Below are 55987 nucleotides of genomic sequence, written 5' to 3' on the forward strand. Positions count from 1 at the left end.
GGAAGGACTTGACGTCTTCCAGCGCCTGCAGGCCGGCCGCGGGGAAGGCTTCATCGGGCAATTGCTCAATAGGTGTGGACTCCTTGACCGCGTGCAGGGGGAAGCCCGACACGCCGGCGTGGAAGGCGTAGTACTTCTCCGGGTCCTTGCGGATGTCCTTGAGTGCGGCCTGGCGCGCGCGCAGCCAGGCGGCGCCCAGGTCGGGATTGCGCTGCAGGGCCTTGGCACCGGCCACGATGACGGAGGTGCCGCGCAGCGTGGGGTGGCGGCTGGCCTCGTCGATGACGGGGAAGCCCTTGGCCGCCAGCAGCGGGCCGCTGTTGATGGGCGCTGCAAAGGCAGCGATGGAGCCTTTCTCCAGCGCGGGCTCGCCATCACGCGGCAGCATGTAGACCACACGCACGCTTTTTTGCAGCCCGTTCTCCTTGAGCAGGCCGATGACATACCGGTGCATATAGGAACCCAGCGCCACCGCCACGGTCTTGCCTTCCAGCTCCTTCACGGTGCGCACGCCCCCGCGCGGTGTCAGCAGCCAGACATTCATGCCCACGTTGTCGAAGCCGATGAGGCGGCCGTCCAGCCCGCTGGCGCGCGCCACCAGGGCAGGCGTGTCGCCATAGATGCCCACGTCCAGCGCGCCGGCCAAAAAGGCTTCGTTCAGGTCGGGCCCGTTGGGGAACACATGGGTACTGACATCTGTGTAACCCAGCGGTGCCAGTTCTTTCTGCAGATATCCCTGGGCCAGCGCCCAGCCGGTGGCAGCGGCCGGCGCCTTGCCCGGGCCGATAAAGCCCAGGCGCAAGACCTTGCCGGCCTGGGCTCGGGCCGTGAGGGGCAGGGTGGCTGTGGCTGCCAGCGTGGCGAGCAGTGTGCGGCGTGAAATGGAAGTGGTGTCGTGCATGGCTTAGTGGGCTCTCATCAAAAGTTCAAAACTGCTGTCCAGTCGGGCAGTGGGCTTGCGGCCCTTGCCCCAACCGATGGCATCGCGGTAGCTGCCCATCAGGGCCTGTATGGCTACGTCCTGCTCGGCTACGGGCAGCGCCTGATCGGCGACTGGGGCCACGTAAAGGGCGTCTTCGGGGCAATACAGCTCGCACATGAAGCAGGTCTGGCAGTCGTCCTGCCGGGCGATGCGCGGGGGCTGCTTGGGGGCGAGGTCAAACACATTGGTGGGGCACACGTGCACGCAGATATTGCAGGCAGTGCAGCGCTCGGCGCTGACGATTTCGATCATGTGGAGACTCCGGCGGATTCAGGGGTGGGGCTGGCATCGGACAGCCGGTGGTCACGGACCCAGACTTCGTCCAGCCCGCCGCTCACCAGGCGCCGGCGTTGCAGCGGGTCCAGCGCGGTGTATTCGGCACGCCGGGCCATACCGCGGGTTTCGGTGCGGCCCAAGGCGCTGTGGTACATCCAGCGCGAGGTGGCCAGCATGGCCGCGGCCTCCCGCGTGCGCACCAGGGTCTGCGCGTCTGCCGGGCGCGCTGCGGTCCGCAGTGACTGCCAAAGACCGTCCAGCGTGCCCAGCGATTGGGTAAGCACCTCGGCGCGGCGCGTCCAGTTCTTCTGCGTGGGGAAGACCTCGGCCTGCACCGCGCGTATGAGCTGTTCAGGGTCCAGCGCCTGGCCGCGGCCCGAGAGGCCGGCCTGCCCGGCGCGCAGGATGGCGTGTTGGCTGGCGCTGCGGGCCCGCTTGCCAAAGTCTGCCGCCCCCGCGCCGGCCCAGAATCCGGAGGACAGGGCCCAGGCCGCGTTGTGACTGCCACCGCCGGTGAAGCCACCACAGATGAGTTCGCGTGTGGCCGTATCGCCCGCTGCATACAGGCCGGGCACGGTGGTGGCGCAGCTGCTGTCGACCAGGTGCAGGCCGCCGGTGCCGCGCACCGTGCCTTCCAGGCGCAGCGTGACCGGGAAATGCTGGGTGAAGGGGTTGATGCCGCTGCGGTCAAACGAGACAAAGAAGTTGGGCTGGGCCGTGCGCATCCAGGCCTGGATTTGCGCGTCGGCCTTGTTGAGGCTGGCGAAGACGGGTTGTGTCTCCAGCGTCTTGGCGATGATGCTGCGCCCGCGCGCAGAACCCGCGCCCTCGATCTCGCTGCCATCGGCGTAATAGAAGGTGGCCCAGTTGTAGAACAAAGACTTGGTCACGGAGGAGAACGCCGGGCCCAGGCCGTAGGCATTGGAAAACTCCATGCCCGAGAGCTCGGCCCCCGCCTCGGCCGCCATCAGCAGGCCGTCGCCGGTGAGCACATTGCAGCCCAGCGCCCGGCTCAGGAAAGCGCAGCCTCCGCTGGCAATGACCACCGCGCCTGCGCGCGCCACCCACATGTCCTCGTTCTGCCGGTTCACGCCGCTGGCGCCGACCACATGGCCTTCCTCGTTGACCAGCAGCTCCAGCGCAGGGCTGTGGTCCAGAATCTGCGCGCCCGATTCCTTGACGCGCTTGCGCATCAGGCGCATGTACTCCGGCCCCTGCAGCGAGGTGCGGCGTTGCTCGCCGGTCTCGTCCACGGGGAAGGGGTAGCCCCACTCGGCGAGCTGCTGCACATTGACCCAGGTCTGCTCCAGCACCCGGTCCATCCAGTCCTGCTCGGCGAGCTGACCCCCTATGGTGTAGCGGCTGGCCTTGGCGTGTTCGCGTGCCTCGGTGTCGGGTGGCACATACCAGACACCGGTGCCCGAGGGCGCGGTGGCGCCTGAGGTGCCGCAGTAGCCCTTGTCCACCAGCAGCACGCTGGCGCCCTGGGCGCGTGCGCTGATGGCCGCCCAGGCCCCGGCGGGCCCGCCGCCTATGACCAGCACATCGACCGTGTATTCGCGCGATGCATCCGCACCGCTGAGGCGCTCCAAGCTGAAATCCCGTGTGCCCATGGCATGTCCCGTCTGTTGCAGAGAGACTGGATGCTAGGGAGGCAGCTTGCGTCGCAGAAGGAAGGATTTCAGATATGCAAGGCGATCAAAGTTTTGCGTGCGCGCAGGACGCACCTACATGCGCAACGCGCATATGGGGCGTGCGCAGTGCCGCCTCAGGCCATCGCTTCGGTGGCCAGACCCGCCGCCTGCCAAGCCGCGATGCCACCTTCCAGGTAGCGCGCGTCCAGGCCCATGACGCGCAGCACCGTGGTCAGGCCCTGGCCGATCTCGTGGCCGTGGGCGCAGTACAGCACCACGGGCTTGTCTGTGGGGACCGTGTCTTTCCACTCCAGCCACAAAGCCGGGTTGCACCATTGCGCGTGTGCGATCTGGGTGCCGTCGCGCTGACGCGCGATGTCGCGCCGCACATCGAGCAAGGTGAAGGCCTGCCCCTGGGTTTGCAACTGGGCCAGTTCGGTGGGGGTGATGGCATCCATGGGGTTGACTCCTTAGTGGAACAGCGAAACCAGCCAGCCCGCCAACGCGCAGGCCGCAATCACGTGGATCACATTGCGCTTGTAGCGGAACAGGGCGATGGCCGCGGCGATGGCAATGAGGGCGGCGACCGCATCGAATGCGCCCGCGAAACCTTGCGGCCACAGCACGTGGTAGCCAAAGAACAGGGCCAGATTGAGGATCACCCCGACCACAGCGGCGGTGATGGCGGTGAGTGGCGCGGTGAACTTGAGGTCGTTGTGTGTAGTCTCCACCAGTGGCCCGCCGGCCAGGATGAAGAGGAAAGAGGGCAGGAAGGTGAACCAGGTCACCAGCGCGGCCGCCAGTGCACCCGCCAGAAACAGCGCATCCGGCCCCAGCAAGGCCTTGGCATAGCCGCCCACAAAGGCGACAAAGGCCACCACCATGATCAGCGGTCCGGGCGTGGTCTCGCCCAGGGCCAGGCCATCCACCATCTGCGTGGGCGTGAGCCAGCCGTAGTGGCCCACGGCGCCCTGGTAGACATAGGGCAGCACCGCATAGGCCCCGCCAAAGGTGAGCAGCGCGGCCTTGGTGAAGAACCAGCCCATTTGCGTGTAGTGGTGCTCCCAGCCCCAAGTCAGTGTGAGCGCGCCCATGGGCAGGGCCCACAGCATCAGGCCCGCGCCGCACACCAGCGCCAGCCGCGACCAGGCAAAGCGCGCGTGCGCCGGCGTGGGCGTGTCGTCATCAATCAGTGCAGGGCCGAAGGATGTTTTGCCCGCACCGTGTCCGCCACCGCCCTGGAACCACTGTGGCGCATGGCGCCCGCCCAGCCAGCCCAGCAGGGCCGCGCCCAGCACGATGAGGGGGAAGGGCACATTGAACGCGAAGATGGCGACGAAGGAGGCCGCCGCCACGGCCCACAGCGCGCGGTTCTTCAGCGCGCGCCCGCCAATGCGGTGTGCAGCCTGCAGCACGATGGCCGTCACCGCCGGTTTGATGCCATAGAAGATGCCGGCGATCCAGGGCACATCGCCCCAGGCGATATAGACCCAGGACAGGCCAATGAGCAAAAATAGCGAGGGCAGCACGAACAGCGCGCCCGCCACCACGCCACCCCAGGTGCGGTGCATGAGCCAGCCGATATAGGTGGCGAGCTGCTGCGCTTCGGGGCCGGGCAGCACCATGCAGTAGTTGAGCGCGTGCAGAAAGCGTTTCTCCGAGATCCAGCGGCGCCGCTCCACCAGCTCGGTGTGCATGATGGCAATCTGCCCGGCCGGGCCGCCAAAGCTGATGAAGCCCAGCTTGAGCCAGAAGGTGAAGGCCTGCCAGAACGACACGGGTGCGGGTGGGGTGGAAGTCTCAGGCATGGGGGGCAGTGCTTTCAAAGTGGCGCAGCAGCCCGTCCAGCACGGTACAGGCGGCTTGCAGCAGGGTGTCGTCGTCGCTCAGGCTGTCGCGCAGGCCGGCCAGTACGCTCTCCACGCCCAGGGCCTCGGGAGGCTGCACGCCGCCCACGTCCAGAAAGTGCACCAGGGCGCCCAGGCGCTCCAGGGCCGGGGTCTGCAGGCCGAAGCTGGCCAGCAGCACCTCGAAGCTAACGCGCCCCTCGGTGTGGCTGAAGGTGGCGCCGTCAAAGTCAAAGCCCAGCGCGTCGACCGGGCAGTCTTGCGGGTGGGCCAGCCACAGGATGCGGGCCTGCGGGTCGATGTGGCGGCGGATCAGCCAGGCGCAGGCCAGCCGGTCCACCCAGGGGCGTGCCCGCGTGGCCCAGGTACGGCTCTGGTACTGGGCGGGGTCGCGCAGGGTGATGGCGCTGGTGCCGGCGTGCGGCTCGTCGGGTGCGCTGGCGCGGGCGATGGCGGCTTCCAGGTCACCGAGCGCGCGTTCCACCTGGCGCTGGGCCTCGCCGGGAAAGTAGTCGGTCTGCGCCAGCTGCGCCTGCGCCTTGCGCAGTTTGCGGCACTGCCGCGTGGCCTGGGCCACATCGCCCTCAGCCAGCAGGGCTTGTACAGGGGCCAGTTCGGCCAGCAGGGCGGCATGGTCGGCGCTGCGGTCAAACAGGGGCACAAAGTCGGTATCGGCCGGCGCCTGCACCTGCAGCACATAAGCGCTGCCCCCGGCTTCCAGCACCTCATGCGCGGCCTGCTCCAGCACCAGCCGGCAGTCGGGCCGCTCGGGCAGCAGGTAGACGCCGTCCTTGAGCACGGCCACGCCGCTGGCCTTGAGGCTGCGCCACACGCGCATGCGCACGGTGGCGGTATCGGTCGGCAGGCTGGTGATGAGGTTGAGCCAAAGCATTTGTAGAATTTATAACAAATAAGTAGAAATATCTACATATTTGTAGTTTCTTCTACCTAAAAGATGCGCGGAGGCCTAATTCCCGGCGGCCAGCAAGGGCGTAGCACCCGCGCTACCATGAAGACTGAAAAAAGCCCCTGACCCCCGTGTCCAGTGCGCGAGCAGCTATCAAAACCAGAGCAAAAAGGAAGTGCAATGACCGATCTGTCGACGTTCCCCATCACCGCCAAGTGGCCCGCCCAGCACCCTGAGCGCCTGCAGCTCTACTCCTTGCCCACGCCCAACGGCGTCAAGGTCAGCATTGCGCTGGAAGAGCTGGGCCTTCCATACGAGCCGCATCTGGTGAGCTTCCAGACCAATGACCAGCTCACGCCCGCGTTCCTCTCGCTCAACCCCAACAACAAGATCCCCGCCATCATCGACCCCAATGGCCCCGGCGGCCAGCCGCTGCCGTTGTTTGAGTCCGGCGCCATCCTGATTTACCTGGCCGAGAAGACCGGCCAGTTGATCCCGCAGGACGCGGCAGGCCGTTACGAGACCATCCAGTGGCTGATGTTCCAGATGGGCGGCATCGGCCCCATGTTTGGCCAGGTCGGTTTCTTCCACAAATTTGCCGGCAAGGACTTTGAAGACAAGCGCCCGCGCGACCGCTACATCGACGAAAGCAAGCGCCTGCTGGGCGTTCTGGAGCAGCGCCTGACCGGGCGCGACTGGATCATGGGTGAGACCTACACGATTGCCGACATCGCCATCTTCCCTTGGGTGCGCAACCTGGTGGGCTTCTACGGCGCGGGCGATCTGGTGGGTTTTGCCAACTTCCCCAACGTGGCACGCGTGCTGGCCGCCTTCCTGGCGCGCCCGGCCGTGGCCAAGGGCCTGACGATTCCCGCTGCTGCCTGAAATAGCGACAGAAACTGGCATACAGCTTGCCGGCCTGGTGGTGAATGCCACCCTGCTGCGCCGACGCTGAGGCATCATTGAGGGGCAGGGAGGCGGTGGCAGAGTCCACCGGACTGCGGAAAGGTTGCCGTGAATCCAGACGACGCAGAGAGCGCAGACGTATCCAGTTTCTCCATCGCACGCCAGCACATCGTGGACGCGGACAAGTCCATCGTGGGCTACGAGCTGTTCAACCGCAGCCAGGGCGCGCAGGACCACACGCTGGCCAGCGATGTGTCGCTGGTGCTCAACGTGGTGGCGCAGAGCGGCAGCAAGCTGGTGACGGGGCAGGCCGACCTCTTCCTCAACGCCACGCACGAGAGTCTGACCGGTGCGCACTGGGACTTTCTGATACCCCAGCGCACCATCATCGAGGTGCCGCACTTTCCCGGTCATGACCCGGCGGGCATCGAAGAGTCGCGCCTCAAGCTGGTGGCGCTGCGCAAGCGCGGTTTCCGCCTCGCTTTCAATCACACGGTGGTGTCACCCATCTACAAATCCTGGCAGGGCATTGCCGATTTTGTGAAGGTGGACGTGCGCGCCATCGATCCCGCCAAGCTCAAGCCCCTGTTGGACGCCATCCACACCCGCACCAGCGCCATTGCCGTGGCCGAGAAGGTGGAGAGTGCGGCGCAGTTCGAGGTGTTCAAGGGCGTGGGCTTCCACTTCTTCCAGGGGTTCTGGTTCTCGCGCCCCGAGGTGCTCAAGACCCAGGTGGTCAGCCCCAGCCAGGCCAGTGCGGCCAGCCTATTTGCCAAGCTGCGCAGCGAGGCCGATGTGGACGCGATCGAGCTGGTGATCAAGCACGACGCGGCACTGAGTTACAACCTGCTGCGCCTCATCAACTCCGCCGGCCTGGGCCTGCGCACCAAGATCACGTCCATCCGCCAGGCAGTCATGCTGCTGGGCAACGAGCGCCTGCAGCGCTGGGCCGCCATGCTGATGACGGCGGGCGTGGACGGCAAGCCCACGCTGGCCGGCAATATGGCCGTGGTGCGCGCCAAGATGATGGAGCTGCTGAGCGTGGACCGGCTGGCGCCGGAGGAGCAGGAAGAGGCCTTCCTCATTGGTCTCTTTTCGTTGCTGGACCGCATGCTTGGCTGCTCACTGGCGGATGCGCTGTCCATGCTGGGGCTGGACGGCGCCATCAACGAAGCCCTGCTGAAGGGCACCGGCAAGTACATGGACCTGCTGGCCATGGCGATTGCCTGCGAGATGGAAGATGCCGAGGTCTTCGCCCAGGCCGCCCAGCGCCTGGACCTGTCCTACCGCCAGATCAACGTGGCCCACATGGAAGCCATCGTCTGGGCGGACGCCGTTTACCAGTGACAGGCGCTCAGGGCGTGGGAATCAGCGTGGTGGGCGCGGCCTGGTCCTGCAGCGTGGGGTAGTCGCGGCTGTAGTGCAGGCCACGACTTTCGCGGCGGGCCTGGGCGCTCTTCACGATGAGGTCGGCCACTTGCACCAGGTTGCGCAGCTCCAGCAGGTCGCGCGTGACGTGGAAGTGGGCGTAGAACTCCTGGATTTCGTCCTGCAGCAGCGCAATGCGGTGGGCGGCGCGCTCCAGGCGCTTGTTGGTCCGCACAATGCCCACGTAGTCCCACATGAAGCGGCGCAGCTCGTCCCAGTTGTGGGAGATGACCACGGATTCGTCGGAGTCGGTCACGCGGCTGTCGTCCCACACGGGCAGTTGCAGCGGGGCTCCAGCGGCTTGTCCGGTCAGTTGCTCTGCTATCAAAGTGGTAGCTGCTCGCGCAAATACCATGCATTCCACCAGCGAATTCGATGCCAAACGGTTGGCGCCGTGCAGGCCGGTGCACGCGGTTTCTCCCACGGCGTAGAGGCCGGCTACATCGGTACGGGCGGACAGGTCGGTCACCACGCCGCCGCAGGTGTAATGCGCAGCGGGCACCACCGGGATAGGCTGCTTGGACATGTCGATGCCCAGCTCCAGGCAACGCGCGTAGATGTTGGGGAAGTGCTCCTGGATGAAGCTCAGCGGCTGGTGCGAGATGTCGAGATAGACGCAATCAAAGCCGCCTTTCTTCATCTCGAAGTCGATGGCGCGGGCCACTACGTCGCGTGGCGCCAGTTCGGCGCGTTTGTCGTGGGCGGGCATGAAGCGCGTGCCGTCGGGCAGCAGCAGGCGCCCGCCTTCGCCACGCACGGCTTCGCTGATCAAAAAGCTCTTGGCGTGCGGGTGGTAGAGGCAGGTGGGGTGGAACTGGATGAACTCCATGTTCTGCACGCTGCAGCCCGCGCGCCAGGCCGCGGCAATACCGTCACCCGTGGCTGTGTCGGGGTTGGTGGTGTAGAGGTAGACCTTGCCTGCGCCGCCTGTGGCCAGGATGGTGTGGGGCGCCTGGAAGGTGAGCACCTGGTCGGTCTCGTCGTCCAGCGCGTAGAGGCCCACACAGCGGTTTTCGCCCGGCTGGCTCAGTTTGGCGGTGGTAATCAGGTCCACCAGCGTGTGGTGTTCGAACAGCGTCACATTGGGGCTGGCCTTGACCTGTTCGATCAGCGTGCGCTGCACCGCTGCGCCGGTGGCGTCGGTGACGTGCACGATGCGCCGGGCGCTGTGGCCGCCTTCGCGCGTGAGGTGCAGGTGGCCGTCCTCCTCGGAGAAGGGCACGCCCAGCTGCTGCAGCCAGGCAATGCTTTGCGGCGCGTTCTCCACCACGAATTGCGTGGCCTTCAGGTCGCACAGGCCGGCGCCGGCCACCAGGGTGTCATCCACATGGGCGGCAAAGCTGTCGTCCTTGTCCCACACGGCAGCAATACCGCCCTGGGCCCAGCCGCTGGAGCCTTCGCGCACGGCGCGCTTGGTGAGGATGGCGACGCGGTACTTCTGGGAGAGCAGCAACGCCGAACTCAGGCCGGCCAGGCCGCTGCCCACGATGAGCACGTCAAACGACAGGGGAGAAGAGGGGGAAGTGGTCATGCAAACAGAACGAGAAAAATCTAGGGCCGCTGCTGCAGCCAGCGTCTGGCGTCTTGCCACAGTGGGCGGGCGATCAGCAACAACAGGGTGAGCGCCAGCGGCACGGTGGTAATGAAACCCAAAGTCTTGAAACCCAGTGCGCCCAGAAAGGCACCACCCACAAAGCTGGCGATCAGCAGGCTGTGCAGGCGCAGCTTCTGGGTGTTGGCGCGTACGGGGCTGGGTGTATCGGCGTGGTTGATGTAGACCATCTTGCCCAGCTCAATGCCCACGTCCGTCACCAGGCCGGTGAGGTGGGTGGTGCGGATTTCGGCGCGCGAGATCTTGGTGATCACCGCGTTCTGCAGGCCCATGATGAAGCACAGCAGCGTGACCGTGAGCGGGGTGAAGAAGTAGATGGCGTAGTTCATGACGCCGCCAAACACCCCAAACACCAGCAGCAGCGCCGCCTCCAGCAGCAGGGGCAGGCCATAGGCCGTATGGAGGTGGCGGCGCAGGCCCCAGTTCACCAGGATGGCTGTGGTCATGGCACCCAGCACAAACGCGGTGAGCATGGCCAGCCCGGTCAGCATCACGTCGGTATGGCCCAGCACCGCGGAGTCCACCACGGTGGACACCACGCCGGTGACGTGGGAGGTGTACTCGTGCACCGCCAGAAAGCCCCCGGCGTTGGCTGCACCGGCCACCGCCGCCAGGGTCATGCCCAGCCGGGCATTGGCCTGCGGGGTACGTTCCGTATCAACCCAACCGTGGATCCAGGGGAACATGCGTTTGTGGTCCGGTCGGGCAATAGGGGCTTAGTGGATGCGCATGCCAGGCTGCGCACCGGGCCAGGGGTTGAGGATGTAGATGCCGGGTTCGGCCTTCTCGTCCGCATGGCTGGCGGCCAGCACCATGCCTTCGGACACGCCAAATTTCATCTTGCGCGGCGCCAGATTGGCCACCAGCACGGTGAGCTGGCCCACCAGTTGCTCGGGCTTGTACATGCTGGCAATGCCGCTGAACACATTGCGCGTGCGGCCTTCGCCCACATCGAGCGTGAGGCGCAGCAGCTTGGTGGAGCCTTCCACGGCGGAGCATTCCACGATCTTGGCGATGCGCAGGTCGATCTTGGCAAAGTCGTCGATGCCGATGATGGGGGCAATGGCTTCGCCGCCGGGCACGATTGCTACGCTTTCTGTAGCTGCTTTCGCAGATTCCACGGGGGCTGGAGGCTCAAACAATGCATCCAGCTGCTCGGGGGTGACGCGTTGCATCAGGTGCTGGTAGGGCGTGATGGCCTGCACATCGCCGGCCACGGCCCACTGCTGCATGCTCTGGCCCACAAAGCCTTCCACGGCCTGGGCCAGGCCGGGCAGCACGGGGGCCAGGTAGCGGGTCAGCGCGGCAAAGGCGTTGATGAGCACCGAGCAGACTTCGTGCAGCTGCGCGTTGTTGGCGGCGTCCTTGGCCAGGTCCCAGGGCTTGTTCTGGTCCACATAGGCGTTGACCTTGTCGGCCAGCAGCATGATCTCGCGTGTGGCCTTGCTGTACTCGCGGGCCTCGAAGCTGGCGGCCAGGCCGTCAGCCGCGCCGCGGATGTCGGCCAGCAGGGCAGCGCCGGTTGCGCCAAAGCTGCTGGTCAGCTTGCCTTCGAAACGCTTGGTCAGGAAGCCGGCCGCACGGGAAGCGATGTTCACGTACTTGCCAATCAAATCCGAGTTCACGCGCAGCATGAAGTCTTCGGCGTTGAAGTCGATGTCCTCGTTGCGGTTGGAGAGCTTGGCCGCCAGGTAGTAGCGCAACCATTCGGCATTCATGCCCAGACTCAGGTACTTGAGCGGGTCCAGGCCCGTTCCACGGCTCTTGCTCATCTTCTCGCCGTTGTTCACAGTCAGGAAGCCGTGCACAAACACATTGTTGGGCGTCTTGCGGCCGCTGAACTTCAGCATCGCGGGCCAGAACAGCGTGTGGAAGGTAACGATGTCCTTGCCGATGAAGTGGTACTGCTCGGTGTCGGGCGCTGCGATGTATTCGTCAAAGCTGCGCGTGTCGCCATGTTTGGCCTTGGGGCCGCCCTTGTCGAACCAGTTCTTCAGCGAGGCCAGGTAGCCCACGGGCGCGTCCAGCCACACATAGAAGTACTTGCCCGGTGCATCGGGAATCTCGATACCGAAGTAGGGCGCGTCGCGCGAGATGTCCCAGTCGCCCAGGCCTTCGCTGGTGGTGCCGTCCGGGTTGGTGCGGATGGTGAACCATTCCTTGATCTTGTTGGCCACCTCGGGTTGCAACTTGCCGTCCTGCGTCCAGTTTTCCAAAAACTCCACGCAGCGCGGGTCGGAGAGCTTGAAGAAGAAGTGCTCCGAGTTTTTCAGCTCGGGCTTGGCGCCAGACAGGGCCGAGAAGGGGTTGATCAGGTCCGTGGGCGCATACACCGAGCCGCAGACCTCGCAGTTGTCGCCGTACTGGTCCTTGGCGTGGCACTTGGGGCACTCGCCCTTGATGTAGCGGTCGGGCAGGAACATGTTCTTCTCGGGGTCGAAGAATTGTTCGATGGTGCGCACCTCGATGAGCGAACCGTCGGCGCGGTCGCGCAGGTCGCGGTAGATCTGGCGCGCCAGTTCGGTGTTCTCGGGCGAGTGGGTGCTGTGCCAGTTGTCAAAGCTGATGTGGAAGCCATCCAGGTACTGCTTGCGGCCGGCCGCAATGTCGGCCACGAACTGCTCGGGCGTCTTGCCGGCCTTTTCGGCGGCAATCATGATGGGCGCACCGTGCGTGTCATCCGCCCCGCAGAAGTTCACCGCATGGCCCTGCATGCGCTGGAACCGCACCCAGATATCAGCCTGGATGTACTCCATGATGTGGCCGATATGGAAGTTGCCGTTGGCGTAGGGCAGGGCGGTGGTGACGAAGAGTTGGCGGGACATGGGAAATCGACTTTCACGGAGGAACTGGGGATTTTAGTCGGCCACCTTGTTGGGTGGGGATCAGGAGGGCTGACTGTTTTGCTCCGTGTCCCCTGCCCGCTGTGCGGGCTCCTCCTTTACCTGCGCAAAACAGCCAACCCTCCTGATCGAGAGTGGTGTGAGAAAAGTCGCCCCCTACAATCCCGCCCACCTCCATTTCAAGGACCTCCATGCATGCCATGGCCGCCATCAGCCCTTCTGATTTCATGACCCGCACCTTTCATACCGCGGTGTTCGCCGGCGGTGGCAACCGTTGCTGGTGGCAGGCGGGGGCGGTGGATCGCTTGTGTGAGCAGGCCAACTGGCAGGTCAAGCGGCTGATTGGGGTGAGTGCGGGGGCGGGCATTGCCACAGCGTTTGCGACCGGGCGGCTGCAGGAATCTTTGGCCGCTGCTGTGGAGCGCTTCAACCAGACGCCCAAGAACATTGTTTGGCGCGACCTGCTCAAAGGCAAGCGCCCCTTTGTGCTGCCGCGCATTTATCCGGACTGGATTGAGAGTTTTCTGCAGACGGCAGATTTGAAGAGGCTGCAAGGTGGCACGCTAAAGGTGGACGTGGCCATCACGCGGCCCATTCCCTTCCTGCCAGTGACCCTGTCCACTGCCGTTGCTTTGGCCCTGTACTCCACCGAGAAGTTCTGGCTAAAGACGTTCCACGGCCGCCTGCCCCACTGGGTGGGCCTGCGCCCCGAGTACCACGACCTGACCGACTGCCCACAACTGGACGATGCGCGCAGCCTGCTGCTGGCATCTGCAGCCGCAGTGCCCATCACACCCACGCACAAGGTCAATGGCCGTGCCGCGCTGGACGGTGGGTTCTACGACAACGTGCCGTTGCCGCAAGACCGTGCAGACGATACGGGCACGCTGGTGCTGCTGACACGCCACCGGGCGGACCTGCCGGCGGCGTTTGACTTCCAGGGGCGCACCTACCTACAGCCCAGCCGCCCCGTGGACGCGACGAACATGGACTGCACCAGCGGCCCCAACGTGCAGAGCACCTACAACCAAGGCCTGCAGGACACAGGCGCTTGGCTGAGGCAGGCCTGATCTGCCTCAGTCCTTGAACACCGCCACCCGCTTCTGCATGTTCGCCGTCATCGCCTCGGTCAGGTCGTTGCTCATCAGCATGGCGGCGTTCCAGGTGGCGATGTAGTTCAGGCTGTCGGCCACGCTGTGGTCGCGGGCGTAGCTGATCATTTCCTTGGTGCCGCGGATGGACAGCGGCGACTTGGCGGCGATGGTGGCCGCAATCTCCTGCACGCCGGCGTACAACGCCTCGCGGCTCTCGAACACGCGGTTCACCAGGCCCATCTGGCGCGCTTCTTCGGCTTCAAACTTGCGGCCCGTGTAGGCCAGCTCGCGCGTAATGCCATCGCCCACCAGTTTGGGCAGGCGCTGCAGCGTGCCCACGTCGGCGGTCATGCCGATGTCGATTTCCTTGATGCTGAAGTAGGCGTCGGCGCTGGCGTAGCGCATGTCGGCGCAGGTGACGAGGTCGATGCCACCGCCAATGCAGCCGCCGTGGATGGCGGCCAGCACCGGTTTGCGGCAGCGCTCCAGGCTGGTCAGCGTGTCCTGCATGTCCAGGATCATGCGGCGCAGTGCTTCGCGTGTGCGGCCATCGCAGTCGTTCTTGATCTGCGGGCCTATGCCCATCATCATCTGCAGGTCGATGCCCGCGCAGAACAGTTTGCCCTCGCCCTGCAGCACGGCTACGCGAGCTTCGGGCGTGCGGTCCACCCATTCAAAGGCCTGGCGGATTTCCTGCCACATGGTGGCGTTCATGGCGTTGGCCTTGTCGGGGCGGTTCAGGCGCACGGTGGCGATGTGCGCGTCCAGCGTGACGCTGAGGGTTTCGAATTGCATGTCTGCCTCCTGTTTATGGATGTTTTAGGCTGATAGCCCGCGTGGAATTTGCGCGAGCAGCTAGCAAAACCATAGCGTTCTGATGCGAGCTCTCAGACCTTGGCGCCCTTCATCATGGCAATGTAGGGCGCCAGGCGCTTGCCCATTTCTTCGCCTAAGGCCTGCAGGCCGCTCATGGGGCGCACCATCACCTCGAAGTCCACGATCTTGCCCTCGGCGTCGAACTGCACCATGTCGATGCCCTTGAGTTCCTTGCCGTTCACCTTGGCACTGAACTCCAGCACCACGCTCTGGCCGTCGGCACTGGCCAACTGGCGGTGGTAGGTGAAGTCCTCAAACACCTGGATCACATTGCCCAGGATGACCTGCACGGCCTGCGCGCTGGGGTAGGGCGTGTGCGCCATGGGCGAGCGGAACACGGCCTTGGGGTGCAGGATGCTGGCCAGCTCGCCCAGGTTCTTGGCCTCGATCATCTCGTGCCAGACCTTGAGGCTGGCAGCCACGGGAGCGGTCACCTGCAGTTGCGTGGCGGGCTTGGCGGCTTCGGCAGCCGCCGGCGCGGCGCCAAAGGCCAGGGCCAGCTCCGTGCCCTGCTTGATGGCGCGCTTGGCGTCCAGCTCGGCCGCCACATCGGCGCCGCCAATCAGGTATACGGTCACGCCCGCCGCCTGCAGTTCGGCCTGCAGCGCGCGCTGCGGGTCCTGGCCCGCGCAGATGACCACGTTGTCCACGGGCAGCACCATGTCCTTGTCGCCCACGGTGATGTGCAGGCCGGCATCGTCCACCTTGCGGTAGGTCACGCCGTTGACCATCTCCACTTGGCGGTTCTTGAGGGATGTGCGAAGAATCCAGCCCGTGGTCTTGCCCAGGCCGTCTCCCACTTTGCTGGTCTTGCGCTGCAGCAGGTAGACCTTGCGCGGCGTCTTTTCGATGTGCGCGGTCTTCAGGCCGCCGGCCTGGGCAAACGTGGTGTCCACGCCCCACTCGGCAAAGAACTTGGCCTGGTCCAGGCTGGGGCTGGTGCCTTCGTGCAAGAGGAACTCGGCCGTGTCAAAACCAATGCCGCCCGCGCCAATCAGCGCCACGGTCTGGCCCACGGGCTTTTTGTCGCGCAGCACGTCCAGGTAGCCCAGCACCTTGGGGTGGTCGATGCCTTCGATCTCGGGCTTGCGTGGCGTCACGCCGGTGGCCAGCACTACCTGCTTGAAGCCCGCTGCGGTCAGGTCTTGTGCGTTCACTTTTTTGCCCAACTGCAGCTTCACGCCGGTCAGCTCGATCTGCTTGCCGAAGTAGCGCAGCGTCTCGTAAAACTCTTCCTTGCCCGGCACTTGCTTGGCCACGTTGAACTGACCGCCAATTTCCGTGGCTGCGTCAAATAGGGTCACGTCAAAGCCCCGCTTGGCGGCCTCCGTCGAAAAGGCCAGACCCGCCGGGCCCGCGCCCACTACGGCGATGCGCTCCTTGCGTGGTGCGGGCGTGGCCACCATCAGCGTCTCGTGGCAGGCGCGCGGGTTTACCAAGCATGACGTGATCTTGCCGCCAAAGGTGTGGTCCAGGCAGGCCTGGTTGCAGCCAATGCAAGTGTTGATGGTGTCGGCCTTGCCGGCGGCGGCCTTGGCCACAAAATCCGGGTCGGCCAGGAAGGGGCGGGCCATGCTCACCATGTCGGCCATGCCGTCCGCCAAAATTTGTTCTGCCACCTCGGGCGTGTTGATGCGGTTGGTGGCCACCAGCGGCAATCTAACCTTGCCCTTGAGCTGCTGTGTCACCCAGGCAAAGGCCGCGCGCGGCACTTTGGTGGCAATGGTGGGAATGCGCGCCTCGTGCCAGCCAATGCCGGTGTTCAGAATCGTCACGCCGGCCGCTTCCAGCGCCTGTGCGAGCTGCACCACTTCTTCTTTGGTAGAGCCGCCTTCCACCAGGTCCAGCATGGAGAGGCGGAAGATGATGATGAAGTTCTCGCCTACCCGCGCCCGCGTGCGCCGCACGATCTCCAGCGGGAAGCGGATGCGGTTCTCGTAGCTGCCGCCCCAGGCGTCGTCGCGGTGGTTGGTCTGGCGGGCGATGAACTCGTTGATCAGGTAACCCTCGGAGCCCATGATTTCCACGCCGTCATAGCCCGCGCTTTGCGCCAGGGCCGCTGCGTTGGCGTAGTCCTCAATCGTCTGCTCAACCTCTTCCGTGGTCAGCGCGTGCGGGCGGAAGGGGCTGATGGGCGCCTTCAGCGCACTGGGCGCTACCAGCTCTGGGTGGTAGGCGTAGCGGCCAAAGTGCAGGATCTGCATGCAAATCTTGCCGCCCGCAGCGTGCACCGCCTCGGTCACCACCTTGTGCTTGTCAGCCTCCTTCTGCGTCGTCATGGCTGCGCCACCGGGCATGGGGCGGGCGCGGTCATTGGGCGCAATGCCACCTGTCACGATCAGCCCCACGCCACCCTTGGCGCGCTCGGCATAGAAGGCCGCCATGCGGGCAAAGCCGTCGCGCGCCTCTTCCAGGCCCACGTGCATGGAGCCCATGAGCACGCGGTTTTTCAGCGTGGTAAAGCCCAGGTCCAGCGGGGCGAGCATGTGGGGGTAGGTGAGGGCGGGCACGGTCATAAGGTCTCCTTGTTCTGGGTTGGGCGGCAACTATGCAACCAGTTGCAGCGCAGTGTAGAAGTCTAGCTAGATTTATGCAACTGGTTGCATAGTTAGAGGGCTCCCCTTAGACTCGCCCGCATGTCGCTTGCCCATGCCGTGCTCACCTCCCTGATCGAAAAACCGTCCTCCGGCTACGAGCTGGCGCGCCGCTTCGACAAGTCCATAGGCTACTTCTGGCACGCCACCCACCAGCAGATCTACCGCGAACTCGCGCGCATGGAAGAAAAAGGCTGGATAGTCTCCGACACCGCCCCCGACGCTGGCGCCACCCGCAAACGCGAATACCGGGTGCTCCCCACCGGCCGCGCCGAACTGGCCCGCTGGGCCCAGGAGCCCACGCCCCCCACCGACCTGCGTGACGAATTCACCGTCAAGCTGCGCGCCGATGCGGCGCTGGGTGAGGTGGATTTGAGCAACGAACTGCGCGCCCGTATTGCCCACCACACGGAGCGCCTGGCCCACTACCGCGCCATCGAGGCGCGTGACTTTGCGCGGGGTGACGCCATGCCGCGCGCCAAGCGGCTGCAGCACCTGATCCTCAAGAAGGGGATCATGTACGAGGAGGGGAGTATTGCGTGGGCGAGGGAGGCGTTGGGGGTGTTGGAGGGGGTGTAACGTGTGGGTATGACAGCCTCTGACCGTTAACAACAAAGCCCGACAGAGCCGGGCTTTGTTGTTTTTGAAGTGCAGGTTAATGTGGGCCAGCGCCGATCAATCTGCCGTTCAGCCAGCCCGCGTGTATGCGATGAATGGCACTGTGTTGGTCTGCTCCTAGCGTCACCTGTCATACCTCTTCATACGCATCGTCGATGCATCGATGCTGGACATGAATTTTGCTGCCGCAGATGCTGTCTCGAAGCTCGCCATAGAAGCGTTCGCGTCGGCGGCAGACCGCCAATGCACAATCACCAGCCATTCGCCATGCTCGCCCGCCGCGCTCTCACGCGAGACGAACCCCGGCTGCTTTGACACATGTTGTGCCTCGACCTCCTGGTCGACAAGCCTGAACTGCGCTGCCGTAACGCCGCCCCTGAGCTTGAAGGTCACGACTTCAATGACTTTGGCCGAAGGTGCGGTAGCGGCATCACTAGGCTTCGAGAGGTTCATGATGTCGTCCTTCTTCGGGTTCAGAACTTGCCGTTCGCGTTCTTCCATTCCGAACGCGCTGGAATGGTTTCGATCGTGTCCCAGTGTTCTGCGATCTTGCCGTCCTGCACGCGGAACAGGTCATAGAAGCTGCTTGGCTTTCCTGCAAAGTTCCCCTCGCTGGCCACGAGTACGAAGTTGCCCTCGCCGAGCACGCGGTGGATGCGGTCGTACTTCATGGTGATGCCTGCCTTGGCCATGGCTTGCAGCGCTTGGCCGAGACCGGACAGGCCGTCCCCGATTTGTGGGTTGTGTTGCACGTAGTTGTCGCCGTCGTAGTAACCAGCGAGCTTGTCCATGCGGCCATTGACGAGGATGTCTTCAACGAATGACTTCACCAGTGCCTTGTTCGCGCTGGTCTTGTCCAGATCGGTGGATTGCACCGGGCCATCGACCATGGTGTGACCGCTTGGGTTGGCCTTGGCGGGTGTTTCCTGCAAATTGTCCCAATGCTCAACGATCTTGCCGTCTTCAAAGCGGAAGATGTCGAAGCCGATCTTGGGGCCGAAGAAGTTGTATTCGGTATGGGCGAAAACCAGGTCACCGTCCTGGAATACGCGTACGGTATTTGCCTTGGCAGAACCTTTGGGCAAGGCTTGCAGTAGCGCCCCGAAGCCGGCAAGGCCGTCTGCAGCGGACAGGTTGTGCTGGATGTATTTGTTAGGGTTGATCACGGCGACCGGGGCGGCATCACCGGTTTCGATGGCCTTGAGCAGGGCGACGACTTGCTGTTTTTGTGTGGTCATAGGTTCTTTCTCTTTGGTGGTGCGAAGGGATGGGTTGCCTGTGCAGGCAGCGAGACCGGTGATGGCCAATGCCGCCATGGTCAAACGCAATGATCGAACGATAGTCATGGTGAAATCCAAGCAAGAAATTGTTAAAGGCTAGGGTTGAGGTTCGTCGCATTGGTGTTTTTCTGGGGTAGTTTTGTCCATCGTGCGTGCCATTGAAAGATTGAATTCGCTCAAGCTATGGTCAAAACTGGGATTTGTGCAGTTTTCCCCATAAACTCCAGAGGCATGAAAACCGCTGCCTCCAGCATCCCCGAGATTCATTTCAACAACCCCCGGCTGGCCCATGTGGGTGTGGAGGCGATGACGCTGCAAGAGCTCAGGCAACGCGCAAGCGCCAGCATGCTTGCGGCCCCACAGCGTGTCGATTTCCATCACCTTCTATTTGTTCAGGAGGGCCGTTCGCGGCACATGGTCGATTTTGTTGAACACCCATTGCAGCCAGGTTCGATGCTTCTGGTGCGGGCAGGCCAGGTGCAGCAATGGCATTTGACCGATGATCTGCAGGGACAACTCACCTTGATCTCGGCGGAGGCCCTGGTTTCTGCGACGAGCGCGCCGGCCATCGACAAAGAACTGCTCGCTCTGGACCAATGGCCCAGCGTCTCCACACCGGATCAAGATCTCTTCATCGAAGCTACGGCAGACAGTCGCAGGCTGAGGGCGGATATAGACCGCTTCGAGGGAAGCCTGATCGATGCGACCATCATTCGGCATGAAGTTTTGATATTGCTCTTGCGACTTGCCCGCGTGTTGGGCGGTGAGATGGGCGTGCCCGAGAGGGCACAAGAGGGAAAGATGTATCGCCTGTTCTGCCAGGAGCTGGAGGCGCGCTTCAAAACACGCCCCGGGGTGCTGGATTTGGCCCGACGCATCGGGTTTTCAGAAAGCACCTTGTCGCGCGCGTGCGTGGCGACCACTGGCCGTACCGCCAAAGAGGTGATTGACCAGCGTATTGCACTGGAGGCGAAGCGGCTGCTGGTTCACAGCAAGGCGACCATCGCGGAGATCGGGCATGGCTTGGGATTCACCGAACCTACCAATTTCGTTAAGTTCTTCAAACGCATGGTGCGGACCACGCCGGTGGCGTTTCGCACTGGCCATCGTCCTTTATAGTCATCTAGGGCCGGGCACACATTTACAGTGTCCAAGCCAATACAAATCCCCAAACGACAAAGCCCGGCAGAGCCGGGCTTTGTCGTTTTTGCAGTGCTGGTTGATGTGGACCAGCGCCGCTTAATCTGCCGTTCAGGTGGCCAGCTTGGCAATCCCATTGGCCGCTTCAGCCAGCGCCTCAGCCTTCTTCGCGTCACCCATGGCAACGCCTTCAGCGCGCACAAAGCGCACATCGGTGATGCCCAAGAACCCGAACACGGTTTGCAGGTGGCTCTCTGGGTGCTCGATAGCGCGTCCCGAGTCGTTGGGGTGGCTAAGCAGGAACTTACGCCATTCACTCAGACAAGTTGCGAATACACCGAATCCACCAAGCCCGACACATCGCCGTCGTGGCGCAGGCCCAGGGCATCGGCCAAGGGGGTCGTCAGAGGAGGATAGGAGGCAAAAAGTCGTTGGATGACGGCGTCCGGTGCGTACTCCACCAGCGCTGCTTTGTCCACGCCGAACCGACGTGCGAGTGCGTCCACAACATCCTGCATTGGCAAGTACAACGCAGGCATTTGGTACACGCGACTCGTATGCGCCGGGTCCATTGTGACCCGCGCTGCCGCGAGCAAATTGGCCACCGTTGCTTTTACCGATATCCACCACGCGGTTCCGTCTGGAGTCACGGGAAGTTTGATTTTCTGACCCGCAGCGAGCGCCCAGAACACATCGCTCATGAAAGCCGACATCAGACCGTCTGCTTGGGCAGGGCGAGCCACTACCCCTGGTAGACGCAGGGAGCAGCCTTCAATCCAGCCGCGTCGTGTGGCATCCGCAACCAGCAGCTCGCATGCGCGCTTGTGCACTCCATAGCTGAGGCTGGGGTGGGCAGGTGTTTGCTCATCGACCACCGCTGGCAGTCTTTCGCCGTACACCGCAATGGAACTTGCGTACACAAAGCGGGGGCGATGACCTTGCGCTCCCAGGCCCTCCAGCCAATCGGCCGAAGCGTCCAGGTTCACGCGGCGGCCCAGGGCGTAGTTCTGCTCTGCCGTGCGCCCCGGTACGCTTGCCAGATGGATCACGATGTCGGGTCGCATGTCGCACACCCGTGCAATCAGGTCGGCGTCTGCGACACTGCCTTTGATTGGATGCAGCCTGGGGTCGTGCAGTCCGGCGGGTAGCTGCAAGTCAATGGCGATCACGCTCTCAAGGTCGGGCGCCCAACTTTTGCTGTTTAAGAGGGTTTTCGTCAGCGCACTGCCGATGAATCCTCCGGCGCCGGTGACTGCGACCCGCGTCATGGTTGGTACGCCACAACGCGCTGCGCAATGGCGCCAAATGGACCTGGGGCGCCGTCTTCCGTGTGGGCCTCCATGCGTACATAGTCGCCAAACTGCATGAACTGGGTCTGTATGCGCCCTTGGTCAATCAGCTCAATCACACGGCGTTCTGCAATGCAGGCAGAGCCCGCAGCGCGTTCCGCATTGGAAACAGTGCCGGAGCCCACGATGCAACCCGCACTGAGTCGCCGGGTGCGGGCGGCATGGGCAATGAGCTGGCCGAAATGAAAATTCATTTCTCCGCCGTGGGGCTCACCGAAGCGTTGCCCATTCCATTGGACGTGCAGGCGCATCTGGACCCGGCCGCTGCGCCATGCAGGCCCCAGCTCGTCTGGCGTCACGGCCACCGGGGCAAATGCCGTGGAGGGTTTGGCCTGCAAAAATCCAAAGCCGGTCTTCATTTCATGCGGGCCGAGAGAGCGCAGACTCCAATCATTGATTTGCACCAGCAAGCGCACGCAACCCAGCGCAGCCTCCGCGTCCACCTCCATGGGCACCGGCCCGGTGATGACACCGAATTCGCCCTCGAAATCGATGCCATCGTCCATCGTCGGCAAAGCCACCGTATCGTGTGGGCCCAAAAAATCGTCGCTGGCGCCTTGGTACATCATGGGCACGGTGTCCACCAGCGGCGGTGGCGGCTTGTTGAAGGCCTTGTCCATCAAGTTGCTGTGGTTGAGGAACGCCGAGCCGTCCAGCCATTGCGGGCTGCGGGGCAAGGGGGCCGCGCACTGTGTGGGGTCAAAGGCAAAACTGCCAGTTGCACGCCCGGCATTCAGCTGTTCGTAGGCGGTCAGCAAAGGCTCTCGCACGCCGTCCCAACGCTCCAGCGCATCGATCAGGCTGGGCGCGATGTCGCCAACCTCGACCGCGCGAGTGCCGTCGCGGGAGACCAGCACCAGGCGTCCATCTTTGTGGTTACTTTTCAGGCTTGCAAATTTCATGTGGGCTCATTCCTTGATGGACAAAATATTCAGTGCGCTGCAATGGTCTTCGCCAGGCCGTCTTCGTACTGACCATCCACCAGTACGAACAGCATGCGACACGGTCGGCCGGACCGGTTGGCCCAAGCGTGGTTGGTACCGCGTTGCACGACAACACTGCCCGGTTTCAACAGCACTTCCCCCTTGTCCAGGATCAGGGTCATTTCACCGTCGATCACGATCCCGTAGTCCACGGATTCGGTTCTGTGCATCAGGGGGTGGGGTGAGTGCGGTTGGACCGTAGAGGCGGAGACATCGCCAATCTGGCCGAACGCGTCTTGCATGCGCGCACTACCTTGTGACAGGAATTCGGCAGTGTCCGGTGGAATATCCACAAAGCGGATGCGGGTGCCTTGCGCTGGGGGTGGCAAGATGACGGGGCCCAGCGTGGGGTCCGGGCCGTTGTCCACACGGACCGGACTACCCTGGGTGGACCAGACTTCATGGAAAACCGTTCCGGGTATGGCTGTGATATGCGCCACCGTGGGCAGGGGTCCTTCGGACACGACAATGGCCTCTCCGTGAGCGTTGTGGCCGGTGACCACGCGATGGATAGGAGGAAATGACATAGGGCGCTCCTTACGCTTCAAAGATGGCGACTGCGCGTGTCCATCCTGCCGAGGCTCCGCGGATCTTGTGGGGGAAACAGCTGATCGTGAAACCGTTGGGCGGCAAGGCTTCCAGGTTGTGCAGCTTTTCCAAATGGCAGTAGCCAATGTCGCGACCTGCCTTGTGGCCTTCCCAGATCAGTGCCTTGTTGCCTGTCTCGGACACCTTCTTCGCGGTATAGCTGAAAGGGGCATCCCAGCTCCAGGCGTCGGTGCCCGTCAGGCGTACACCACGTTCCAGCAGGTACATGGTGGCTTCATAGCCCATGCCGCAACCGGCACCGAGGTAGTCGGGGTGGCCGTAGCGTGAGCCCGCACGGGTGTTGACAACAACAATGTCCAGCGGTTGCAGTTCATGCCCGATGCGTTGGAGCTCGGCTTCGACATCGGCGGCGGTCGCAACGTAGCCATCGGGGAAGTGGCGGAAGTCCAGTTTCACACCATTTTGGAAGCACCACTCCAAAGGCACTTCGTCGATAGTGATGGAGGGGCGCGAGCCGCCGTTCTTCGCATCCTGTGTGGAGTGGAAGTGCCATGGCGCATCCAGGTGGGTGCCGTTGTGCGTGGTCAATGTCACCCACTCAGCCGCAGCGGCCTCACCGTCCGGATAGTCTTCGGGTTGTGTGCCCGGAAGCATTGCCATGAACTCGGGCAGCGTGTCCGCATGCTTTTGGTAGGTGATCTTAGGTGCCAGGGGCGGTGGGTCGGACAGCACATCGTTCTCCAGGAAGATGGACAAGTCGACAAAGTGGCGTTGGGGTTTGGACATAGTGCAAGAGTTAGTGTTCACCCAGCTCTCTCAGAGAGCTTGGGGTGCGAGTCACAGGAAGAGAACGGTGTGTTATGTCGCGCAGGGCATGGGCTCATGCCACGCTCTGCGCAGGGGTGGCCGCAGTTCGCGCGCGGTGAATTCGGGCAAATGCAGCGATGGCCAGCCCGTCAATCACCAGAGCTGCGATGCCCAGGCTGCCGTAACCCAGTCCTTTGACGAGCGTGCCGCCCAGGATGGGACCAATGGCTGCACCGAACATCAGCATGGCCGGTGTGGCGGCCATGGCTCTTCCGCTGGTGTCCAGTTGGGCCAGCACACCGAAGGCGAAGGTGTGGGTAAAGATCATCACGGCAGCGAAGACGGCGGCAGCAGCAGCATAGGGTTCGAACTGGGTGGAGTTCATGATGAGAACCACCAGCAGAGCCTGCAGGGCAGGCCCTGCCAGTAACACCGCGCGGGCCGACCAGCGCTTTTCCAGTATGGCAGCCAGAGCTGCCGGGAACAGATTGACCACACCCAATGCAATCAGCACCCCGGTCACGGCTTCAAGTCCGAAGCCTCGGTCACTGCCCACTCGCTCCAGGAAGCTGAAGGTCATCGACTGCACCAAGCCCATGGCGGCGATGCCCACGACCCCCCACCACACAGCTGTGGGAAGCGGAGATGGTTGGGCACGATTGCCGATTGACGACGCTGCTGCATCAGGTACAGGGAATGCAAGCGCCGCCACCAGGGCTCCCAGCGCCATAACACCAGCGAATACCTGGAACAGCACGACACCCCCGTAGCGCGCTACCAATACCGGGGTTCCGCCGAGAAAAATGATGGCAAATACGCCCAGCGCCATGCCGACCATGGCGAATAAGCGGTGGGGGTTGTGGCTACGGGCGATAGTGCCGTGCGTGACGCTGAGTCCCGCGCCGGCAGCGACGCCGGCTGCGGCATGCATCACGGCCAATGGCACAAACTGGGTTGTGGTGGAAGCCAAAGCAAACCCCGCGCCCGCCGCTGCAAACCCCAGGGTGGGAACGATGCGACCCTGCAAGGCTTGAAAGAAGGGCGCCAGTACCAAGCTGGCAACCACTGCGCCGGCCAGGAAAAGGGTGACCAGCAAACCAGCCTGTTGTGGGTCGAAGCGGTAGACCGAGATCAATGTTCCTACCCATACCGGCAAAGCCACTAGGTCCACCATGCCAGCGCAATGCGCCACCATCAGGGCGATGCGCCCGCGCCACGAAGCAGTGGTAATCATGTTTGTCTCCTCTTTTTATGCCGTATCAGATGGGCTGGGCCAGCGCGATCATCGAGTCGCGCATGATGCGGGCGTGCTCGGCTTTGTCGCCATTGGTCGCCTCGATCTCGCCCAGTCGCGCCGAGTTCTCCACCACCATGCGGCAGCGCTCCCAGCGGCGCTGGTGGAAGGCCGCCAGCGCGGCATCTAAGGCTGCGCCAGCCGCCCGCGCCTTTGCCAGCTCATCGGCCAGCACGATGCCGTCCTCGATACCAATGCAGGCGCCAGAGGCCAGGTGCGGTGTGGTGGCGTGTACCGTATCGCCGATCAACACCACGCGGCCGCGGTACCAGGGTTCACGCATGAGCAGGCCTTCGAGCGGGCGGTAGATGATGTGCGAGCGTTCGTCGATTTGATCGCGGATGCGCTGCATCAATGGATCCGGAAAAGGCGCCAGCAAGTCCTTCAATGCGCGCACGAAAGTCTCGGGGGCGACGCGCTCATTGACGGGACGGTCTTCAGTGACGAAGAGGTACATCTCGGTTTTGGACACCGGGTTCACACCGGTCTTCACCTTGGGGCCCACCCACATCATCGTGTTGTTCACGTCCGCCGGTCGGGGCAACACCGCACGCCATACGCCCTGTCCGCTGTAGCTGGGCACGGGCGCACCGGGGAACAGCGCCTGGCGTACCTGGGAGTAGAGACCATCGGCCCCGATCACGAGGTCATAGCGGCCGCTGGTGCCATCCGTAAAGCTCACATTCACGCCGTCGGCGTCTTGCTCAATGGTGCTGAAGGTGCAGCCCGGGCGCACGCGGGTGCCGCTGGCGCGTGTCGCGTCTGCCAGCATGGTGGCCAGTACCGGCCGCATGATGGCGCCGCCACCGGGCACGTCCGGCCCGGCCAGACGCGGTGTTGGTAGTTGTGCCAGCAGCTGGCCCTCGGGGTTAAAGACGCTGGCGCCATCATGGCCGCTGCCTTCCTCGAGAAAGCGTGGAAGCACACCCAGGGTGTCGAGCGCGCGCAAGGTGGCCCCACCGATGCTGATACCAGCGCCATAGGAGCGCCAACCGTTGTCGATCTCGACCAGATCGACCTCCATGCCGTAGCGTGCGCAGTGGATGGCGGCAGCCATGCCGGAAAAGCCGCCTCCGATGATGAGGATTTTGTGGATGGGGGATGTCATGGGAATGTCTCCTGTCATTCTGAAAGCGTGGCGAGCAGTTCGCCAACGGCAGTTAATTCAAGCGGCACCGGTTGCAAGGCCTGGCCCAGGCAGGGGCCCAGCACACAGAGGCCGGTGGAGATGTCGAAGCGCGCGCCGTGGGCCGCGCAGACGATGGCTTCGCCTGCAGCGTCCAGGTAGGCGTCCTTGCGCCAGGGGAGGGGCGTGTCGCCGAAGTGCGGGCAACGGTCCAGGTAGGCGTGCAGTGCGTTGTCGCGCCGTACCACGAAGACTGTGTCGCGGCCCCGGCCCAGTGGGTCGAAGCCGCGCGCGCTGCGGTCTGGCAGCGCGTCGAGCCTGCACAAGGTCACTTGGGCCATGGTTGTTCAGCCTTTGGCCGGAGGACCGCTGGGCGCCCACTTGTCGCGGTGCTGGAACAAGAAGAGCTGCGAGGCATCGGCACCCATGGGCGCGCTGCGCGCTGTCCACGCGTCGTCATGCAGGTCCATGTCGGCGTCGTACTCGACGTGGCAGCCCAGTGGGCTGTTGAAGTACCAGAACCAGTTGGAGCCGAAGCGGTGGCGGCCTGGGCCCCAGAAGCTCTGGTAACCCTTGGTCACGAAGCGCGTTCCGGCCTGCATCAGCTCGGTAGGCCCGCCGAGGTGGAAGGTGAAGTGCTCGCAGCCCTTCATGAACGGAGGGGTCTGGATCATGAACAGGGTGTGGTGGTCCAGCGTGCCAGCCGGGCGCAGGAAAGGGCCCACGCCCTCGAAGCGATCCGTACAGACGAAGCCCAGGCGTTTGACATAGAAGGCCTCGGCCTTGGCGGAGTCCGGCACGAAGTAGACGACGTGGGACAGCGTGCGCGGACGGCAATCGGCGTCTTCGCGCACCGCCACGACGTTGGGCGCGCGCTGCGGCGCGGCGCCGGGCGCATTGATGGTTTCTGCAGGCAGCGCGAGGGGCTTGCGCACGGTCAGCTGAAAGCCCAGCGTGAAGCCCATGTCGTCCAAGGCTTCGATGGAGCCGTCGGCCAGGTGCTTGACCTCGCGGTCGCGGCCCAGTTCCTCGGCGATGACTTGCAGCGTGGCGGCGTCGGCCACGCCGTAGATGGTCTTGCGCAGCATGCTGGCCGTGCCGAGACTTGGCGGCAGACTGGTGTCGTCCTTGTGGGCGATGACGACGGCGGTGCCGTCTAGCGCCTCGAAGCGGCCACCGCCCACGGGCGTTAGACCGTAGTCGGTCAGGTACTGGCTGCAGGCGGCGACGTCGTCAACACCGAAGACGAGGGCGTCAGGTCCGATGATGTTCATGGTTTTCCTCTTGTGGGGGTTAGATAGCGGTGCGGCCGCCGAGCACTTCGGCGACCCAGTCGGCGATGTAGTGGCCGGCGTTGATGCTGTTGTCGAAGCTGGCGTGCTGGGCACCGCCCTCGCGGTCGGTGAAGACCTTGAGTTCGCGCTTCGGGCTGTTGATGAGTTGCTCGTAGGTGCGCTCGGCCCACTTCAGCGGGATCTGGCTGTCCTTGGCGCCATGCGTGACGAGGAAGGGCACGCGGATCCTCTCGACGACGCCGTCCAGGTGTACGTCCTCGGCGATGCGCATGAAGTCGTCAATGTCCTTCGCGCCCCAGACCCAACAGACATGCGCCCAGTAGTGCGGCACGGGGAAGTCGCCTTCTTTCTGCAGGCGTTTCTTCTGCACGTCGCGCCAGTCGTGGTTGGCACCCCAGCAGACACCAGCGGCAAAGCGCGGCTCCATCGCCACGGCCCGCGGGCAGTAGTAGCCACCTAACGACACGCCTTCACAACCGATGCGCTTGGCATCGACATCGTCGCGCTGCTCCAGCCAGTCGACGACGCGGCTGGCCCAGTGTTCGGTATCGAAGCGCGCCGTCAGACCCTGCAGGCGCAGAGCCTCGCCGGTCCCGGGCTGGTCCACCACCAGCGAGGAGACGCCGCGCTTGGCCAACCAGCCCGGCAGGCCAACGAGATGCTTCATCTCCTTGGTCGAATCCAGTCCGTTGAGTTGTACGAGCAGGGGCGCGCGCTCGCCGGGCTTGAGCCCTTCGGCAGGCAGGTAGAGTGCGGAGACATGTGTCCCCTCATAGGGGATCTCCACGCGCTGCACCGGGTCGCCCATCTGGCGCGAGCCTTCGAGGAACAGCGCCAGTTCGCGGCGGTAGATGTCGAGGCGACCGGGCGCGTCGTGGGCCTGCAGCCGCTCGGCCGTGATCAGGTAGCTGGCCGCACGGCGCAGCTTCTCGCCGGCGGAGAGCATGCGGCCCTTGGCGCGGTCCTCCTCGGCCAGCTCGCAGAGCTGGTCGGCCATCTTGACCCAGGTCTCGCGAAAGGCCTTGGTGCCTGCTGCATCGGGTGCCTTTGCGGCCTCCTGCAGCGGTGCGCACATGGCCTCGATCTCGCCGATGCGCGCGCCCATCTCGATGGCCAGATCGACCGATAGGTTCCAGACGTAGTTGGTGGGGAAGTAGCGAAACAAAAGGACTCCTTTGGGGGATGAAATAGAGAGAAGTCAGCGATGGGACAAACCATCGGGCATGACGGTGCTAACCGTCGAAGGTTTGAGCAGGAAATGCGCAAGTGCCGGAATCAGGATCAGCGCTCCCAGCATGTTCCAGAGAAACATGAAGGCCAGCAGAAGCCCCATGTCGGCCTGGAACTTGATGGGACTGGCCACCCAGGTGATCACGCCCACTGCCAAGGTCACGCCGGTGAGCATGACCACCTTGCCGGTAAATAGCAGGGCGCGGTAGTAGGCCTGCGACAGGCTTCGCCCTTCGCGCAACATACCCAGCGTGACGCTGAGGATGTAGAGCGCGTAGTCCACGCCGATACCTACACCCAGAGCTATTACCGGCAGCGTGGCCACTTTGACGCCCATGCCAAGTACCACCATGAGCGCCTCTGCCAGAAACGATGTCAGCACCAGTGGCAGCACGGCCACCAGAACAGCCCGCCATGACCGGAATGTCACCATGCACAGCAGCACGACCGCTCCGTACACCATGAACAGCATGGTGTGCCATGCATCGCGCACCACCATGTTGGTGGCAGCCTCAATGCCGGCAGAGCCAGCTGCCAAGAGGAACTGCGCGTTGTCGGAGTTGTTGTGCTTGGCAAAGTCTTCGATATGCGCCACGACACGGGCCAGCGTGTCCGCCTTGTGGTCGCGCAAGGCGACATACACCGTCAGCAAGTTGCAGCCGTCGTTGTAGAGCCCTCGTGGCGCCCCGGCGGTGACGGTATTGAGCATGTCCTGGTTGGGCACAAAGGCGTACCAGCGCGGGTTGCCTTCGTTCAGGCCGGAGAGCACACGGCGGTTGAGCAGGGTCAGACTGTTGGTGCTGTCGACTCCCTCAATCTGGCGCAGTTCCCATTCCAGGGCATCGATCTTGTTCAGGGCTTCGTAGTTGGAGCACGCTCCGTCCGGTGTTTTGACCATCACGGCCAGCAAATCACTGCCCGCGCCGTAGGCCTCATTCATGAAGGTGACGTCCCGGTTGTAGCGGCTCTCCGTACGCAGTTCTGGTGCACCTGGATCGAGGTCGCCGATCTTGAGCTGCGTGCTGATGGCGAAGCCGGCAGCGCCCAGCGCGCTGGCCACGCACAGGGCCAGGGCGGCCCAACGCGCTTGGGTAAAACGGTCCAGAAATGCCCACAGGGGATGCTTGCCAGCTCCGTCCAAGTCGGCCACCTCTGCACGCAAGCTGCGCTTGGCCGCCTGCAAGCTCACGCCGGTGTAGGACAGCAGGATGGGTAGCAGGATGAGGTTGGTGAAGATCAGCACGCCCACACCGATGGAGGCGGCAATCGCCAACTCCCGGATGACCTGGATATCGATTACCAGCAGCACGGCAAAGCCCACTGCGTCGGCCAGCAGCGCGGTCAACCCCGCGAGGAACAGGCGACGGAAGGTAAAGCGCGCCGCCACCAGTTTGTGCATGCCTCGACCCACGTCCTGCATGATGCCGTTCATCTTCTGCGCCCCGTGGCTCATGCCGATGGCGAACACCAGAAAGGGCACCAGGATGGAGTACGGGTCGAGCGCGAACCCCAGCGTGGGCAGCAGGCCCAACTGCCACACCACGGCAATCAGCGATGCCAGCACCACCAAGCCAGTGGATCGGACGCAGCGCGTGTACCAGAACACCATGGCCGTAGCGATCGCCACCGCCAGAGCGAAGAACACCAACACAGCCCGCACGCCGTCTATAAGGTCACCGACGATCTTGGCAAAGCCGGTGATATGGATGGCGACGCCTTCGGCCTGGTATTTGCTGCGCAGGGCTTCGAGCTTGGCCGAGAAAGCGGCGTAGTCCAACGACTCGCCCTGTGCGTTCTGCGCGAGCAAGGGCACAAAGATCACCGTCGAGCGGGTGTCGCGGGCCACCAATTGGCCGATCTCACCGGAGCGCGCCACGTTGGCCGCCAGTTGCTGCAGGCTGTTGGCCGAGCCGTCGTAGCCGTCCGGTATGACCGGCCCGCCCTCCAGTCCCTCCTCGGTCACGCCTATCCAGCGTGTGGTGGGCGTCCAGAGTGACTTCATGCGCGCACGGTCCACGCCGGGCAATAAAAAAACTTCCTCGCTCAAGCGTCGCAAGGTATCCAGATAGGTGGCGTCGTAAATCGTACCCTCGGGGCGTGCTACGGCAATGCGCACGGCATTTCCCAGGCCGCTAAGCTCACTTTGGTACTTCAAGAAATTCTGGATGTACGGGTGGCTGCCCGGAATGGTTTTTTCGAAGCTGGCACGCAGCTGGAGTTTGCTGGACTGCCAGCCCAGCACCGCAGTCATCAGGACACACAGCACGATGACCCAGCGCCGGTGGTTGAACAGGATGCGCTCGATCCAGGAGCCGGAGTGCACATCGAAGGAATCCAGCTTGCCGGCTGGTGGTTGGATTGCGGAGGCCGCGGGAATCATGGTTGACTTCTTTCTAGCGGGAGCGCCTCGGTCGGAACTGGAACTACACCGGCAACACCTGCTGTCAACACCCGGCCATCGGCCATCGGCAGGATTGCGGCAGGCATCGGTAATGGAGCCTTGTGTAAGGGGAGAACACGCCCGTCATGTAGTCGCAGCACCTGACCGGATTGGGTGCCCACAAGCAGGTCGCCATTGGCTGCTTGTGCACTGGCTGTGATGGAAGCCGGCCCTGGCATGGGCACTGCACTCCAGTGATTGCCAGCACTCTGCGATTGCCACAGATTGCCGCGCAGGCCGGCCAAGGTGATTCGGCCGCCTGGCTGAATTTCGCCAGAGAACCAACTGCCGCGGTAGGGTGTCTCCAGGGCGCTGAAAGTCTTGCCGTCGTCGTCCGAACGGGCGAGCACACCTTGCTCACCGGCTAGCAGCACGGTGTCGCCAGCGCGGCGCGCCACGTACCAGTGCATGGCGCGGGGGTTTGGTAGGCGGGCCGTCCAGGACTGCCAGGTCGAACCACCGTCCGGGCTGAAGTAAGCCAGTCCATAGGCACCGACGACCAGCATGCGCCGGGCGTCCCACAACAGCACGTCCAGGAAAGGCTTGTCGGGGCCGTCCGCCGCCAAACGCTCAGCGTTGGTGCGCTGGGTGGTGTCGGAAGCTTCACGCAGTGCAATGGCCGCCAGCTGCTTTCCATCCAGGCGCAGTTGCCAGCTAAGGCCTCCGTCTTGGGTGGTCAGCACCGTGCCGCCATGTCCCACGGCGACGCCGTTTTGCGCATCAGCAAATCGGACCATGGTCAGGGTCACGCTGACAGGACTGGGAACCTGTCGCCAGGTTTTTCCCAAGTCCTCACTGCGCACAATCACACCGCGCTCCCCCACTGCTATGAGTGGGGCGCCGGCACGGGCCAGCGCCAGGAGAACTGAGCGTTCCGGCTGTTTCAGTTGCAATGCGGGACGCTGTAGTGCCTCCCCCACCGGTGCTGCAACAGCGCCCAGGCTGGAGGCGGAGAGCAGCACGGATAGCAGAATCCTGGTACGCATGATGCGGCGTCTCACCGAATTCCCTGTCCTGCCATCGCATCGGGCGTGAAGAAGCTGTCAGGGCGACGTGGCACGATCTTGTAGTGCTGCTCCCGTTCATTGACAACGCCGCTGGCATACCAGGCACCCGACAGTAGATCGTTGAAGCCCCACTGTTGTTGCGGTGTGGTGGCAGGCAGGTCAGGCATGACCACAGGGTGCGACCAGATGGTTTTCCAGAGTTGGCCATTGGCGTCCCAGCGGTCGCCCAATACCGCCACCCAAGTGTCTTCGTCCACGTAATAGCGACTCTTGGGCGCCTGGTGGCGCTGGCCGCTCTTGAGTGTGGCCTCGATCACCCAGACCCGATGCAGTTCCCAGCGCACGTGGTCAGGATTCAAATGGTTGGCCATCAGTACATCGCTGTCCTTGGCCGGCACGTGCAATCCATTGGCGTTGTAGGGAATCAGCATTTCCTTCTTGCTGACGATCTTCCAGTCGAAGCGGTCTCCGCGGCCGGAAAACACATCCACTTCGTCGAAACTCGCAACACCACTGGTGGCAGGTGCAGGCGTGTCGCAGCAGGCATTGGGCAGCTTGCGCACCCGGCGCTGGCCTGTGAGGTACACCCAGACGCTGGTCTTCTCGGGGTCCAAATGTTGGCGCCCCGTAATGGCCTCACCGGCACGGACCGGAGGTCCACTGTTGACGAGCCGGATCATCCAGTTCTCACCAGTGAATTTGTCAGCCTGGCCGTTGGCGTAGTAAGGCATTTGGAAATCGCCAATGCCTTGCACTGACATCACCAATTGCCCGTTGGCGGTGCCCATGTAACCCCGGAAGTCCGCCTGCCAGGCCTCGCCGCGCCAATGCAACTCGTTGTTCATCATGACTTCGCGGCCCGTCTTGGGAACCGGAAATGGAATGCCACCGTAAGCACCCTTGACGACTTCTCCATCCAGGCTGGCGTTGGTCGCGTTCTTGAAGGTGTTGTCATAGACCCACTGCGGTGCGGCAGCCGTTCGGTAGGTCTTATAGACATCGACGCGGTAGGTCTTGGGGTATTTTTTCAGAAGCGCCTGGGTGCCATCTGTGAGCTTGTCCGCGTACTGCGCCATGTTGGCCGTTGTGATGCTGTAGAGCGGCTTTTCATTGGCGAAAGGGTCGCCGCGGCGTCCGCCGTTTTTGAAGCCAGGAATAGGGGTGGTGTACCCCCCCGTCCATGCTGGAATGGCCCCGTCCTTGTTGCCGGCACGTTCCGCACCGAAAGGAGTGAGTTCACTCTTGAGGCGGGCGGCTTCTTCTGCCGTTACGCCCGCTGCTGCGCTGCCTGCGATGCCTAGCATCAACAAGCAGGCTATCGCTAGTCCGTGTTGCTTCATTCTTGTCTCCTGAATCAGAAAGTGGTGCGTACCGAGAGGGTGAGGTAGTTGCGGTCCTTGAGGGCCTGCAGGTACTGCGCGTTGTTGTTGGTGTCGAGCGTGGTACCCGCAGCACCCAGAAACTGGACGTAGTTCACTGCGAACGTCCAGTTACCGAGATACGTGCCAGAAAGGCCCAGCGTGAGGTCGCCTCCCTTGTCCACGCCGAAGCCGGGGCCCACGGCGGAGGAGCGCCCTTGGGTGTAGCCCACTCCGATCGAGGGGGTAAGGTCCAGTCCTGGACTGACTTGCCGATAGGTGGGCGCGTAAATCATGCGTACGGCCCATGCAGATTCATCCGAGTTCGGATTCAGCATCGACTCATTTTTCGTGACGCTCAGACGCCGGTTCCACGCCACTTCACCCACCAATGAGGCTTCGCGGGAAATGAAGGAGGGGCCCAAAGAAGCAATCCAGGAGACCTGTGCGTGGCCGGTCTGACCCACGGCATATCCCGGGTTGTCGCTGTTGTTGAGTCCTACGTTGGAGCCAGAGACCGTGTTGATTGCTTGTCCCGAGCTGGCCAGAGGCGCGTTATCGCGCACTGAAACTTCTCCCGCCCATCCCCATTCACCGACCGTCTTGGCAAAGCTTGCTCCGTACGCCTTGATGCCTTCGTGATATACCCAGCGGTATGAGCTCGGTGTGGGCGAGCTGGTGTTGTAGATGTTGCTGGGGGTATTAGCGTGGTAACGGATGGCGTAGAAGCCGAAGTCGGTATCTATCGACGAAGCGCGCACACGCAACTGGATACCACCTTGCCCATCACTACTTGGCTCCAGGTCCGCTTTCTTCACAAAAGAAAATGGACCTGCCGCAATGCGCTCGGCACCGGGGCCCATCGCGTCACTGGTGGATAGATAGGCCCCGACGGGAATCAGACGTGTCTTTTCCCATTCGTAACCTATGTATGCGCCTACGGAGACATCGGACGAGAGCTGTACTTGACCGGAGAGCTTGCCTGTGGGGCGTGCTACTTCCTTGAATGTCGAGTTGGGGACTGACAAGAGCTTGATCAGGTCCAGCGGCGCCTGTCCACCTGCAATGCCATTGGCGCCAAAGAACAGGCTCTCACCCCACAGCAACGTGTGACGTCCGACGCGCAGGGATGCCGGCTTGTCACCGATGTCGAAGTTGCTGTAGACGAAAGCGTCCAGCAGCTCTGCATCGTTGCCCATCAATCGCCGTGTTTCGGACGGGAACTCGCTTGCCGGGGTGTGATTGGATGTGCTCGTCGAGTTATTGGTGTTGCCTGCATAGGCGGCGTCAGACCAAGCGGCTGCACTGACGCGCATTCCGTACCTCGGGCCCGTCAAATCGATTTCGCTGAGCAGGTCCAAGCGGTTGGATACGATGCCTCGGTTGAAGTTGTTGTTGCCGTCGTTTTGGTTGAGGGTTCCCGTACCCGTCGATAGCTCGGAGCTGGCGGGGTCCAGGCGGTTCATCACGCTGTACTTGACGGTGTTGTCCCAGCGCAGTTTCCAGTCAGGGTTTCCTATATCGATCTCCGCCGCGGAGGCACTGTGGGCTGCCAGTAAAGCCAACGTTGCGAGCGAGATGGCATGACGGCGCCCGCGCACATGTACGGGGCTTGCGCCCGCACGCACTTCATTACTCATGGTTTGTCTCCGTTGTATTTTTTGAATCCATCCGTGAAGATGTGGCACCTCACTGGACAGGGCGCAACTGTAGGTAGCGCTCTCACATTCGGGAAATGGATTCTTTGGATGCTTGGTATCCGATAACTCAATATCAGGGATAACCCGCGCTGTACGGATATATGCGATTCAACAAACTCGATCTGAATTTATTGGTGGCTCTGGATGCCTTGCTAAGCGAAAGAAACATCAGCCGCGCAGGACAGCGCATTCACCTGAGCCAGCCAGCGACCAGCAACGCGCTCGCGCGATTGCGTGATTACTTTCAGGACGAACTTCTGATACCGCAAGGCCGACAGCTCATACTGTCTGCGCGGGCACAAGAGCTGGTCGGGCCAGTCCGGGAAGTTCTCATGCGGATAGATAGCACGATAGCGACCCAACCGACTTTCGATCCTGCCGACGCGATCCGCAAATTCGTACTGCTTATGTCCGATTACAGCGCGACGGTTTTCGTCCCCTCGTTGATTGAAAGGCTCTACGAGCTGGCACCTGGCATCAGTTTGGATTTGAGGCTTCTGGATGAAGGTCCACTGGAGCAGCTTGAAAGACGAGAGGTGGATCTACTGATCATCCCTTCGCAATATGTCTCGGACCTGCATCCCTCCAAGCCGCTGTTTGAAGAGGAATACGTGTGCGTGACATGGAAAGGAAATACACGCATTGAAGATCAACTTACCTTCGATGAGTATGTGGAGTCTGGACATGTCGCCGGCAGCTACTCTGTTGGTAGCAGAACGGCGCCCACCTTTGACAGTTGGTTTCTTGAGAGATTTGGCGTCAAGCGCAGAGTGGAGGTCTCAGCCCCGACGCTCGCCGCCTTGCCACAGATGCTGATTGGAACCAATCGTATTGCGACCGTTCACAGGCGCATTGCGCAACAGGCAGAGAGAACCTTGCCTGTAAGAATTTGGAAGACACCAATCGAAATACCAAAAATGATTCAAACCCTGCAGTGGCACAAACACCGCAATACAGACCTTGCCTTGCAATGGCTCATCGGTCTGGCGTTATCAGTGGGGCAGGACGTGTGAAGTGTGGCCCGGCGGCAGCCAACAAAAAAGCCCGGCAACGCCGGGCTTTTTTGTTGGCATGGGCCTTCGTGGGCCCACGGTGTGACAGGAGGCTGTTTAGGCAGCCAGCTTGGCAATGCCGTTCGCCGCTTCGGCCAGGGCTTCCGCTTTCTTGGCGTCGCCCATGGCCACGCCTTCGGCGCGCACAAAGCGCACGTCGGTGATGCCCAGGAAGCCGAACACGGTTTGCAGGTAGCTCTCTTGGTGTTCGGCAGCGCGACCCCAGTCGCTGGTGGAGTAGACGCCGCCGCGGGTGGAGGCCACGATCACGGTCTTGCCGCCGGCCAGGCCCTTGGGGCCGGTCTCGGTGTAGGTGAAGGTGCGGCCGGCTTGGGCGATACGGTCGATCCAGGACTTGAGCTGGCTGGGCACGCTGAAGTTGTACAACGGGGCGCCCACGACGATGACGTCAGCAGCCAGGAACTGGGTCACCAGGGCTTCGGAGATGGCGTTTTCGCGCTTTTGCACGTCGGTTTGGTCAGCGCCAGCGGGAGCCCGGAAGCCCAGGGAGTCGGCGGACAGGTGACTGGGGGTGTCCACGGCCAAGTCAAGGTATTCCACAGTGGTGCCGGGATGGGTGTTCACCCATTGGGCCACGGTGTCCTTGGTCAGTTGGCGGGACACGGAGTTGGCGCTCAGGATGCTGGAGTCAATGTGCAAGAGTTTCATGACAGGTCCTTTCAATGGGTGCTGTGTGTCAATGGTCATAATTGTCGTGACGGACCTAATGTTTGATAAGTCGGCAAAATTGCGATAGATTGTCCTGAAATTGGAACAATGATTGATTAAATAGAGGCCAGATATGCAAGACACCAACGACATGCTGTACTTCGCCGAGGTGGTGGAGCGCAGCGGTTTTGCTGCCGCCGGCCGCCATCTGGGCATCCCCAAGTCCAAGCTCTCACGTCGCGTGGCGGAGCTGGAGGAGCGCCTGGGCGTGCGCCTGCTGCAGCGCACCACGCGCAAGCTATCGCTCACCGAAGTGGGCGAGGTCTATCTGCGCCATTGCCTGGCCGTGCGCGACGCGGCCGAGGCAGCGGCCGAGGCGGTGGAGCAGGTGCAGACCGAGCCGCGCGGCACCATCCGCATTGCCTGTCCGGTGACGCTGGCGCAGCACACGGTGGGGCCCATCATGGCGCTGTTCCTGCTGCGCCACCCGCATGTGAAGGTGGACATGCGCATCAGCAACCGCGTGGTGGATCTGGTGGAAGAGGGCGTGGACGTGGCCTTGCGCGTGCGCGGCACGCTGGATGACAGCGGCAGCCTGGTGGTGAAGAAGCTGGGTGAGTCCAACACCGTGCTGGTGGCCAGTCCGCTGCAGCTGGAGCGCCAGGGCCGGCCGGCCTCCATCGACGACCTCTCGCGCATGGACACCATTGCCATGTCGGCCGTGGACGGCCGCGCCACCCTGGTGCTGCTCGGGCCGAATGGCGCGGTGCATAACCTGGTGCACCAGCCGCGCTATGTGGCTGACGACCTGCTCACACTCAAATACGCCGCCATGCAGGGTACCGGCATGTGCTTCATGCCTGACTACATGGTCCGCCGCGAGGTGGAGCAGGGCCGTCTGGTGCACGTGTTGCCAGGCTGGGCGCCGCCGCGCGGCATCTTCCACGCGGTCTATCCGTCCCGGCGCGGCATGGTGCCGGCGGTGAGACGCTTTCTGGATTTTCTGGACGAGCACACCAATGGCGAGGGCATGCCCCAGCTGCCGCCGGGCTGTCCTTCCATCGACTGAGGACGCGGCCGCCTAGTGGCGCAGGCGCAGTGGGTCGCGGCGGCGTTCCACGCGCGGCGGGGTGTTGCTGCTCAGGGCGCCGGGCTCGGTAATGGCTTCGGGGTCTACCCAGCCAAAGAACTTGCAGACCTCGGCACGCTGGCGTTGCGCATCGGCGTAGCCCAGAGCCATAAGCTCAGTGGTGTAGCCGCTCTCGAACAGCAGATAGCTGGCCAGGGCCGCGCCCTTGACGTCCGCCCGCGCGGATGACACGCCCACTCCGCCCAGCATGGTGCGCACCGCGTGCGGCAGGTCCGCCACATGGCGCGAAGCCACGGCGTCCAGGCGCTGGCTGGGGGCAATCACCAATAGGTCTACCGGCTTGAGGGCGCTGCCCTTGCGCGCCTCTTCGGGTACCAGGCGGATGGTCTGGTTGATGCGGCGTACGCGCTCCACGTCCACCGCCAGCGCGTCCAGAAAGATATTGGACAGCGCGTGGCCCGCAATCTGCGCAATGCTGGGGTAGCTGCTGGTGGTGTGCAGGTGGGCCTCGTTCTTGGGCTCATGCATGCGCCCGGCGCCTATGACCAGGATGCGCTCTGCGCCCAAATGAATAGCGGGTGCCACCGGCGCGCTCTGGCGCATGGAGCCGTCACCAAAATATTCTTCACGGCCGTTGATGTGCAGCTGCGTGGCCGGAAACACAAACGGGATCGCACTGGACGCCAGCAGGTGCGCGTGGGTGATGCGGTCGCGCACCGCAAAGCGTTGCGTGCGCATCCAGGGCATGAGGCGCTTGTCGCCCTCGAAGAAGGTGACGTGGTCGCCCGTGCTGTAGCTGGACGCGGTGACGGCCAGTGCCTGCAGATGGCCCTGGCGGACGAGTTCGGGAATGCGCTCCAGCGGCACCAGCTTGTGCAGCAGCTCACCCAGCGGTGCGTTGTCCAGCAGGGAGCGCGGTTTGATGCGCCGCCACTTGGCAATCAGCCAGCCCACGGACAGCAGCGTCATCCAGGTGGCGCCCGAGCGCAGCATGCTGAGGTGGTCGGCGCGGTAGACCTGCGCGGCGTGGAAGTTGCGCCAGGTTTGTGCGATGAGGCGCACCGTGGCGTCGAAGTTGTCGGTACCGCAGGCCAGGGCGGCGGCGTTGATGGCGCCAGCCGAGGTGCCGGCGATGATGGGAAATGGGTTGGGCTGGTCGCCCGCGCCGCAGGCCAGGCGGATGTCGGCCACGGCCTCCAGCACGCCCACCTGGTAGGCCGCGCGGGCCCCGCCACCGGTGAGCAAGAGGCCATTGGCGGGCAGCGGTGGGGGGATTTGCTCCATGGGCCCATTATGAAAAGCCCGCTGCGCTTGTAAACAGGCAAATGCGCGGGGAAAACCCTAGACGTTGCACGCTTGGTACGCCGCTGGCGCAAGGCACCTGGGCCAGTGCGGGGAAGCGATGGCCGGTAGACTTGCCGGATTCAGGAGTTTCTATGTCCGCGACCGTACAAGCCATCCACGACGCCTTGCAAGGCGTCATCGACCCCAACACCCAGCAAACCTTCGCCAGCGCCAAGGCCCTGAAGAACATCACTGTGGACGGCGGCAGTGTCCGCTTCGACCTGGAGCTGGGCTACCCCGCCAAGAGCCAGTGGCCCGCCATGGTGGAGGCGCTGACGGCCGCCGCCAAGGCTGTGCCCGGCGTAGCCAGCGTGCAGGTCACGCCCAGCACCAAGGTTATCCCCCACGCTGTGCAGCGCGGTGTACAGCTGTTGCCGGGCGTGAAGAACATCGTGGCCGTGGCCTCGGGCAAGGGCGGCGTGGGCAAGAGCACCACCGCCGCCAACCTGGCCCTGGCCCTGGCCGCCGAAGGCGCTCACGTGGGCCTGCTGGACGCCGACATCTACGGCCCCAGCCAGCCCATGATGATGGGCATTGAAGGCCGCCCCGAGTCGGCCGACGGCAAGACCATGGACCCCATGCGCAACCACGGCGTGCAGGTCATGTCCATCGGTTTTCTGGTGGACGGCGACCAGGCCATGATCTGGCGCGGCCCCATGGCCACCCAGGCGCTGGAGCAGCTGCTGCGCCAGACCAACTGGCAGGAGCTGGACTACCTCATCGTCGACATGCCGCCTGGCACCGGCGACATCCAGCTCACACTGAGCCAGCGCGTGCCCATGACGGGCGCCGTGGTCGTCACCACGCCGCAGGACATCGCCCTGCTGGACGCCAAGAAGGGCATCAAGATGTTCGAAAAGGTGGGCGTGCCCATCCTGGGCATTGTGGAAAACATGGCCGTGCACGTGTGCACCAACTGCGGCCATGTGGAACATATCTTTGGCGCTGATGGCGGCAAGAAGATGGCCGCCGGCTACGGCATGGACTACCTGGGCGCCTTGCCCCTGGCCCTGCACATCCGCGAACAGGCCGACAGCGGCCGCCCCACCGTGGTGGCCGACCCGGATGGCGAGGTGGCTGGTCTCTACAAGGGCATGGCCCGCCAGGTCGCGGTGAAGATCGCCGCCCAGGCCAAGGACTTCTCCAGCAAGTTCCCCACCATCACCATCAGCAAGAACAGCTGATTTTTAGCCAGATAGGGCTCTAGCCCCCGTGAAATGTGCGCGAACAGCTACCAAAAGCGTAGCGCTTGCGTGCCGTCCTTGCGCTCGGGGCCTTGCGGCGGGCGCGTGGGCGTGCCCAGCGCAATCCAGCCCACCAGGGTGTCGCCGGGTTCGCAAAAGGCCTGGGCAATGTGTGGGGCGCGGGCCTTGTCGCCGCTGAGCATCTTGCCGGCAAAGCCCATCGCGTGCGCCGCGTTGAGGAAGTTGGTCACCGCGCCGCCCACGCACATCCATTGCTCGTGCGCGGGCACCAGCGGGTGGCCCAGGTCAATGCGGGCCAGCACCGCCACCGTCATGGGCGCGCGCAGCGCGCGTTCTCGTTCGATGGCCACACCCTCGGCGTCCTTGCCTTTGCGCTGGGCATGTTCGGCAAACAGGTCGGCCAGGCGTTCGCGTGCTGTGCCCTGTACCACCAAGAAGCGAAAGGGCACCAGCTCCGCGTGGTCGGGCGCGCGCAGGGCGGCGGCCAGCATCTGCTGCAGCTGGGCCGCGTCGGGGCCGGGTGCGGTCAGGTGCTTGATGCCCAGGGAATAGCGGCTGTGCAGCAGGGCCAGGCCAGGGGGAATGTCCGTCATGGAAGTCCAGGAAGAGAGGGGAGTCCTCGGCTATGCTAAACGGGATATGACCTGCCACGGTCACAAGGAACCGCCATGAGCGAGCAGAAAATCGAGTTGTACACCGGCCCGGCCGGCGGCTGGGGCGCGCTGCGCAGCGTGGGCAACGCCCTGCTGCGGCAGGACATTCCCATCAAGGGTGCGAAAACCCTGCTGTCCGCCAACCAGCCCGATGGCTTTGACTGCCCGGGCTGCGCCTGGCCGGACCGCAACCACGCTTCCACCTTCGAGTTCTGCGAGAACGGCGCCAAGGCCGTGGCTGCCGAAGCCACCGCGCGCCGCACCACCGCAGCGTTCTTTGCGCAGCACACGGTGGCCGAACTCGCCACCTGGGGCGACTTTGCGCTGGAAGACCAGGGCCGCCTGACCGAGCCCATGGTCTATGACGCGGTCACTGACAAATACCTGCCCATTGCCTGGGACGATGCGTTTGCCCTGGTGGCCCAACACCTGAACGCGCTGCCCGACCCCAACGAGGCCATCTTCTACACGTCCGGCCGGGCCAGCAACGAGGCCGCGTTTCTCTACCAGCTGTTCGTGCGCGAGTACGGCACCAACAATTTCCCCGACTGCTCCAACATGTGCCACGAGCCCAGTGGCACCGGCATGCGCGAGAGCATTGGCGTGGGCAAGGGCACGGTCACGCTCGATGATTTTGAGCAGGCCGATGCCATCTTCATCTTCGGCCAGAACCCCGGCACCAACCACCCGCGCATGCTGGGCGAGCTGCGCCAGGCGGCCAAACGCGGCGCGCGCATCGTCAGCCTGAACCCGCTGCGCGAGCGAGGGCTGGAGCGCTTTGCCGACCCGCAGGACAAGCTGCAGATGGCCACGCTGGGCGACACGCCCATCAGCACCCACTACTTCCAGCTGAAGATCGGTGGCGACTTCGCGTTTGTGAAGGGCATGATGAAGCACCTGGTGGAGCTGCAGGATGCGGGAGAGGAGGTGCTGGACATGGCCTTCATCCATGAACACACCACCGGCTTCATTCCGCTGCTGGACGATCTGCGTTCCGAATCCTGGGCGCTGCTGGAGGCTGAGGCGGGGCTGGGCGCAGAGCACATGCGCGCCGCCGCCGAGGTGTACCGCGAGGCCGGCAGCGTCATCGCCTGCTGGGGCATGGGCATCACCCAGCACCAGAACTCGGTGGCCACCATCCAGATGATCGTCAACCTACTGCTGCTGCGCGGCAACATCGGCCGCCCCGGCGCCGGGCCTTGCCCGGTGCGCGGCCACAGCAATGTGCAGGGCGACCGCACCATGGGCATTTGGGAGAAGCCGCCCGCAGCCTTGCTGGACAACCTGCAGCGTGTCTTCGGCTTCACGCCACCACGTGCGCCGGGCTGGGACACGGTGGAGTCCATCCAAGCCATGCTGGACGGGCGCGGCAAGGTCTTCTTTGCGCTGGGCGGCAACTTTGCCGCCGCCACGCCCGACACCGCGCAAACCTGGAAGGCGCTGCGCCAGTGCGAGCTGACCGTGCATGTGGCCACCAAGCTCAACCGCAGCCACATCGTGCATGGCAAAGCCGCACTCATCTTGCCTTGCCTGGGGCGCACCGAGATGGACATGCAGGCCACCGGCCTGCAAAGTGTGAGCGTGGAAGACTCCATGAGCATGGTGCACCTCTCGGCGGGCATCAACCCGCCGGCCTCGCCCCAATTGCTGTCCGAGCCCGCCATCGTGGCCCGCCTGGCCGCGGCTACATTGGCAGGCCGCAGCCAGACACCCTGGCTCTGGCTGGTGGAAGACTACCGCCGCATCCGCGACCAGATCGAAGCCGTGTTCCCCGACTTCAAGGATTTCAACCAGCGCGTGAGCGTGCCCGGCGGCTTTCGCCTGCGCAACACGGCCAGCGAACGCGTCTGGGCCACGGCCAGCCACAAGGCGGTCTTCAAGGCCCACGCCGTGCCCACCGGCACCGCGCTGCAGCGCGCGCGTGAACGCAAGGGCGACGCCATCGTCTTCGCCCTCATGACCACGCGCTCGCACGATCAGTACAACACCACCATCTACGGCGCGGACGACCGCTACCGTGGCGTGTACGGCCAGCGCCGCGTGGTGTTTGCCAATAAGGAAGATATTCGCGCGCTGGGCATGAAGGATGGCGACTGGATCGACTTCCAGACCGTCTGGGACGATGGCGAGGAACGCCGTGCCGATGGCTTCAAGCTCGTGGCCTATGACATTCCGCGTGGCTGTCTGGCTGCCTACTACCCCGAGACCAATCCGCTGGTCCCGCTCTCGGCCGTGGCGCTGAACGCGGGCACGCCCACGTCCAAATCCATCCCGGTCATCTTGCTGCCCCATGTGCGGCAGGAGGCCACGGCGTGAGCGATGTGGGCGATGCGCTGCTGCGTGTGCTGGCCGAATCAGACCAGCCGGTCTCCGTGCCGCGCTTGGGCAAGCGCCTGGGCCTGGGTGCCAGCGTGGTCATGCGCACGCTCACGCTGATGGGCGACGCCGTGCTGGGCGGCCAGGCCGGCCCCGGTTGGGTGCAGCTGCGTTGTGAAGACGAGCGCTGGCTGGCCAGTCTGACCGAGGCGGGGCGCCAGCATCTGGCGGAATTGCCGCATGGCTGATTCCTCGCACGAATGGCCCGCACCGCTGACAACCGCGCCGGTGCAGCGCGTGCCGGCCGATGGTGTGCTGACCGACACGCTGGCCGCCGAGGTGCCGGTGGCCTTGGTTTTCAACGGCATCTCGCACGCCGTGATGCTGGCCACGCCGCAGGACCTGGAGGCTTTTGCGCTGGGCTTCGCAATGAGCGAAGGCATTCTGGATACGCCCGCGCAGTGCTTTGGCATCGAGGTGCAGCCGGTGGTGCTGGAAGGTGGCCCGGCGGTGGAGGTGCAGCTGGAGATTGCGGCCCCGGCCTTTGCCCGTCTCAAGGAACGGCGCCGCACCTTGGCCGGTCGCACGGGCTGTGGCGTCTGCGGCATCGACAGCCTGCAGGCGCTGGACTTGGCGCCGCCGCCTTTGCCCGCCGCTGCGCCCTGGGTGCAGGCGATGGACGCGCAGACGGTGCTGCGCGCCGTGCAGGCCATGGCGCCGCTGCAGGTGCTCAACGCGGCCTGCGGTTCGCTGCATGCGGCGGCTTGGGTCAGCCCCGAGGGCGAGATTGCACTGCTGATGGAGGACGTGGGCCGCCACAACGCGCTCGACAAGTTGCTCGGCGCGCTGGCCCACAGCGGTCGCATCGGCGAGCCCGGCTGGGTGCTCATGAGCAGCCGCGCCAGCCACGAGCTGGTGCGCAAATGCCTGCGCCTGCAGGTGCCCCTGCTGGCCACCATCTCCGCCCCTACGGACCTGGCGGTTGCCATGGCCCAGCGCAGCGGCCTGCAGCTCTGGGGCCTGTGCCGCGCGCCGCGCGCGGTGCGCTACGCGCCGCTGCCCGCCCGCTAGCCCCCAAAGCTCTGGGGAGAAAGCCCCCGGGTGAATAATGGCTTCCCTCTGAGGAGCTTCCCGTGAAACTGTCTTTCCTGGCGCTGGGCTGGCGCACCCTGTGGCGTGATGTGCGTTCTGGCGAGCTGCGCTTGCTGATCCTGGCGGTCACGCTGGCGGTGGCGGCGCTTACGGCCGTGGGCTTTTTTGCAGACCGGTTGCAGGGCGGCCTGCAACGCGATGCGCGCCAGCTGCTGGGGGGCGACGCCGTCATCTCCAGCGACAACCCGCCGCCGCCCGCCTTTGAGGAGCGTGCCCGCGCGGTGGGCCTGCAGGTGGTGCACACGCTGGGCTTTCCGACCATGGCGCGCGCCACCGACGCGCAAGGCGGTGCGGCCAAGCTGGTGGCGCTCAAGGTGGTGGAGCCGGGCTACCCACTGCGCGGCGCGCTGCGCGTGAGCAGCACCATGGACGGCGCAGATGCGCCCACCAAGGAGACACCCGCCAAGGGCCAGGCCTGGGTGGACGCCGCGCTGCTGGAGGCCATTGGCCTCAATGTGGGCGACACGCTGCTGCTGGGTGATAGCCAGTTCACGGTGAATCGCATCATCGTCATCGAGCCGGACCGCGGTGGTGGCTTCATGAACTTTGCGCCGCGCGTGATGATTTCGCAGCCCGACCTGGCTGCCACCGGCCTGGTGCAACCGGCCAGTCGCCTCAACTACCGCCTGGCCGTGGCGGGCAACGAGCCCGCCGTGAAGCGCTTTGTGGACTGGGCTGATGCGCAGGTGAAGACTGGCGGCGTGCGCGGTGTGCGGGTCGAGTCGCTTCAAAGCGGCCGCCCCGAGATGAGCCAGACGCTGGACCGCGCCAACAAATTCCTCAGCCTCGTGGCCCTGTTGGCCGCGCTCTTGAGCGCTGTGGCTGTGGCCCTGGCGGCGCGCGCCTTTGCGGCCAACCATCTGGACGACTGCGCCATGCTGCGCGTGCTGGGCCTGTCGCAGCGCACCATTGCCAGCGCCTATGCCTTCGAGTTCGCGCTGGTGGGCCTGTTTGCCAGCGGCCTGGGCGTGCTGCTGGGCTTTGGGGTGCATTACCTGTTTGTGGCCCTGCTGGCGGGACTGGTGGATACGGCGTTGCCCGCGGCCTCTTTGTGGCCGGTGGCGCTGGGCTTGGGCATGGGCCTCACGCTGCTCATGGCCTTTGGCCTGCCACCCGTGTTGCAGCTGGCCCAGGTGCCGGCGCTGCGCGTGATACGCCGCGATGTGGGCAACCTGCGCCCCGCGTCCATTGGTGTGCTGGCGATTGGCGTGGCCGGCTTTGCCGCGCTGCTGCTCACGGTGAGTAGCGACCTGATGCTGGGCCTGATCGCCGTGGGCGGTTTTGCGGCTGCGGTGCTGGTGTTTGCGTCCTTAAGCTGGCTGGCCGTCAAGCTCTTGCGCCGCAGCGTGAACGAGGCCACCGCACCGCGCTGGCTGGTGTTGGCTACGCGCCAGGTGTCGGCGCGCCCGGCCTATACGGTGGTGCAGGTGAGCGCGCTTTCGGTGGGCCTGCTGGCGCTGGTGCTGCTGGTACTGCTGCGCACCGACCTCATCAGCAGTTGGCGCCGCGCCACGCCGCCCGACGCGCCTAATCGTTTCGTCATCAACGTGATGCCCGAGCAGTCGCAGGCGTTCCAGAAGGCACTGACCGACCAGGGCGTGCGCAAGTTCGACTGGTACCCCATGATCCGCGGCCGCCTTGTGGCCGTAAACGGCAAGGCCGTGTCGCCCGACGATTACGCCGAGGACCGTGCCAAGCGCCTGGTGGACCGCGAGTTCAACCTCTCCAACAGCCGCAACCAGCCGGCCCACAACCCCATCGTGGCCGGCCGCTGGACCGAAGACGAAGAGGGCGCCGTGAGCGTGGAAGAGGGCATTGCCAAGACCCTGAACCTCAAGCTCGGTGACAGCCTGCGCTTTGACATCGGCGGCATCCAGACCGAATCGAAGATCACCTCGCTGCGCAAGGTGGACTGGGGCTCCATGCGTGCCAACTTCTTTGTGATGTACCCGGTGGACGTGCTCAAGGACGTGCCCAGCACCTACATGGGCGCCTTCAAGGCACCCGAGACCAAGGGCTTTGACAACGCGCTGGTGCGCCAATTCCCCAACGTGACCAATGTGGACATGACCAGCACGATCAACCAGGTGCAGCGCGTGCTGGACCAGGTGATCCGCGCGGTGGAGTTCCTCTTCGGCTTCACGCTGGCTGCGGGACTGGTGGTGCTGTTTGCGGCAGTGACTGCCACGCGCGAGGACCGCGCGCGCGAATTCGCCATCATGCGCGCGGTGGGTGCCGGCAGTAGCCTGCTGCGCCAGGTGCAGCGCACCGAACTGGCAGGCGTGGGCCTGCTGGCGGGCTTCCTCGCCTCCATCGTGGCAGCGGCCGTGGGCTGGGCGCTGGCGCGCTATGTGTTCGAATTCGACTGGACAGTGCAGCTCTGGGTGCCGCTGGTGGGCGCGCTGGCCGGTGCCGCGCTGGCCCTGTCGGCCGGCTGGTGGGGTCTGCGAGAGGTATTGCAACGCCCGGTGGTGGAAACCCTGCGCCGTGCCGTGACTTGAGAACTGGGATTGCCGACATTGAAAATGAAGCTTTAATTGCTACAATTGGAGCAAATAAAGCTACATATGCTCGCCGACCTCCTGTTTGGTGCTTACCGCAAAAAAGTCTTGGGCCTGCTCTTGCTCCACCCGGACATGGACTACCACGTCCGCGAGCTGGCCCGGCAAACGGGCACCGCGCCCGGCACCCTGCATAAAGAGCTGGCACGCTTGGCAACGGCTGGCCTGCTGCTGCGCAAAGAGCAGGGCAACCAGGTGCGCTACCAGGCCAACCAGCAATGTCCCGTGTTTCCCGAATTGGCCGGCCTGTTGCGCAAGACCACAGGCGCGGCCGAGCTGCTGACCAACGCGTTGGCACCACTGCACCCACCGTTGTCATTCATATTTGGTTCCGTAGCCGGTGGCACTGAAACCGCTGCCAGCGATGTGGACCTTCTGGTCATTGGTGACTTTGGCTTTGCCGACCTGGTGCGCGCTGTTTACCCCGTGCAAGCCGAGCTGGGCCGGGAAATCAACCCCGTTGTCTACAGCGTGCAAGAGCTGCAGCGTCGCGTGCGGGCGGAGGATTCTTTCGTCTTGGACCTGTTGCGCAAACCCAAGATTTATTTGACCGGAACCGAAGATGACCTTAGCCAACTTACTGGCCATCCAACGCCTGCTGGCGTTTAACGCCACGCCCGAAGGTGTGCAGCGTTTGCTGGCAGCGGCAGTGCGCAACTTGGCGGACGCCCAGCTTGCCCAGCTGAGTCCAGAGAATCGCTTTGATGCAGGCTACAAATGCATCATGCAGTGCGCCATGTTGGGCTTGTGGGCGCGCGGCTACCGCACCTCTACCAGCCAGCCCGGCCATCACCAAACTGCCCTGCAGGCGCTGCCCCTGACCATGGGGCTGCCGAACGACATCATCATCGTGCTGGATGCGCTGCGCAAACAGCGCAACCTGAATGATTACGAAGGCGACCCGATTGGCGACGCCGTGGTCAACGAATGCCTGGTTCAGGCGCAAGTTCTGCTGAGTCATACCCGCAAGTTCCTGCAAAGCCAGTTTCCCGACTTGCTGGGACCCGCGAAACATGGTTAGAGTCACAAACTACTATGCTTTTGATAGCTGCTCGCGCAAATTCGGTGGGGGCTAGAGGCCAATTTCTTATAAAACTGTATGACTGAAGAAGCATCCACCGGTACCACCCCGTTTGAATGGATAGGCGGCGAAGCCGTGGTCCGCAGCCTGGTGGACCGGTTCTACGATCTGATGGACCTGGAGCCTGGCTACACCGCGCTGCGCGCAGTACATGGCAGCAGCCTGGACAAGGCGCGTGACCACCTGTTCTGGTTCCTGTGCGGCTGGCTGGGCGGGCCTGACTACTTTGTGGAGCGCTTTGGCCACCCGCGCCTGCGCGCGCGCCACATGCCTTTCAAGATCGGCATTCTGGAGCGCGACCAATGGCTGGCCTGCATGGACCAAGCCATGGGTGATGTGCAGCTCGACCCGGTGTTGCGGGAGCGGCTGAACAAATCCTTCTTCCAGACCGCGGACTGGATGGTGAACCAGAATCCGTTAGTCAGAAAAATGCCATAGAGATGTACGGGTCTAGCCCCATCGGGGGATCAACTGTGCGTCTCGTTGATCGAACATAGAAAACGTTGCAAGTCTGCGGCAGGAAGCGCGCGGCTGAATAGGTAGCCCTGATAGGCCAGGCAACCATGCGCGGCCAGGAAGTCACGCTGTGCGTCGGTTTCCACCCCTTCAGCAATAACCGACAAACCCAGACTTTGGCCGAGTGTGATGATGGTGCTCACGATGGATGCGTCATTGGCGTCAGAAACGATGTCCCGCACAAAAGACTGGTCTATCTTGAGTTGTTCCAGCGGGAGACGCTTGAGGTAGGAAAGCGACGAATAGCCAGTACCGAAATCATCCAGGGAAAAGTGCAAGTTGAGCATGCGTAGTGCACCCATTTTGGAAATGATCAAGTCGAGATCGTCGGCCAGCAAGCTTTCGGTCAGTTCCAGTTTGAGTCGACGGGCATCCACTTCAACATCACGCACAACATCAATGACTTGTTGGACAAAGTCGGGGTGGCGGAATTGTTTGGCACTGACATTGACGGCCATGGTCAAATGGGATGTGGCGCTGTTTTGTTGCCAATTCTTCAACTGTTTGCAGGCCGTGTGCAGAACCCATTTTCCCAGAGGGAGAATGATGCTGGTTTCTTCCGCCACCGGTATGAATTCAGCCGGTGAAACCAGGCCACGCTGTGGATGCTGCCAACGTACCAGCGCTTCCACGCCAATCATTCTGTTGGTCGCATCGAATTGAGGTTGGTAGTGCAACAGGAATTCGTTGCGGGCCAATGCAAGTCGCATATCCAATTCGAGCTTGACCCGCGCAGTGACGATGTCTTGCATCGTCGAATTAAAGTATTGGATAGTGTTGCGTCCTGAAGTCTTTGCTTGATACAGAGCCAGATCGGCTTGCTTCAGAAGCTCGGTTTCCCCATTGCTTGCTTTTCCGAAAGGTGCAATTCCAATGCAGGAGGTACTGTTTTGCTCCAGGCCATTGAGTTCGTAAGGCGCGGCCAGCGCGGCCAGTATGCCTTCGCACGTATTGAGCGTCAGCTGAGCTGATTCGATTTCGTTGGTGCCCAGGCTTTCCAGTATGACGACGAACTCGTCGCCGCCGAAGCGTGCGACGGTGTCCGCCGCGCGCGCGCAGCGCACCAGTCGAGCCGCAACTTGCCCAAGCAGCATGTCGCCACTCTCATGGCCCAATGTGTCATTGAGTGCTTTGAAGTTATCCAAATCAATGAAAAGCAGCGCACCGTATTGCCCGCTTCGCTTGCTGCTCTCCAGTGCGCGTTTTAAACGCTCCATGAGCAACAGCCGGTTGGGCAAGCGCGTTAACTGATCGTAGAAAGCTAGGTCGTAGATTTTGCGCTCGGCAATCTTTCGTGTAGTGATGTCGGTATTGATGGACAACACTGATTTGGGTTGTCTCATCTCGTCGTAGACCAAGGTCCAGTGCGATTCAACCTCGACAACGCTTCCATCTTTTCGCAAGTGTTGCACTTCGCCTTGCCAGGCTCCGCTGGCCATCAACTTGCCCAAGTTTTCCTGAAACTCAGCCGGATCTTTGTAGAGACGGTCGGCCATCTTGTTGCCGTGTGCCTCCTGTGCGGTCCAGCCATAGAGACGCTCCGCGCTTTGATTCCAATACACAACGCCGTGAACCAGATCACGCAAGATGATGGCATCCTGGGCTTTGTCCAGTAATTCTGCCTGCTCACGGATACGGGCGTCTGCCAGTTGTCTTTGCATTTCCGCGGTAACGCGAGCCGCGAAGATCTGCAAGATGGACAGCACAAAATCCTGGTCCTCCAACGGAGCGTGAAACAGCACAAAAATATGGCCAATGGCTTCACCTTGCGTGTCATCCAGGCGTTGTCCCGCATAGGCCTTGAAATTCATCTGGAATGGCATGGTGGCGCGAGGGTAGTCACTGGCAAGATCACCATTTACAACCCATTGACGGTGCGCATAGAGAGTGTCACACGGCATGCTTTCGATCGGATATTCGAAGTTTTGCAACGTATGTCCATCCATCGCTGCAACCAGCGTCTTCGCGCTCGGCGGCTCACCGGCCTGCAGTCTGGCTATGAAGGCTGCCTGCGCACCTAAAGCCTCACATATATTGAGCGCCAATTGGGCAAGAAACTCCAATCCTGAATGGACCGAAACTGCGGCGGCTACCTTCAGGACCGTGGCCTGAAAGTGCCGCTGCTTCTCCTGTGCGCGCAAATTGCAGATGCCAAACGCCAAGTCATTGGCCAACCCCTGCAGCAGCTTGATTTCGTCCTGGGCAACGTTGACCACTTCGCTGCTGTAGAGCAACAACACACCAAACGTGGTTTCGCCATTGATCAACGGCAAACTGATCAACCCCCGAACACCTGCGTCCTCCAATCCCTTGCCCCATGGCCGGAAGTTTTCCGGCTTCAGAATATCGTCAACGATGACGGGGCTGCCGGAGCGTACTGTGCGTCCGGCGGCACCGCGCCCTTCCGGTACGTCTTCTGACCAGGAGGTGCGCTGCTGATGCACATAGCTGGGCGTCACTCCGCAAAAGGCGATGCGTTCGATGGTGCGGGCTTCGTCATGTCGCACAAACCCAACCCAAGCGCCCAGATAGCCACCGCTTTCCACTGCGATGCGGCAGATGTCCTGCAGCAACACATCCTCAGCATTGGCGCGCAGCAGCGCATCGTTGCAGCTGCTCAACATGAGTTGCGCACGGTTCACCCGCGCCAATGCACGCTCGGCCTGCAGCCGCAAAGTTGCATCAACGAACATGAGCATATTCATTGGCTGGCCAAGAAAGCTCACGTCGTCGACCGTTACCTCCACATCGACCAGGGATGTGTCCCTGCGCACATGGCGGCAAGTGATTGGTGGCTGCTCAGGCTTCGATGAAAATTCGTTGGTGAATTCGTGTGCCGTTGGCCAGAGATTTGCCAACGTCATACACAGCATTTCGGCTTCGCTATAGCCATAGAACTGCGTCATGGATATATTCACCGCCATGAGCTTCAGATTGCGAGCGTCGTAGACGCACATCGGTCGCACATTCCTCTGGAAAAAACGCCAGAAAGGACTATCTGTGCTTTGCGCCAGGCTCAGTTGATTTTGATTGCTCACCAAATTCCTCTGGGGGTAATCTTTTCAAATTTGGCTCCCCGCACAACGGCATGCAGTGGTCACATGGCAATTGCGAGATCAGGCGCCGCCGCCGATACTGTCCAAAAAGATTCTAGGCTTATTCCCTGAGGCAAGTAAGTACGTTGAGCTGGCTGACTTGTCCTTCAAGCCACTCTGCGAGTTCAAGTTCCAGGCCTTGCAGTTCATTCGGTCCCAGCCATATCAACCCATACTGACTGCCGTCTGGGGTAAAGCCAGCAGGTGCTACTAGACGACCGCGCTCCACATCGTCCGCGGCAATGACAAGCGGACTCAGGGCAACACCGAGGCCCGCCAGTGCCGCTTCCACAATCAGGGAATGGTGGTCGTAGTAACGGATTTCGGTGGGGCGGCGCGCTGTCGGGTGGGCCTGCAGCCATTGGACCCAGGCGTCAGGCCGCGTCTTGGACCCGAGGGCAAGGTAGTTGCCGCGGTCGAACGCTGACACCAGGTCCGGCCTCATGACAGGACCTACCGTCTCGGGGAAAAGCCGTCGCACCTTCCACGTTTCAGGCACGGCGAAATCCAGCCGCCGAATCGCAAGATTGACGCGATCCCTGCGAAAGTCCACAGCGCCTCCACCCACCGAGAGGTGAAGGGCCATGTTCGGATGCGCCGCTTGGAAGCCTCCCAGCCGCGGAATGAGCCACCGCATGGCAACGGAAGGCTCACAGGAGAGCACGAGGGTGTTGTGTTCCGCATTGGCTGCACGCAGGCTTTGCACCGTCGCTGCCAATTCACCGAAGAACCTGCCAAGGGTCAGGTGCAGGGTCTGGCCAGCTGCGGTGAGGCGCAGGCCTCGTCCACTCTTCTCAAACAACTTGACGCCGATGTCATCGGCTAGCTTGGTGATGCGACGGCTGACGGCCCCATGCGTCAGCGCCAGCGCGTCCGCCGCAAGCCGCACCGAGCCCAGCCGTGCGGTGGCTTCAAACGCCCGCAGGTCATCAAGTGAAGGGATGTCCGAGCGATTCATTGGTGAAAATATATCACCGGTTTTCTTCAAAAACTATCGCTTTTCTTGGTGGTTGGTGAATTTAATAATTGATGCATGTGCACCAATCATCCGCCCAGTATTGCGATCCTCGCCGATGACCTGACCAGCGCGGCAGATGGCGCAGCACCTTTCGTCCAGCGCGGCCTGACCGCGTCGATCGGAAGGCGAAAACTTACAGGCCAAACTACAGCGGTCGTCGCTGTCAATAGCGGTTCGCGCTCTGCAACCGCGTCGCAAGCCTTCGACGTGGTCGCGCAGTTGACCGCTCAACTTGCGGACCGCTCCGTGCTCTACAAAACGGTGGACTCCACACTACGCGGACACGTGGCGCAGGAGCTCGAGGCATGCTTCAAGGCAAGCGGCCGCACATCCCTGGTCTTTGCACCGGCTTTCCCCGAAGCTGGCCGTACCACGGTGAAAGGCATTCAGCTCGTTGACGGTGTGCCGGTTTCCGAGAGCGTGTATGGACATGACCCGGTGCATCCCGCGCGGTATTCCGCCCTGGCCGATCTGATCCCGGACTGCATCCAGCATGTCACGCTGCTGGATGCGACAACACAGGAAGAACTCGATTCGCAGATTGCTTCCATCGAGAACCCAGAGTCGGTTTTGTGGGTTGGCTCTCCCGGGATGGCTGCTGCCCTGGCGCGGCGTTGTGTTCCGGCCAAGGCCTCACCACCACCGATCGATGGCATCCGCAACGATGTCTTGGTGGTTGTTGGGAGCGCAAATGTGCGCAGCCACATCCAGGTCGGCCACATTCGGGATGCTGGCGGCGTTGTACTGCTGTGCGGACCCACAGTGCGTGAGCGGGACCCTGCCGCGGTGCTGCGCCGTATTGCGCAAGACGCGTCGCGACAGCTCCAAGACCCGCGCTTCGGCGCGCTGGTCGCCACTGGTGGCGACACGATGGAAGCAATCCTGGATCTTCTCCAAGTCCATGAGTTCGAGATTCTGCAAGAGCTCGAACCCGGATTCCCGCTGGGTCGCGCCACGCTTGGCGATGGCCGCTCGCTGCTGCTCGCCATGAAGGCTGGTGGTTTTGGCACTGACGACGCCCTGGTGCGTGCAGTCGCGCGAATACGTGGAGTGGCCCAACCCTTGCCAGAGGATTCACTATGAACACCATGTCCCCTCCGCTTGCTTTGACGATGGGCGACCCCTCCGGCATTGGGCCGGAGATTGTGGCGAAGGTGCTAGCAAAGGATGCGGCACGTGTCGTCGTGTTCGGCAGCCAAGTCGTCATGCAGGACACTGTGCGCCGACTCGGGCTGGACCTGGAGGTTAGGCGCATCAGAACGCCCGATGCGGCCCAGTTCCAGCCGCGGGTCTTGCAGGTCATCGAGGCCACCCGGGTTACCGCGCTGCCGCCCATCGGGAAGATCAGTGCAATCTCCGGACAAGCAGCCTTCGATGCCATCGTCGCAGCGATTGCGGCGGCAAAGTCCGGAGAAGTCAGCGGCATCGTCACGGCGCCGATCAACAAGGAGGCGATGGCGAGTGCGGGAATCCGCTACCCTGGCCATACTGAAATCCTGGCCGACTACGGCGGCGCCAAGCGCGTGGCGATGATGCTGGCGAACGACGACATCCGCACGGTGCTGGTCACGATCCACACCTCATTGCGCAAGGCCATCGAACAAGCGGATTTCGACGCCCAGATGTCAGCCATCCGGCTTGCCCATGAGGGAGGCAAAGCGCTCGGCATTGCAGCTCCGCGTGTCGCGGTGGCCGGTCTCAATCCGCACGCAGGGGAGGGGGGGCTTTTCGGGGACGAAGAGATCAGGATCATCCGGCCCGCCATCGACGCGGCCCGCGCCGAGGGTATTGATGCCACCGGCCCTTATCCGGGCGATACGGTCTTCATGCAGGCGCGCCAAGGGCGATTCGACGTGGTCGTAGCCCAGTACCACGACCAAGGGCTGATCCCTGTGAAATACCTTGGGTTGGAAAAAGGCGTGAACATCACGCTGGGCCTGCCTTTCGTGCGCACCAGTCCGGATCACGGCACGGCATTTGACATCGCGGGCAAGGGCATTGCAGACCACGCCAGTCTGGAAACGGCGCTTGCCTACGCAAAGCGCCTCGTCGCTGCGCAAACCAAGACGAACACCATTTAAAAGGAACCACCACCATGGGATTACGTTTCATCTTCATGCTCACGCGCAACGACCGTACGGTTGCGGACGCGGCGCAGCAACTCCAAACTGCGCTCAGCCTGGGCGTGCGGCATATTGGGTTCAAGGACATTGGCCTGCCGCTTGAGCAACTCAAAGGCCTCAATGCCGCCATCAAGGCTGGCGGTGCACGTTCCTATCTGGAAGTGGTATCGCTGGATCGCGACAGCGAACTTGTGTCGGCCAAGGCAGCCGCCCAAATCGGTGTTGATGTACTGCTGGGTGGCACGCGGGTTGACGATGTGCTGCCGATCATCAAGGACACGGGTATCCACTACTTCCCGTTCCCCGGACGGATTACCGGCCACCCTAGCGTTCTGGAAGGCAGCATCGCGGAAATTGTTGAAAGTGCCAGAGTGATCGCGGGGAAAGACGGTGTGCATGGCCTGGACCTGCTGGCCTACCGTTCAGCGGAAAACGTGCCGGAACTGATGAAGGCGGTGTGCGCGGCGGTCTCCAAGCCGGTCTACGTTGCGGGTTCCATCGACACTCCTGAGCGAATGGCGGTCGTTCAAAGTGCCGGCGCAGCGGGTTTTACGATCGGGACAGCGGTGTTGGACGGCAAATACCCGTCCAGTGGGAAGGACGTGGAAAGCCAGCTCACCGCTATCCTTCGCGATGTCGCGGCCTTGAACAAACACCTGGTTTTGGCCATTGCAGGCGCCTAGATGTTGCGGATGACTTATTTTTATCAGGACAATCAAGACCGCTGCTCATATAAATCAAGCCTACTTTCATGGAAAACCTCGACGTAACCGTGCTGCGCGCTCTGTGCGGCTGGCGTCAGGCCGGGCGGCGCGCGCTGCTGGCCACCGTGGTGCGCACCTGGGGTTCGTCGCCGCGCCCCGTGGGCTCCATCCTGGCGTTGTGCGAAGACGGTGCGGTGGTGGGCTCGGTATCCGGCGGCTGTATTGAAGACGAC

At 63.1% G+C, this 55987-nt stretch carries 50 protein-coding genes and 2 pseudogenes (2 of these 52 only partly in view); 19 read left to right on the top strand and 33 right to left on the bottom strand.

Annotated elements, in window-relative coordinates; translation table 11 throughout:
• From AC1RNN_RS00845 to AC1RNN_RS00870, 6 genes are all read right to left on the bottom strand, one after another.
• Positions 1-901, bottom strand: partial view of an ABC transporter substrate-binding protein gene (locus tag AC1RNN_RS00845; RefSeq protein ID WP_493086786.1) — the 5' portion only. 62 nt of this gene lie to the left of the window's left edge; only the first 901 of its 963 coding nucleotides appear in the window; its start codon is at positions 899-901; its stop codon lies beyond the left edge, outside the window.
• A gap of 3 nt (positions 902-904) precedes the next feature.
• Positions 905-1234, bottom strand: a complete 330-nt coding sequence (locus AC1RNN_RS00850; protein WP_493086785.1) for a 4Fe-4S binding protein — start codon at positions 1232-1234, stop codon at positions 905-907.
• On the bottom strand, positions 1231-2871 hold the full coding sequence (locus AC1RNN_RS00855) for an FAD-dependent oxidoreductase (RefSeq protein WP_493086784.1): 1641 nt from the start codon (positions 2869-2871) through the stop codon (positions 1231-1233). Before AC1RNN_RS00855 ends, AC1RNN_RS00850 begins: the two co-directional genes overlap by 4 nt.
• Before the next feature lie 155 nt (positions 2872-3026).
• Positions 3027-3350: a rhodanese-like domain-containing protein gene (locus tag AC1RNN_RS00860; protein ID WP_493086782.1), complete on the bottom strand. Its 324-nt coding sequence runs from the start codon at positions 3348-3350 to the stop codon at positions 3027-3029.
• 12 nt (positions 3351-3362) lie between these two features.
• Complete coding sequence (gene chrA / locus AC1RNN_RS00865) at positions 3363-4700, bottom strand: chromate efflux transporter (protein ID WP_493086780.1); 1338 nt, start codon at positions 4698-4700, stop codon at positions 3363-3365.
• Entirely contained in the window at positions 4693-5631 is a 939-nt protein-coding gene (locus AC1RNN_RS00870) for a chromate resistance protein ChrB domain-containing protein (protein WP_493086778.1), read from the bottom strand. The genes chrA and AC1RNN_RS00870 overlap by 8 nt, the downstream gene beginning before the upstream one ends.
• A 195-nt stretch (positions 5632-5826) precedes the next feature.
• Here AC1RNN_RS00870 and AC1RNN_RS00875 point away from each other — a divergent pair, with 195 nt between their 5' ends.
• Together AC1RNN_RS00875 and AC1RNN_RS00880 are read left to right on the top strand one after the other, a co-directional pair.
• Positions 5827-6531, top strand: a complete 705-nt coding sequence (locus AC1RNN_RS00875) for a glutathione S-transferase family protein (protein ID WP_493086777.1) — start codon at positions 5827-5829, stop codon at positions 6529-6531.
• A gap of 129 nt (positions 6532-6660) precedes the next feature.
• Positions 6661-7899: an EAL and HDOD domain-containing protein gene (locus AC1RNN_RS00880; protein WP_493086775.1), complete on the top strand. Its 1239-nt coding sequence runs from the start codon at positions 6661-6663 to the stop codon at positions 7897-7899.
• 7 nt (positions 7900-7906) lie between these two features.
• On the opposite strand, the gene nadB is transcribed toward AC1RNN_RS00880, so the two are convergent.
• Genes nadB through metG form a run of 3 tightly spaced genes read right to left on the bottom strand, consistent with a single transcriptional unit; the run spans position 7907 to position 12417 of the window.
• Positions 7907-9511 carry an L-aspartate oxidase gene (nadB, locus tag AC1RNN_RS00885; RefSeq protein ID WP_493086774.1) on the bottom strand — a complete coding sequence of 535 codons (1605 nt, stop codon included), beginning with the start codon at positions 9509-9511 and terminating at the stop codon, positions 7907-7909.
• 20 nt (positions 9512-9531) lie between these two features.
• A complete protein-coding gene (locus tag AC1RNN_RS00890; RefSeq protein ID WP_493086772.1) occupies positions 9532-10278 on the bottom strand; it encodes a YoaK family protein in 747 nt (248 codons plus the stop codon).
• 30 nt (positions 10279-10308) lie between these two features.
• A complete protein-coding gene (gene metG, locus AC1RNN_RS00895) occupies positions 10309-12417 on the bottom strand; it encodes a methionine--tRNA ligase (RefSeq protein WP_493086771.1) in 2109 nt (702 codons plus the stop codon).
• 209 nt (positions 12418-12626) lie between these two features.
• On the opposite strand from metG, the gene AC1RNN_RS00900 reads away from it, so the two are divergent.
• Positions 12627-13505: a patatin-like phospholipase family protein gene (locus tag AC1RNN_RS00900; RefSeq protein ID WP_493086770.1), complete on the top strand. Its 879-nt coding sequence runs from the start codon at positions 12627-12629 to the stop codon at positions 13503-13505.
• Between the two features lie 6 nt (positions 13506-13511).
• Here AC1RNN_RS00900 and AC1RNN_RS00905 read toward each other — a convergent pair whose 3' ends face one another.
• The 3 genes and pseudogenes from AC1RNN_RS00905 to AC1RNN_RS00915 all read right to left on the bottom strand — a co-directional run.
• Positions 13512-14324, bottom strand: a complete 813-nt coding sequence (locus AC1RNN_RS00905; RefSeq protein ID WP_493086769.1) for a crotonase/enoyl-CoA hydratase family protein — start codon at positions 14322-14324, stop codon at positions 13512-13514.
• A 92-nt stretch (positions 14325-14416) separates the two neighbouring features.
• Entirely contained in the window at positions 14417-14797 is a 381-nt protein-coding gene (locus AC1RNN_RS00910; RefSeq protein WP_493087088.1) for a nuclear transport factor 2 family protein, read from the bottom strand.
• Between the two features lie 102 nt (positions 14798-14899).
• Positions 14900-16921: pseudogene (locus AC1RNN_RS00915) on the bottom strand (oxidoreductase); the annotation flags it as partial.
• 120 nt (positions 16922-17041) lie between these two features.
• Here AC1RNN_RS00915 and AC1RNN_RS00920 point away from each other — a divergent pair.
• Positions 17042-17578 (top strand): PadR family transcriptional regulator, encoded by a 537-nt coding sequence (locus tag AC1RNN_RS00920; RefSeq protein ID WP_493086767.1) that lies wholly within the window; start codon positions 17042-17044, stop codon positions 17576-17578.
• Between the two features lie 162 nt (positions 17579-17740).
• Here AC1RNN_RS00920 and AC1RNN_RS00925 read toward each other — a convergent pair whose 3' ends face one another.
• Together AC1RNN_RS00925 and AC1RNN_RS00930 are read right to left on the bottom strand one after the other, a co-directional pair.
• Positions 17741-18118, bottom strand: a complete 378-nt coding sequence (locus tag AC1RNN_RS00925; RefSeq protein ID WP_493086766.1) for an antibiotic biosynthesis monooxygenase family protein — start codon at positions 18116-18118, stop codon at positions 17741-17743.
• Complete coding sequence (locus AC1RNN_RS00930) at positions 18091-18855, bottom strand: nuclear transport factor 2 family protein (RefSeq protein ID WP_493086764.1); 765 nt, start codon at positions 18853-18855, stop codon at positions 18091-18093. Before AC1RNN_RS00930 ends, AC1RNN_RS00925 begins: the two co-directional genes overlap by 28 nt.
• A gap of 273 nt (positions 18856-19128) precedes the next feature.
• Between AC1RNN_RS00930 and AC1RNN_RS00935 the strand changes: the two genes are divergently transcribed.
• Complete coding sequence (locus tag AC1RNN_RS00935; protein ID WP_493086762.1) at positions 19129-20016, top strand: helix-turn-helix domain-containing protein; 888 nt, start codon at positions 19129-19131, stop codon at positions 20014-20016.
• A 132-nt stretch (positions 20017-20148) separates the two neighbouring features.
• On the opposite strand, the pseudogene AC1RNN_RS00940 reads toward AC1RNN_RS00935, so the two are convergent.
• The 14 genes and pseudogenes from AC1RNN_RS00940 to AC1RNN_RS01005 all read right to left on the bottom strand — a co-directional run.
• Positions 20149-20322 (bottom strand): annotated as a pseudogene (locus tag AC1RNN_RS00940) (NAD(P)H-dependent oxidoreductase); the annotation flags it as partial.
• Positions 20323-20354: 32 nt separating this feature from the next.
• The gene (locus tag AC1RNN_RS00945) at positions 20355-21305 is read right to left on the bottom strand and encodes an NAD-dependent epimerase/dehydratase family protein (protein WP_493086761.1); all 951 of its coding nucleotides are present in this window, start codon (positions 21303-21305) and stop codon (positions 20355-20357) included.
• Complete coding sequence (locus tag AC1RNN_RS00950) at positions 21302-22288, bottom strand: fumarylacetoacetate hydrolase family protein (protein WP_493086760.1); 987 nt, start codon at positions 22286-22288, stop codon at positions 21302-21304. Before AC1RNN_RS00950 ends, AC1RNN_RS00945 begins: the two co-directional genes overlap by 4 nt.
• 29 nt (positions 22289-22317) lie before the next feature.
• Entirely contained in the window at positions 22318-22896 is a 579-nt protein-coding gene (locus tag AC1RNN_RS00955) for a cupin domain-containing protein (RefSeq protein WP_493086759.1), read from the bottom strand.
• A gap of 10 nt (positions 22897-22906) precedes the next feature.
• Positions 22907-23704 (bottom strand): cyclase family protein, encoded by a 798-nt coding sequence (locus AC1RNN_RS00960; protein WP_493086757.1) that lies wholly within the window; start codon positions 23702-23704, stop codon positions 22907-22909.
• Between the two features lie 94 nt (positions 23705-23798).
• Positions 23799-24959 carry an MFS transporter gene (locus tag AC1RNN_RS00965; RefSeq protein WP_493086756.1) on the bottom strand — a complete coding sequence of 387 codons (1161 nt, stop codon included), beginning with the start codon at positions 24957-24959 and terminating at the stop codon, positions 23799-23801.
• Positions 24960-24984: 25 nt separating this feature from the next.
• Positions 24985-26127, bottom strand: a complete 1143-nt coding sequence (locus AC1RNN_RS00970; protein WP_493086754.1) for an FAD-dependent oxidoreductase — start codon at positions 26125-26127, stop codon at positions 24985-24987.
• Between the two features lie 14 nt (positions 26128-26141).
• Positions 26142-26486, bottom strand: a complete 345-nt coding sequence (locus tag AC1RNN_RS00975) for a Rieske (2Fe-2S) protein (RefSeq protein WP_493086753.1) — start codon at positions 26484-26486, stop codon at positions 26142-26144.
• Positions 26487-26492: 6 nt separating this feature from the next.
• Positions 26493-27419 carry a VOC family protein gene (locus tag AC1RNN_RS00980; protein ID WP_493086751.1) on the bottom strand — a complete coding sequence of 309 codons (927 nt, stop codon included), beginning with the start codon at positions 27417-27419 and terminating at the stop codon, positions 26493-26495.
• A 19-nt stretch (positions 27420-27438) separates the two neighbouring features.
• Complete coding sequence (locus AC1RNN_RS00985; protein WP_493086750.1) at positions 27439-28605, bottom strand: alpha/beta hydrolase family protein; 1167 nt, start codon at positions 28603-28605, stop codon at positions 27439-27441.
• A 33-nt stretch (positions 28606-28638) separates the two neighbouring features.
• The gene (locus AC1RNN_RS00990) at positions 28639-31050 is read right to left on the bottom strand and encodes an efflux RND transporter permease subunit (RefSeq protein ID WP_493086748.1); all 2412 of its coding nucleotides are present in this window, start codon (positions 31048-31050) and stop codon (positions 28639-28641) included.
• Positions 31047-32096: a WD40/YVTN/BNR-like repeat-containing protein gene (locus AC1RNN_RS00995; protein ID WP_493086746.1), complete on the bottom strand. Its 1050-nt coding sequence runs from the start codon at positions 32094-32096 to the stop codon at positions 31047-31049. The genes AC1RNN_RS00990 and AC1RNN_RS00995 overlap by 4 nt, the downstream gene beginning before the upstream one ends.
• Before the next feature lie 11 nt (positions 32097-32107).
• The gene (locus AC1RNN_RS01000; RefSeq protein WP_493086745.1) at positions 32108-33457 is read right to left on the bottom strand and encodes a DUF1329 domain-containing protein; all 1350 of its coding nucleotides are present in this window, start codon (positions 33455-33457) and stop codon (positions 32108-32110) included.
• A 14-nt stretch (positions 33458-33471) separates the two neighbouring features.
• Positions 33472-35115, bottom strand: coding sequence for a DUF1302 domain-containing protein (locus tag AC1RNN_RS01005; RefSeq protein ID WP_493086743.1), 1644 nt, complete (start codon positions 35113-35115; stop codon positions 33472-33474).
• Between the two features lie 161 nt (positions 35116-35276).
• Here AC1RNN_RS01005 and AC1RNN_RS01010 point away from each other — a divergent pair, with 161 nt between their 5' ends.
• Entirely contained in the window at positions 35277-36188 is a 912-nt protein-coding gene (locus AC1RNN_RS01010; protein WP_493086741.1) for a LysR substrate-binding domain-containing protein, read from the top strand.
• A gap of 96 nt (positions 36189-36284) precedes the next feature.
• Here the strand turns inward: AC1RNN_RS01010 and AC1RNN_RS01015 are convergent, their stop codons facing one another.
• On the bottom strand, positions 36285-36896 hold the full coding sequence (locus AC1RNN_RS01015) for an FMN-dependent NADH-azoreductase (protein ID WP_493086739.1): 612 nt from the start codon (positions 36894-36896) through the stop codon (positions 36285-36287).
• Between the two features lie 133 nt (positions 36897-37029).
• Between AC1RNN_RS01015 and AC1RNN_RS01020 the strand changes: the two genes are divergently transcribed.
• A complete protein-coding gene (locus AC1RNN_RS01020; protein WP_493086738.1) occupies positions 37030-37965 on the top strand; it encodes a LysR family transcriptional regulator in 936 nt (311 codons plus the stop codon).
• A 12-nt stretch (positions 37966-37977) separates the two neighbouring features.
• Here the strand turns inward: AC1RNN_RS01020 and AC1RNN_RS01025 are convergent, their stop codons facing one another.
• Positions 37978-39270, bottom strand: a complete 1293-nt coding sequence (locus AC1RNN_RS01025; RefSeq protein ID WP_493086737.1) for a patatin-like phospholipase family protein — start codon at positions 39268-39270, stop codon at positions 37978-37980.
• Positions 39271-39422: 152 nt separating this feature from the next.
• Between AC1RNN_RS01025 and apbC the strand changes: the two genes are divergently transcribed.
• A complete protein-coding gene (gene apbC / locus AC1RNN_RS01030; RefSeq protein WP_493086736.1) occupies positions 39423-40514 on the top strand; it encodes an iron-sulfur cluster carrier protein ApbC in 1092 nt (363 codons plus the stop codon).
• A gap of 47 nt (positions 40515-40561) precedes the next feature.
• Here the strand turns inward: apbC and AC1RNN_RS01035 are convergent, their stop codons facing one another.
• A complete protein-coding gene (locus tag AC1RNN_RS01035; RefSeq protein WP_493086735.1) occupies positions 40562-41128 on the bottom strand; it encodes a nitroreductase family protein in 567 nt (188 codons plus the stop codon).
• Positions 41129-41203: 75 nt separating this feature from the next.
• Here AC1RNN_RS01035 and AC1RNN_RS01040 point away from each other — a divergent pair, with 75 nt between their 5' ends.
• From AC1RNN_RS01040 to AC1RNN_RS01070, 7 genes are all read left to right on the top strand, one after another.
• Entirely contained in the window at positions 41204-43504 is a 2301-nt protein-coding gene (locus AC1RNN_RS01040) for an FdhF/YdeP family oxidoreductase (protein ID WP_493086734.1), read from the top strand.
• Positions 43501-43752: a hypothetical protein gene (locus AC1RNN_RS01045; RefSeq protein WP_493086732.1), complete on the top strand. Its 252-nt coding sequence runs from the start codon at positions 43501-43503 to the stop codon at positions 43750-43752. Before AC1RNN_RS01040 ends, AC1RNN_RS01045 begins: the two co-directional genes overlap by 4 nt.
• Entirely contained in the window at positions 43745-44575 is an 831-nt protein-coding gene (gene fdhD / locus AC1RNN_RS01050) for a formate dehydrogenase accessory sulfurtransferase FdhD (RefSeq protein WP_493086731.1), read from the top strand. Before AC1RNN_RS01045 ends, fdhD begins: the two co-directional genes overlap by 8 nt.
• A 62-nt stretch (positions 44576-44637) precedes the next feature.
• Entirely contained in the window at positions 44638-47157 is a 2520-nt protein-coding gene (locus tag AC1RNN_RS01055; RefSeq protein WP_493086730.1) for an ABC transporter permease, read from the top strand.
• A 66-nt stretch (positions 47158-47223) separates the two neighbouring features.
• Positions 47224-47826 (top strand): nucleotidyltransferase domain-containing protein, encoded by a 603-nt coding sequence (locus AC1RNN_RS01060; protein WP_493086728.1) that lies wholly within the window; start codon positions 47224-47226, stop codon positions 47824-47826.
• Positions 47780-48238: a DNA-binding protein gene (locus tag AC1RNN_RS01065; protein WP_493086727.1), complete on the top strand. Its 459-nt coding sequence runs from the start codon at positions 47780-47782 to the stop codon at positions 48236-48238. The genes AC1RNN_RS01060 and AC1RNN_RS01065 overlap by 47 nt, the downstream gene beginning before the upstream one ends.
• Positions 48239-48316: 78 nt before the next feature.
• Positions 48317-48736: a group II truncated hemoglobin gene (locus AC1RNN_RS01070; RefSeq protein ID WP_493086726.1), complete on the top strand. Its 420-nt coding sequence runs from the start codon at positions 48317-48319 to the stop codon at positions 48734-48736.
• A gap of 29 nt (positions 48737-48765) precedes the next feature.
• On the opposite strand, the gene AC1RNN_RS01075 is transcribed toward AC1RNN_RS01070, so the two are convergent.
• Together AC1RNN_RS01075 and AC1RNN_RS01080 are read right to left on the bottom strand one after the other, a co-directional pair.
• Positions 48766-51852 (bottom strand): sensor domain-containing phosphodiesterase, encoded by a 3087-nt coding sequence (locus tag AC1RNN_RS01075; protein ID WP_493086724.1) that lies wholly within the window; start codon positions 51850-51852, stop codon positions 48766-48768.
• A gap of 118 nt (positions 51853-51970) precedes the next feature.
• On the bottom strand, positions 51971-52897 hold the full coding sequence (locus AC1RNN_RS01080; protein ID WP_493086722.1) for a LysR family transcriptional regulator: 927 nt from the start codon (positions 52895-52897) through the stop codon (positions 51971-51973).
• A 45-nt stretch (positions 52898-52942) separates the two neighbouring features.
• Between AC1RNN_RS01080 and AC1RNN_RS01085 the strand changes: the two genes are divergently transcribed.
• The 4 genes from AC1RNN_RS01085 to AC1RNN_RS01100 all read left to right on the top strand — a co-directional run.
• On the top strand, positions 52943-54010 hold the full coding sequence (locus AC1RNN_RS01085; RefSeq protein ID WP_493086720.1) for a four-carbon acid sugar kinase family protein: 1068 nt from the start codon (positions 52943-52945) through the stop codon (positions 54008-54010).
• Positions 54007-55008 carry a 4-hydroxythreonine-4-phosphate dehydrogenase PdxA gene (gene pdxA, locus AC1RNN_RS01090; protein ID WP_493086718.1) on the top strand — a complete coding sequence of 334 codons (1002 nt, stop codon included), beginning with the start codon at positions 54007-54009 and terminating at the stop codon, positions 55006-55008. The genes AC1RNN_RS01085 and pdxA overlap by 4 nt, the downstream gene beginning before the upstream one ends.
• Positions 55009-55022: 14 nt before the next feature.
• Positions 55023-55733, top strand: coding sequence for a 4-hydroxythreonine-4-phosphate dehydrogenase (locus AC1RNN_RS01095; RefSeq protein WP_493086716.1), 711 nt, complete (start codon positions 55023-55025; stop codon positions 55731-55733).
• A gap of 68 nt (positions 55734-55801) precedes the next feature.
• Positions 55802-55987: the start of an XdhC family protein gene (locus AC1RNN_RS01100; protein WP_493086714.1), read on the top strand. It continues 807 nt past the right edge of the window; the window shows 186 of its 993 coding nt (coding positions 1-186); it begins with the start codon at positions 55802-55804; its stop codon lies off the right edge, out of view.

Source organism: Rhodoferax sp. GW822-FHT02D07 (genome assembly GCF_058802405.1).

Excerpts from the sequence above, each read along its gene's own strand:
- AC1RNN_RS00850 (WP_493086785.1), bottom strand. The coding sequence starts at position 1,234 with ATGATCGAAATCGTCAGCGCCGAGCGCTGCACTGCCTGCAATATCTGC.
- AC1RNN_RS00855 (WP_493086784.1), bottom strand. The coding sequence starts at position 2,871 with ATGGGCACACGGGATTTCAGCTTGGAGCGCCTCAGCGGTGCGGATGCA.
- AC1RNN_RS00860 (WP_493086782.1), bottom strand. The coding sequence starts at position 3,350 with ATGGATGCCATCACCCCCACCGAACTGGCCCAGTTGCAAACCCAGGGG.
- chrA (WP_493086780.1), bottom strand. The coding sequence starts at position 4,700 with ATGCCTGAGACTTCCACCCCACCCGCACCCGTGTCGTTCTGGCAGGCC.
- AC1RNN_RS00870 (WP_493086778.1), bottom strand. The coding sequence starts at position 5,631 with ATGCTTTGGCTCAACCTCATCACCAGCCTGCCGACCGATACCGCCACC.
- AC1RNN_RS00875 (WP_493086777.1), top strand. The coding sequence starts at position 5,827 with ATGACCGATCTGTCGACGTTCCCCATCACCGCCAAGTGGCCCGCCCAG.
- nadB (WP_493086774.1), bottom strand. The coding sequence starts at position 9,511 with ATGACCACTTCCCCCTCTTCTCCCCTGTCGTTTGACGTGCTCATCGTG.
- AC1RNN_RS00890 (WP_493086772.1), bottom strand. The coding sequence starts at position 10,278 with ATGTTCCCCTGGATCCACGGTTGGGTTGATACGGAACGTACCCCGCAG.
- metG (WP_493086771.1), bottom strand. The coding sequence starts at position 12,417 with ATGTCCCGCCAACTCTTCGTCACCACCGCCCTGCCCTACGCCAACGGC.
- AC1RNN_RS00900 (WP_493086770.1), top strand. The coding sequence starts at position 12,627 with ATGCATGCCATGGCCGCCATCAGCCCTTCTGATTTCATGACCCGCACC.
- AC1RNN_RS00905 (WP_493086769.1), bottom strand. The coding sequence starts at position 14,324 with ATGCAATTCGAAACCCTCAGCGTCACGCTGGACGCGCACATCGCCACC.
- AC1RNN_RS00910 (WP_493087088.1), bottom strand. The coding sequence starts at position 14,797 with ATGATCGAGGCCAAGAACCTGGGCGAGCTGGCCAGCATCCTGCACCCC.
- AC1RNN_RS00920 (WP_493086767.1), top strand. The coding sequence starts at position 17,042 with ATGTCGCTTGCCCATGCCGTGCTCACCTCCCTGATCGAAAAACCGTCC.
- AC1RNN_RS00925 (WP_493086766.1), bottom strand. The coding sequence starts at position 18,118 with ATGGAAGAACGCGAACGGCAAGTTCTGAACCCGAAGAAGGACGACATC.
- AC1RNN_RS00930 (WP_493086764.1), bottom strand. The coding sequence starts at position 18,855 with ATGACCACACAAAAACAGCAAGTCGTCGCCCTGCTCAAGGCCATCGAA.
- AC1RNN_RS00935 (WP_493086762.1), top strand. The coding sequence starts at position 19,129 with ATGAAAACCGCTGCCTCCAGCATCCCCGAGATTCATTTCAACAACCCC.
- AC1RNN_RS00945 (WP_493086761.1), bottom strand. The coding sequence starts at position 21,305 with ATGACGCGGGTCGCAGTCACCGGCGCCGGAGGATTCATCGGCAGTGCG.
- AC1RNN_RS00950 (WP_493086760.1), bottom strand. The coding sequence starts at position 22,288 with ATGAAATTTGCAAGCCTGAAAAGTAACCACAAAGATGGACGCCTGGTG.
- AC1RNN_RS00955 (WP_493086759.1), bottom strand. The coding sequence starts at position 22,896 with ATGTCATTTCCTCCTATCCATCGCGTGGTCACCGGCCACAACGCTCAC.
- AC1RNN_RS00960 (WP_493086757.1), bottom strand. The coding sequence starts at position 23,704 with ATGTCCAAACCCCAACGCCACTTTGTCGACTTGTCCATCTTCCTGGAG.
- AC1RNN_RS00965 (WP_493086756.1), bottom strand. The coding sequence starts at position 24,959 with ATGATTACCACTGCTTCGTGGCGCGGGCGCATCGCCCTGATGGTGGCG.
- AC1RNN_RS00970 (WP_493086754.1), bottom strand. The coding sequence starts at position 26,127 with ATGACATCCCCCATCCACAAAATCCTCATCATCGGAGGCGGCTTTTCC.
- AC1RNN_RS00975 (WP_493086753.1), bottom strand. The coding sequence starts at position 26,486 with ATGGCCCAAGTGACCTTGTGCAGGCTCGACGCGCTGCCAGACCGCAGC.
- AC1RNN_RS00980 (WP_493086751.1), bottom strand. The coding sequence starts at position 27,419 with ATGAACATCATCGGACCTGACGCCCTCGTCTTCGGTGTTGACGACGTC.
- AC1RNN_RS00990 (WP_493086748.1), bottom strand. The coding sequence starts at position 31,050 with ATGATTCCCGCGGCCTCCGCAATCCAACCACCAGCCGGCAAGCTGGAT.
- AC1RNN_RS00995 (WP_493086746.1), bottom strand. The coding sequence starts at position 32,096 with ATGCGTACCAGGATTCTGCTATCCGTGCTGCTCTCCGCCTCCAGCCTG.
- AC1RNN_RS01000 (WP_493086745.1), bottom strand. The coding sequence starts at position 33,457 with ATGAAGCAACACGGACTAGCGATAGCCTGCTTGTTGATGCTAGGCATC.
- AC1RNN_RS01005 (WP_493086743.1), bottom strand. The coding sequence starts at position 35,115 with ATGAGTAATGAAGTGCGTGCGGGCGCAAGCCCCGTACATGTGCGCGGG.
- AC1RNN_RS01010 (WP_493086741.1), top strand. The coding sequence starts at position 35,277 with ATGCGATTCAACAAACTCGATCTGAATTTATTGGTGGCTCTGGATGCC.
- AC1RNN_RS01015 (WP_493086739.1), bottom strand. The coding sequence starts at position 36,896 with ATGAAACTCTTGCACATTGACTCCAGCATCCTGAGCGCCAACTCCGTG.
- AC1RNN_RS01020 (WP_493086738.1), top strand. The coding sequence starts at position 37,030 with ATGCAAGACACCAACGACATGCTGTACTTCGCCGAGGTGGTGGAGCGC.
- AC1RNN_RS01025 (WP_493086737.1), bottom strand. The coding sequence starts at position 39,270 with ATGGAGCAAATCCCCCCACCGCTGCCCGCCAATGGCCTCTTGCTCACC.
- apbC (WP_493086736.1), top strand. The coding sequence starts at position 39,423 with ATGTCCGCGACCGTACAAGCCATCCACGACGCCTTGCAAGGCGTCATC.
- AC1RNN_RS01035 (WP_493086735.1), bottom strand. The coding sequence starts at position 41,128 with ATGACGGACATTCCCCCTGGCCTGGCCCTGCTGCACAGCCGCTATTCC.
- AC1RNN_RS01040 (WP_493086734.1), top strand. The coding sequence starts at position 41,204 with ATGAGCGAGCAGAAAATCGAGTTGTACACCGGCCCGGCCGGCGGCTGG.
- fdhD (WP_493086731.1), top strand. The coding sequence starts at position 43,745 with ATGGCTGATTCCTCGCACGAATGGCCCGCACCGCTGACAACCGCGCCG.
- AC1RNN_RS01060 (WP_493086728.1), top strand. The coding sequence starts at position 47,224 with ATGCTCGCCGACCTCCTGTTTGGTGCTTACCGCAAAAAAGTCTTGGGC.
- AC1RNN_RS01065 (WP_493086727.1), top strand. The coding sequence starts at position 47,780 with ATGACCTTAGCCAACTTACTGGCCATCCAACGCCTGCTGGCGTTTAAC.
- AC1RNN_RS01070 (WP_493086726.1), top strand. The coding sequence starts at position 48,317 with ATGACTGAAGAAGCATCCACCGGTACCACCCCGTTTGAATGGATAGGC.
- AC1RNN_RS01085 (WP_493086720.1), top strand. The coding sequence starts at position 52,943 with ATGTGCACCAATCATCCGCCCAGTATTGCGATCCTCGCCGATGACCTG.
- pdxA (WP_493086718.1), top strand. The coding sequence starts at position 54,007 with ATGAACACCATGTCCCCTCCGCTTGCTTTGACGATGGGCGACCCCTCC.
- AC1RNN_RS01095 (WP_493086716.1), top strand. The coding sequence starts at position 55,023 with ATGGGATTACGTTTCATCTTCATGCTCACGCGCAACGACCGTACGGTT.